We start from the raw sequence: 54,507 nt of genomic DNA, 5'->3' as shown, positions 1-54,507 counted from the left end.
CTCGGGAGATCGGGGCGACCGACCTCCCATGCGGAAAGGTCAGTGCGGGATGCGCCGCATACCGTGGCGTTCGCCGAACGCGCACACGCGGCTGTCCAGGCCTAGGCGATCGCGCCCGGGCTGGATCTTTTTCGCGTTGTGGATGAGTGCGTTCATGGCGGAAGAGTGTGTGTGTTCGATGCGGGCCGTGGGCCGAGGTCGCGCACATTACGCCCGTTAAAAAATAGTTGCAATACCGTTCGTCGCCGAATCGGCGGTCGATGCGGCGACGCGTGCGATCAGGTTGCGCGCAACCGCGCGACGACCTCGTCGGTGTCCATCACTTCGGCGAACTCCGCACGCAAGGTAGCCAGGTGCGCGCGTTGGATCTGCTCGGCAGCGATGACGCTGCCGTCCGCGTCGCGCAGATCGAAACAGGCGCAGGCATCGCCGATCACCGTGGTGCGATAGCCCAGGTTGCTGGCCACGCGCGCGGTGGTGGACACGCACATGTCGGTGCTGATCCCGAACAGCAATACCTGCTCGATGCCCAGGCGGCGCAGGCGCAGGTCCAGGTCGGTGCCGATGAAGGCGGCGTTGACCGACTTGCTCACCAGCGCTTCGCCCGCCTGCGGTTCGAAGCCTTCGCGCATCGCGTTGCCCGGATGCGAGGGCGCCAGACTGGAGCCTTGCTGCACCGAATCGTGGCGCACATGGATCAGCGGCAGCCCGCGTTCGCGCCATGCGGCCAGCAGGCGGCGGCCGTTGTCTTCCATCGCCGGATTGTTGCGCCGGCCCCAGGGCGGATAATCGAAGCCGCATTGCACGTCGATGGGGATCAGGATGCTGCGCTGGTCGTAGCTCATGCCGAACTCGCGGAGTGGGTAGAGGGTTTGTGCGGACCGCCGTAGGCGCGTTCGACCCGTGCCACGCGCAGTTCGAAGCGCCGGTACCACAGGCGGTGGCCCAGATCGCGCGCGGCGGCGTGTTCGGCCTGCGCGCGCCAGGCCGCGATCGAGGCTTCGCTGTCGAAGTAGGCCGCGGTGATGCCGAAGCCGCTGCCGTCGCGGGTTGACTCGAAGCCCAGGAAGCCGGGTTGCGCGCGCACCAGCTCGACCATGCGCGCGGCGGTGGTCTCGTAGCCGGCTTGGTCCTGTTCGCTGCGTTGCGAGGAGAAGATCACCGCGTAATAGGGCGGCGCGGGCAGGGCGGCGAAGCGGTCGTCGGACATGGCGGCGATGGCGGCGGCGGAGGCGGCCATGGTGCGCACTCGCGCCTGCCGGTCTCAACCCGGCAAAATGCCGGTTACCCCGCCGTTATGCCGGTACCGTCATGAAGACTCTGGACGCCATCGACCGCCAGCTGATCGCGTTGTTGCAGGACAACGCGCGCCTATCGACGGTGGCCCTGGCCAAGGCGGTGGGCCTGTCGCGCAGCAGCGTGCAGGAGCGCCTGCAGCGGCTGGAGTCGGCCGGGGTGATCGCGCAGTACACGGTGCGCCTGGGCAGCGGCGGCGATCCGCTGCAGGCCTGGCTGTTCCTGCGCTACGCCGACGGCTTTAGCTGCGACGACGTGATGCCCTTGCTGGCGCAGCTGCCGCAATTGCGCTGGTGTCACAGCGTGGCGGGCGAAATCGATCTGATGGCGCTGGTGCAGGCCGAATCGCCAGGCGCGCTGGCCGACCTGCGCGAAACGGTGATGCGGATGAAGGGCGTGGACGACGTGACCACGGTGCCGGTGCTGCGGACCATGCTGGACCGCATCAGCGGCTGAGGCGCCGCGCCGGTTCCGGCTTCGGCGCCTCGAAAGCCGCGGCGGACCGCGGCCGGCAGCGCTTACCGGCGCGCGTTCAAGACAGGCGGCGGGAAAGCGCGTAATAGCCCAGGTTGCCCAGACCGGTGGCGGCCAGCAGCACCGCGACCACGCCGGGCGTCACGCTGTCCCAGCCGAAGGCTTCGATCAGGGCGAAGGCCACCGCCAGGGTCAGCGACAACAGGCCCCAGCGCAGCGAGGAGTGGCGGCGGCGCTGGTCCTCGCCCTGCACCAGCGAGCGCAGCAGTTCCTCCGAGCCGTTGCCTTGCTGGATCAGCTTGCTGCGGAAGCGCGCTTCGACGATGAACTTGATGGCGTAGGTGATGCACAGGAACAGGGTGATCGGGATGAGGATTTCGAACTCCATGGCACGTCTCGGATTGGGGTCTCGGGGCTATGGATACGGTCGGCGCGGCCACGGTTGCAGGCCGCAGCATGGCCGGCCGGCGGGGCCGGGTCCAGCCGGCCCCGCCGGTGGTTCGGGGCTGGCGGAAGAAATCGTGCGTCGGCATTGCAACCATTCGCCCCCGGGGCGTATCCACTGACCCAGATGAGCGGCCCGTCCACCTCCCTAGACGACGATCGCGCCCTGGTCACGGCCGTGCTGGCCGGTGCGCCGGGCGCGTTCGAGCGGCTGGTGCGCGAGTACCAGGGGCTGTGCTGGCACATCATCCAGCGCATGGTGCGCCAGCCCGAGGACACCCGCGAGCTCTGCCAGGAGGCCTTCCTGCGCGTGCACCAATGCCTGCACCAGTACCGGCACGAGAGCCCGCTGAAATCCTGGATCGGCCAGGTCGCCTATTCGGTGGCCAAGCGCCATCTGGAGCGCAAGCGCCTCCCCATCGTCGAGACCACGCCGGACGAGGACGCGCTGTCGCCGCTGGACCAGGTCAGCGACGGCTTCGACCTGGAAGCGGCCTGCGGCGACGCCGAGGTCGCCGCGGCCCTGCACGCGCAGATCGAGGCGCTGCCGCCGCTGCAACGCACCCTGCTGACCCTGTACCACCTGGACGAGGTGCCGATCGTCGAGATCGCGCGCATCACCGGCCTGGCCGAGGGTACGATCAAGAGCCATCTGTTCCGGACCCGGGCGCTGCTGCGCGAGCGCCTGCAGGCCTCCATGGGAGCCATCGCATGAACATGTCCCACACCCCGCCGCCGCCCGACGACCGCCAGGAGCGCGAGGCGCGCGAATGGCTGGCGCAGGAACAGGCCTTGCGCGAGGAGCGCGCCGGCCTGCCCGTGGACGCGCGCGATCCGCGCGTGGCCCAGTACCGCCTGCTGGTGCGCGCGCTGCGCACGCCGGCGATGGAGCCGCTGCCGGCCGACTTCGCCGCGCAGATCGCGCGCCGGATCGAATCCGGTGCCGCGCTGGGCGACCGCCTGGAGCGCTGGCTGTTGAACGGCCTGATCGCGGTGCTGGCCGTGGCCAGCTTGTTCGCCCTGCTGTTGTACGGCGGCGCCTGGTGGCATTCGATCGTCGTGACCGCGGCCTGGGCGCCGGCCGGTGCCGGCGACTGGCTGCCGGTGCTGGCGCTGTGCGCCGGCGGCAGCTGGCTGTGGGACCGCGTGGTCCGCTTCGATACCGGCGACCGTTCGCCGCCCGCGCAAGCGGCCTGAATCGTTCAGGGCTTTAGCGTTCTCCCCGCGGGCCGCCGAGTGCGGCCCGCGCCGCTTCTGGCCGCCGCGCGGCCCATGGCGCCCGGCGCAAGTCACTCGCTACGCGGCGCCTTGGCGACGACCGCGCGGGCCGCCGCCGGCCGCGAACCTCCCCTGTCACCCAGGTAACAGCCTTCCGCTGCACGCCTCACCAGACTCGCCCCTGTGCATACAACACAGGAGGTGTTGGCAATGGGCAAGGCGGGCGAAGGATCGCGGGAGTTCGGCATCGCCGACGAGATGTTCGTGAAAGCTTGGCATGCGACCAAGCCCGAACTGGAACGGCGCGCGCGCCGTCTAGCCGACGGCCACAGAGATCGCGCCGACGACCTGCTCGCCAATACCGCGATCAAGGCCTTGTTGTTCATGCGCCGCTCGCCGGACGCGATGAACGACCCGGACGGCTTTCTGTTCGTGGTGCTGCGCCACGTGTTCCTGGACAGCGTGCGCCGCAACGGCCGCGACGGCGAAGTGTTCGACCGCGGCGTCGACATCGCCGCCGAGGGCGTGGCCCAGGACCTGGAGCTGAGCGCGCTGCAGCGCATGGAGCTGGACGAGCAGCTGAGCCGGGTGATCGCCGCGGTGACCGCGCTCAACCGCGACCAGAAGCGTTTGTTCGCCTATCGCTTCATCGACGACCTGCCTTACCCGGCCATCGCCGAACGCCTCTCGATCAACCAGCCGCTGGCGCGCAAACGCGTGCAGTTGCTGCGCGAGCGTCTGCGCGTGGCGGTGGAGCGCGATTGAACGCGTTCGCCGGCGACGCGGCTGTAACCGTGTTCACAAGCGCGCGTCCTCGGCGTTTAACCCAAAGCCATCGCAACAAACGCCGCGCGCGGTCGACGCCTCCGCGATCCGCACGGCCGCAGGACGCCGCGCGTGCCGATGCAGGGGCACGCGCGGCGGCAGGTACCGGGGCGGCGACGCGCCGGGAATTCCCAATCATCGAACGCGACTCCCAAGGACAGGTCCATGGCCGACACCACGCCCGTGAATTCGCAGATCACCGATGCCGTCACCCAGACCAACGTCAAGGTGGTCGCCGAAGCCCCGGCGCAGGCGATCGCTGCGCTCTACCAGGTCGCCAGCCACTCCGCCGGCCTGTCGCTGCAGAACGCCGTGCACAGCCAGCAGGCGCTCAACCAGGTCTCGACCGCCGTGGTCTCCAAGGCCGTGCAGCAGATCATGGCCATCGGCGACAAGTCGTGACCCGGCCGTTCCTGGATCTGAGAACCGGGGAGTAACGCGACATGCCCTTCTGGACTAGCAACAAGCCCACGACGCCGGCTACCGGCGCCGCCGCGGCCACGCCGTCTGCAACGGCGACCACGCCCGCGGCGGGAGCTGCGCCTGCTGCTGCCGCTGCGACACCACCGGCCTCCGCTGACGCGACGCAGCCGGTTTCCCCTGCAGCGACGCCTGCGACGCCTGCCGGCGATACGCCAGCGGCCGAGGCGCCGGCCGCTCCGGCCGCGCCCGCCACCACGACCGCCGCAGCGACGACGGATGCGGGGGGCGGCACGCCGGCGGCGGGCAGCGGCGATTCCGGTGCTGCGCCGCCGGCCTCCGCCGCTGCCGGCGGCACCGGCTCGGGTTCTGGTTCGGGAGGCGATTCGGGCACTGGCTCGGGCTCCGGCACCAGCGGCGACGCCGGTTCGGGCGCGAGCTCCGGTACCGGCTCGTCCACCGGCACGTCCTCGACGCCGGCGGCCACGCCGCCGCCGAGCACGCTGGCGACCATGACCACGCAGATGCTGGCCCAGGCCGGCGCGGCCACGCCGGCCACCGGCGCGCTGAACCAGAAGATCGTGCAGGCGGTGCAGCTGAGCAACGCCGAGACCGCGCAGTACGCGCCGTCGCAGATCGCCATCCCGCCCAACATGATGATCGCCCAGGCCTCGGGCCTGGTCGCGCAATCGGCCGCAGCCTACTTCGACGGCGTCACCAAGCTGGCCCTGGCCAGCCAGGGCGTGCTGCTGAAGGAGATGACCCAGAACCTGGTCGACCAGCAGCTGGAAGCGGCGGCCGAAGACGCGTTGGGCGTGCTGGCCACCGACATCCTGATGGCCGCCGCCGCCGCGGTCGCCGCCGCCGCCGGCGCGATGGAAGCCGAGGCCGCCGGCTTCGCCATCGACCGCATCGATCAGAGCATCTCCAAGTACGCGAGCGTGCTGCAGAACCACAAGAGCGCCTCGTCCTGATTCCCGATTAGCGCAGCGGCGCGCGCCGGTCGCGCGCCGCGCAACCGAATGCCGCGTCGCGGCGCCGAAACCAAGGAATGTAAGCCATGGCCTACTTCAGCCTGAACGCGCCTGTCATCATCCAGCGCTACCCCTTCGACTATCACAGCCATTTCGGCGGCATCCTGCCGGTCGAAAAGCGCAGCGCCAAGTCCGTCGGCTACAAGCTGTCGTATACGCTGGCCGGTCAGAGTGCGGTCACCGTCGAGGTGGCCAAGGACCGCCAGCTGTCCCTGGTGGGTTTGGTCGGTGGCGACGGCAAATACGCCTCCGAAGCCGGCGTGGTGGCCCTGTTCGATCGCGCCTTGCAGATGATGATCGAGGGCAATCCCCTCAACGCCTTGGCGGCCAAGGCCAATAAGGCCCAATACGAGCGCGGCGAATGCGCGGCTGAGAACATTTACATCGCCTGCGTGGTGCTGGCGCAGCGCTGGGCCCTGTCGGACTGGATCGTGGAGGCATCCGCCACCAGTCCGGAGCTTTACGAGGAGATCCGTACGCAGCTGCCCACGCGTATCCGGCCGGACCCTTCCGGTCCCTACAACCCGGCGCTCATCGCGATCCTGCGTTACTTCAACAACAAGATCTACAGCGCCAGCAAGTACACCCCGTTCGACGATTGCTATAAGACCCGCTCCAGCCTGATGAAGGCGCTGCTGCGCGATCCGCTCACCCGCGATCTCTATCCGCAGTGGATGGTGTCCACCTACGCCTACCTGCGTCAGGAGGGCATACGCGGCATCCAGGCGGCGATCGGGGCGGATGAGATCGAATTGGCCGATGCGATCGCCCAGTCCTTCAATGCGCTCGACGGGAGCGATCCCAGCTTCTACCGCCTGCTGGTGCACACCTCGGCCGGCTACATGCCCGACAAGGCGCTGATGAAGGAACTGATGGAAAAAGTGCTGCCGGTGCTGGTCGCACCCGGGCCCAGCACCATCGTCGGTGTTGACTTGCTCGGCACCGAGACCAAAGTCTACGACTATCCGGCCTTCTTCAGTTTCCTCTACGACAACCGCACGGCGCTGGCGACCCGCTTCGGCAGCGGCCCGGATGCGCGCGCCGCGCAAATGGTCTGCCATATCCACTGCGGCGAGGGCGCCTCGTCCAACACCGACAACCGCTCGATGATCGGCTACTACTACGCCAACGCGGTTGAGCCGCCGGATGCGGGCTTCTACCGGGCGTACTCGGCCTACATCGCGCGTTGCCTGGCCACCTGCCAGGGGCGCCGCGAGGAAGACCCGCGCGGTCCCTGGGGCGCCGGACGGCGCAAGGGCAGCGGCGTCGCGGGGCTGTTCGACGAGTTGTTCCGCAACGACAGCCTGACTTACGGCGGCTGCAGGATGCGCCGCTTCGACATCAACAGCCAGCAGAGCATCGCCACCGTCGCCTACAACGGCAAGCGCAGCATGATGGCGATGAACGAATCGCTGAGCCAGTTCACCGACCTCAAAGAGCCGCAAACCTGGTACCAGCAACTCACCGCGCTGAATCAGTACAGCTTCCGTCTTGGGCACGCTTTTTATTACCGCAACTACATGGCGGCGCGCTTCCCGTTGTTGGCCTTCGACACCAACCTGGGCAGCAACGCGATCACCGGCGCTTCGGGTCTGTTCGATTCGGTCGAGGGCTACCGCATCAACCGCGGCTTCCGCCATCTGGACGGCTATATCGACACCGACGTGCTGCAGCAGGCCGGCGATGCGGTGGCCTATCTGGGCACCGATGCGCTGGCCGAGGCGCAGGTCGAGCAGTTCATCGCCATCGCCAACAGCCAGCCGACCCTGCCCCAGGTGTTGGCCAACGACGACAATACGGGCTGGATCCAGGGCCAGCTGCTGACGGCGATGGCGCCGGTGTGCACGCCCAGCAACATCGGCAACTACTACAAGCAGTACTGCGCGCTGGTGGAACTGATCGCCGGCCAGAGCACGGTCAAGGCGCTGTGGTTCGATGCGCTGGCGCGTACCTTTGCCGTGTTCCAGAACTGGCGCAATTACCTGCTCGGCGCAGACGGCCAGGGCGTGGAGCACACCGACGTGCAGGACGAATTTCTGCGCATGGTGATCCTGGTCGCCTACCAGCTGCTGCCCAGCGGTCAGAGCGTGGTCGTCAACACCTACCTGACCACCGTGCAGCAGCTGATCGTCGCGGTCGCCACCGACTACTGGTGCGCGACGATCAGCTCGGCTAAGCCGGCGCCGCCGAACGCCACGCCGCTGTACTTCTTCGATGGCTACAAGGCTCCGGCGTCGGTGGTCACCCTGAGCCGGCCCAAGCCCGCGAAAACCTGATACCGGCCACCGGGGAACGCCACGATGAAGATCCTGGACTATCTGTTGCGCGAGGAAATCGACGCTGGCGGCAGCGCGGCCACCGCCGCGCCGCCCACGCCCGCGGCGCAGGCCGCCGCGCCGCCGGCTACGGCACCCGCCGATCCCAAGGACGCCGAGCTGGCCCGCCTGTTCGACCGCCTGATGCAACCCGAAGTGCTGCGCGCGATCGCGCAGCTGCTGCGTTGACCCGGACCACGCGAGGACTGCGATGAACGCCGCCACCCATCCCGAACTCGCCGACCAGGTCCACCAGTTCGCGCGCAACTGGCTGGGTCATGACCTCAGCGAGAACGAACGCAAGCAGCTGGCCGAGTTCATGAGCAGCCTCAGCGCCACCGAGGCCGTGCTCGGCGGTTACACCGACCAGGCGCGCAAGCAGGCCGCCGACGTGGTCGCTCAGGGCCGGCAGCGCGTGGAGGAGGCGATGCAGAGCGTGCTCGGCGCCACCCGCGCCGCCGCCGCGACCGAGCCCAATACCGCCACGGGCGCGGCCGCACCCGCCAAGCCGGCAGCGCCCGCCGCTGCGCCCGCCACCGGGTCTGCGCCGCCGCCCACGCCGCCCGCCGGCCTGACCCGCGAGGAACAGGCCATCCTGCAGATGCTGCAGGCCGCGCGCACGCTCAGCGACCTGCGGCCGTCGCAGCTGCAGTCCTCGCGCGAGGGCGAAACCCCGGCCGCGCAGCTGGCGATCGTGCAGATCGCCGACCGCCTGGCCAACCTGGTCAAGTCCGAAGTCAAAGCCTGCTTCGATCGCGAATACGGCCCGCTCGCGCGCCGGATCGAAGAGGTGCTGGAAGCCTCTCGCGCGAGCGGCAGCGCACCCGCCGCCGCGCACCCCCCGTCCCACCCCGACGCGTCGTCCTGATTCACAGTCAGGGTTCCGCGTCGTTCTTTGAAACGTACGGCATGGGCCGTACCCACCCCGAGGAGTTCAACCATGGCTTTCCCGACCGCCGTCAACGATCAGATCACCGATGCCGTCACCCAGTCCAACGTCAAAGTCATCGGCGAAGCGCCGGCGATGGCGATGGGTTCGATCTACCAGAGCCTGGCGCATTCGACCGGCATCCTGTTCCAGAACGCCGTCGCCGCGCAGCAGCAGCAGAACACGCTGGCTCAGGCCGCCGCCAACCAGGGCGTGATGCAGATCTACAGCCTCGACACCACCGCCGCCGCCGGCGCCACCGAGAAGGTCGCGCAGACCGGCGTGTCGGACAACCTGACCAGCCTGCTGACCGTGCTCAACGCGTTCAAGTGAGCCTAACCCCGGCCGATGGCGGTCACGCCATCCGCCGGAAGGTACCGACTTCATCCGGACGCTAAAGACGACCGCACAACGAGGATTCCCTCATGGCATTTCCTACCGCCGTCAACGACCAGATCACCGATGCCGTCACCCAATCCAACGTCAAGGTCGTCGGCGAAGCGCCGGCCATGGCGATGGGTTCGATCTATCAGAACCTGGCCCACTCGACCAGTATCCTGTTCGAGAACGCGATTTCGCAGCAGCAGCAGCAGAACACGCTGTCGCAGGCCGCTTCCAACCAGGGCGTGATGCAGATCTACGCGTTGGACACCACCGCCGCCGCCGGCGCCACCGAGAAGGTCGCGCAGACCGGCGTGTCCGACAACCTGAGCAGCCTGCTCACCGTGCTGAAGGCCTTCACCGGCAGCAAGCCGGTCGCCGGCCTCAACAGCGGTTCGCCGTAAGGCCGAGGGCGTCGGGCGCGACACCCGACGCCGGAGGCTGGCAGGATGCGGCGGCCCCCGATGCCGCGTCCGCGGCGCTGCGGTCGGCGTCAGCGCCGACCGCAGCGCCGCCCGATCCCGGGTGCAGCCGCAGCGACGGCCGCGTCCGGCCACAGGGAAGCGCCGCAAGCGGCCGCAGGCAGGAATGCGGCGTTGCCCGATCAGCGCAGGGGAAGACTGAATTATGGAGCGTTGCACACGCAGCATCGGCCCGTGGCACCGGTGCCGCGTCGGCCCCCTCGGGGCCCGGGTCCTGGCGGTATCGGCGTCGTGGGGAAGGTCGTGCGCATGTGCTTAGGCCAGGACCGTTCCGCCCACGTCCGCGCGCGGCAGTTGTTGCTTGAGCAGTCGCCCTTGTTCCACGGCTTGCCCGACACGGTGCTCGACTACGTCGCCCGTCATGCCACCGAACGCAGCCTGCGCGACGGCCAGGCGCTGTTCCTCAAGAACGATCCCAGCGATTTCCTGGCCCTGGTGCTGCGCGGCCGGGTCTACAAGATCCTTTACGGCCCCGACGGCCAGGAACTGATCGTCGACACCATCGAGGCCGGCGAGACCGTCGACGAGACCGCGCTGCTGGACAGCCAGAACCGCAACTTCACCGCTATCGCCTACGGGCCGGCGCGGGTGCTGCTGCTGGCGCGGCGCCACTTTCCGGCGCTGACCTCGGAACCGGCGGTGCTGGAACGCGCACACGCGACCTTGTGCCTGCGCCTGCGCAAGGCCGTCGACAGCCTGGAAACCATGTGCCTGCACCGGCTGGAATCGCGTCTGGCGCGCTACCTGCTGTCGGTGATGCCCGACGACGGGCGCGGCGGCGGCTTCGAGGTGGCGCTGCCGCCCACGCAGAGCATCCTGGCGGCGATGGTCAACGCCAGCCGGCCGAAGTTGAATGCGCAACTGCAGACCTGGCACCGCAGCGGCCTGGTCAGCCGGCGCCGCAACATCCTGCGCATCAACGACATCGACCAGTTCCGCTGCAAGGCCTACCTGGGGCGCGATTTCGTGCGCACCGAGGTGCGGCCCAGGCAGAAGGCGAACTGAGCGGTGGGCGCCGCTGTCATGAGGCGATCGCCTTTGCCCGTCATCCCCGCGGAAGCGGGGGCGAAGCGCCGCTGCTTGCGAGCCACTGGCTCGCGCGGCGCTGAGCGCCATCGGGCTATGCCCGATGGCCGGGAGCAGAGACTTCAGCGCCCTGCACCGACGGGGCGCATGACGATGCGGTAACTAGTGGACCTCGCCTTCGCGCTGCGCCGGCGTGGTCCAGGGCCCGTACAACTTGGCCACCATGGCCTTGAGCAGGCCGCTGCGACGCTGCGGCAGCGGTTGTTCCAGCACCGTCAATTCGGCGATGCGGTCCAGGCGGAAATGGCGGAAATCCTCGCGCAGCTCGCACCAGGCGCAGACCACGCGGGCGTGGTCGTAGAAGGCCAGCGCCAGCGGCCAGACGATGCGCTCGCTGCCGCCGCCGGCGCCGTCGGTATAGCGGATGCGCAGCTTGCGTTCGCTGCGCATGGCCTCGCGCACCTTGCGCGGCACGTTCGGGTCGGTGGGCTCGGCGCGGCTGGGCGACACCCACAGGCCGAGCTCGGCGATGGCGTCGCGCAGATCGCGCGGCGCGGCCGCGGCGATCTTGGCCAGAGCATTGCCGGCGGCCTGCGCCAGCGCCGCATCGTCCTGGCGCTGCACCCAACGCGCGCCCAGCACCAGCGCTTCGATCTCGTCGTGGGCGAAGTTCATCGGCGGCAGGAAACTGCCCGGCCGCAGCAGATAGCCCACGCCGGCTTCGCCGTCCACCGGCGCGCCCAATTGGTTCAAGGTCTGCACGTCGCGGTAGATGGTGCGCAACGACACGCCCAGCTCTTCGGCCAGTGCCGATGCGGGCACGGGCAGGCGGTGGCGGCGCAGGGCTTCGATCAGGTCGAACAGGCGTTCGGTGCGGCTCATGCGGTGGCGGCGGCGAGGGCGTGCGACACGATACCAGCCGCACGCCGCGGCGCCGCGCGCCACCGGTGGATCAGCGCAGCAGCGGCTCCAGCTGCGTCCACACATGGTCGCGCAGCTTGGGCTGGGCGCTGGCCACCGGGTGCAGGTTGTCGTCCTGAAAGGCCTGGCGGTCCAGCGCGATCGGCTGCAGCAGGAACGGCAGCAGCGCGGTCTTGTGGCGCTGGGCCAGTTCGGAGAAGTTGCGTTCGAAGCCCTGGGTGTATTCGCGGCCCAGGTTGGGCGGCATGCGCATGCCGATCAGCAGCACCCGTGCCTTGGCCGCCTGCGCGGCCAGGATCATGCGCTCCAGGTTGGCGCGGCTTTGCGCCAGCGGCAGGCCGCGCAGACCGTCGTTGGCGCCCAGTTCGATCACCACCACCGACGGCTTGTGCCGCGCCAGTTCCGCGGCGATGCGCGCAGCGCCGCCGGCCGTGGTTTCGCCGCTGATGCTGGCATTGACCACGCGCCAGCCCGGCTTGGTCTTGGCGACGCGGTCGGCGGTCAGCGAGACCCAGCCCTGCGCGGCGGCCAGGCCGTAGCCGGCGGCCAGCGAATCGCCCATCACCAGCACCGTGCGCGCGGCCTTGGCCACCGGCGCGGGCTTAACCGCGGCCGGCTGGGCCCGCGCGGGCTGCGCCGCCAGCGGTGCGGCGGCCAGCAGCAGGGCCAGGGCACCGATACCGATGGCCCATTGAAGCCCGCGCCGCGATGCCGCATATCTCCATTTATTAAATGCCATTAATAACGCCTCCGGATCATGCCTCTGGAGCAAGCATAAGGACGATCATGGCCGGTTCAATGCAGACCGATTCAATGCAGGCCGATTCTCAGGCGCCCGAGGCGGCTGCCGCCGTTCACGATACCCGCAAGCAAGGTTCAGCCAAGCAGGTGCCCGCCCAGCGCGCCGCCGACTCGGCGCGCGCCGCGCGCGAGCCTACGCTGCGCGTGCAGGGCTTGGGCAAGCGCGTGTCGCTGCCCGACGGCGAGCTGTCGATCCTGGAGGACGTGAGCTTCCAGATCGGCCGCGGCGACACCATCGCCATCGTCGGCGCCTCCGGTTCGGGCAAGAGCACCCTGCTGTCGCTGATGGCGGGCCTGGACACGCCCAGCGGCGGCAGCGTCGCCCTGGACGGCGAGGTGCTGTCGACCCTGGACGAGGACGGCCGTGCGCGCGTGCGCGGCGAGAAGGTCGGATTCGTGTTCCAAAGTTTCCAGTTGCTGCCGTCGTTGACCGCATTGGAAAACGTGATGCTGCCGCTGGAACTGCGCGGCGACCGCGAGGTCGAGGCGCCGGCGCGCGCGATCCTGGAGCAGGTCGGCCTGGGCCAGCGTTTGGGCCACTATCCGCGCCAGCTGTCCGGCGGCGAGCAACAGCGCGTGGCGCTGGCGCGCGCGTTCGTGACCCAGCCCGCGCTGCTGTTCGCCGACGAACCCACCGGCAACCTCGACACCCACACCGGTCAGGCCATCGTCGAGCTGCTGTTCGAACTCAACGCCGGCGCCGGCACCACCCTGGTGCTGGTGACCCACGACGAACACCTGGCCGCGCGCTGCGGCCGCCAGCTGCGCCTGGACAGCGGCAGGCTGGTGGCATGAGAACCCTGGCGCTGGCCTGGCGCCAGCTGCGCCGCGACGTGAAGTCCGGCGACGTGCGCATCCTGTTCGCCGCGCTGGTGCTGGCGGTGCTGGCGGTGACTTCGGTCGGCTTCGTCACCGACCGCGCCGAGCGCGCGCTGGCGATCGAGGCCAACCGCCTGCTCGGCGGCGACGCGGTGGTGCGCGCCGACGCGCCCATCGCCGGCGCGGTGCGCAGCGCGGCCCAGGCCGGGGGCCTGCGCCGCACCGAAACCGTAGAACTGCAAAGCATGATCCGGGTCGGCGAACGCCTGCAGCTGGGCGAGCTGCGCGCGCTGGGCGCGGGCTTCCCGCTGCGCGGCGCGTTCCGCATTGCCGACGCGCGCGGCGAACGCGACGCCGACGGCGTGCCCGCACCGGGCACGGTGTGGATGAGCCGCGCCGGCGCCGACACCCTGGGCGCATCGCTGGGCCAGCGCATCGCGATCGGCGACGGCAGCTACACCCTGGCCGCGCTGGTGGTGCAGGAGCCCGACGCGGCGCTGGACTACTTCAACATCGCGCCCAAGGTCTTCCTCAACCTGTCCGATCTGCCGGGCACCGGCCTGGTTCAGGAAGGCAGCCGCATCCGCTACCGCCTGGTGGTGGCCGGCGAGGCCGCCGCGGTGGAGCGTTTCGCCGCTGCCGTGAAGCCCACCCTGGGCCGCGGCCAGCGCCTGGAAACCATCCAGGACGCGCGCCCGGAAGTCCGTTCCGCGCTGGACCGCGCCGGCCGCTTCCTCGGCCTGGCCGCGTTGGTGTCGGTGGTTCTGGCCGCGGTGGCCGTGGCCATGGCCGCGCGCCGCCACAGCGAACGCCATCTGTCCGGCACCGCGGTGATGCGCTGCCTGGGCGCGAGCCAGCGCACCCTGGTCGGCGTGCACGTGGGCGAGTTGCTGATGCTGGGTCTGGTGGCCAGCACCGTCGGCGTACTGCTCGCGTTCGCCCTGCAATGGGGCGTGGGCGCGTGGCTGTCGCAGGCGCTGAAGCTGTCGATTCCGCCGGCCGGCCTGCTGCCCGCGTTGCAGGGTTATGGCGTGGGCCTGGTGGTGCTGCTGGCCTTCGGCGCGCCGCCGGTGCTGGCGCTGCGCCGCGTGCCGGCGCTGCGCGTGTTGCGCCGCGACCTGGACCCCACCGAACCCAGCGCCTGGCTCACCATGGGAGCCGGCTTCGTTGGCCTGGCCGCGTTGCTGTGGTGGAAGGCGGGCTCGGCCGCGCTGGGCATCGCCATGCTGACCGGCATCATCGTCACCCTGGGCGTGCTGGCGATGCTGGCCGGTCTGTTGATCATCACCGTGCGGCGCTTGCGTTCGCGCCTGCGCGGCAGCCTGCGCTACGGCCTGGCCAACGTCAGTCGCCGCGCGAGCACCAGCGTCGCCCAGATCTCGGCCCTGGGCCTGGGCCTGATGGCGCTGCTGCTGCTGACCTTCGTGCGCACCGATCTGCTGGACCGCTGGCAGCTGGCGCTGGCCGCCGACGCGCCCAACCGTTTCATCATCAACGTCCAGCAGGACCAGCTGCAGCCGGTGCGCGAGTTCATGTCCGCGCAGGGGCTGGCCGCGCCCACGCTGTACCCGATGATCCGCGGCCGCCTGGTCTCGCACAACGGCAAGCCGGTGACCGGCGCCGATTACGCCGAGCAGGGCGAGCGCGCGCAGCGCCTGGCCGAACGCGAGTTCAACCTGTCGGTGGCCGATGCGCTGCGGGAGGACAACCAGGTGACCGCCGGCCGCTTCTGGGGCCAGGTGCGTCCGGCCCGGCCCGAAGCCTCGGTGGAAGAGGAATTCGCCGCGCGCCTGGGCTGGAAGGTCGGCGACCGCATCGCCTTCGACATCGCCGGCCAGCCGTTCCAGGCCACCATCACCAGCCTGCGCAGCGTGGATTGGGAAAGCTTCCGCCCCAACTTCTTCGTGATCCTGTCGCCGGGTTCGATGGACGATTACCCGGCCAGCTACATCACCGCGGTCAGCGTGCCGCCGCAGCGCACCCGCTTCACCTCCGAACTGGTTTCGCGCTTCCCCAACCTGTCGGTGATCGACGTCGACGCCGTGCTCAAGCAAGTGCGCGGCACCGCCGACCAGGTCTCCACCGTGGTCGAGGTGGTGTTCTACTTCTCCCTGGTCGCCGGCGTGCTGGTGCTGATGGCGGCGGTCAGCGCCAGTCAGGACGAGCGCCTGCTCGAAGGCGGAGTCATGCGCGTGCTCGGCGGCAGCCGCCGCCAGTTGCGCTGGGCGCAGGCTTCGGAGTTCGCGGCGATCGGCTTGCTTTCGGGCTTGGTCGCGGCCGTGGCCGCGTCGGTGTTGGCCGGCGTGATCGCGACCCAGGTGTTCGACCTGCCCTGGCGCGTGGACTGGGCGATGGCGGCGGTGGGCGCGGGCCTGGGCCTGCTCGCGGCGCTGGGCGCCGGTCTGTACGCGACCCGGCGCGTGCTCGATGCGCCGCCGTCGGTGACCTTGCGCGAACTGCAGAACTGAGCCGCGTGGTTTCGAGCGCCGAGCGCGGCGAGCGGTCGGCGCTCCAATCCCCTCATTCCGGCTGTCGCCGGAATGACGGGATCGGGGGTAGGAAACGCTAGGCCGCTGCCTCGCTGGCGTCGGCGTGAAACCGGCGCGCGTAGCCTCGCTCTTTCGCGATGCGCTCGACCTCCGCATCGGGCAATTCCGACGGCGCATACACCGCATAGACCACGGCACCGTCGCGGCGCCCGATGTGGTGCAGGCGATAACGCGGCTGGCCGCCGCCGGTGTTCTCCGGGTAGTGCACCGGCGGCTGCGCGCCGTCCAGGTCCAGTTCGCTGTTGTCGACGGTGCCGCCGATGAATAGCGCTCGCATGAGCTCGCTCCGTAGGGGTCTGGTCTGGCACGAGCATCGCGCGCGGAACGTTCGCGGCGGATGAAGCCGCGCCACGGTGGTTCAGGCAGGCGCGGTCGCGCGAGCGCGCAACCACACGCTCTGTGCGATCAGCAGCGCGGCAAGCGCCAAGGCGACCCAGGCGGCCGTGTCGGCGCCCGGCAGCGACGACTGCGATTGCTTGACGTAGACCCCGGCCAGGCCCCACAGCGCGGCCAGCACGTAGCCCAGGTTGCCGCGCATGCGCGCGTTGAGTGCGAGCAGCAAGAAGGCTGCGCCCGCATACAGCGCCAGGCTCCAGCCCAGCATCCGATCCGTCGGTAGCAGGCGGTACGCCACCGCGACCTGGGCGGCATTGAGCCAGACCGCCAGCGACAGCCAGCCGGCGTGCATCGACAACGGGAACCAGGCCCACAGCCGTTGTCCGGGCAGCGGCACCGGATCGCGCGAGAGCACGACCGCGGCGGCGGCGATGCTGGCCAGCGCGGCCACGATCACCAGCAGCGACAGCGCGAACCATTGCTGCGAGAACACCGGCATCCAGGCCGCGGTCAGGGCGAAGCCGGTCGCGGCCAGCACGCGCGTGCGCGTCAGCGCGGCGCTCGCGCCGGCCCGGCTGCGCGCCTGCCACAGCGCGAAGGCCAGATCCCAGGCGAAGATCAGCCCCCAGATCGCGAAGGCGTAGCCGGCCGCCACCAGCAGGGTGGGGTAGCGGTCGGACAGGGTGCCGTTATCGGGGCCGAAGGCACCGCGCTGCGAGAACCACGCCACGAGCGGCATGGCCAGCGCGCACAACAGGACCAGCAGGCGCATGACGGGGGACTCCATCGGGCGGCGGGCCACCCTAACCCGCGGCCGGGTGAAGGCAGCGCAGTCGCGGCGCAGCAGGCGCGTGCGGCGAAGGGTAAAATGGCTGCTGATGATGCAGACGATCCGCTTCCGCCGTGCGCGCTGACGCCGCCGATACCGCGCTGGAAACCCTGATGCTGCCGTTCGACGACGGCCCGCTGGCCTGGCCGGCGCAGGGCGGCGCCTTGTTCCTGCGCGCGCGCGACGGCTGGCCGCTGCACGCGCGCCCGCGCCCGGGCCTAGTCTGCGAACAGAGCTTCAAGCCCGAGGCCGATGCCCTGCTGCGCTCGGGCCTGGCACTGGGCGACGAACGCGACGATCGCCGCTACCCGCTGGTGCTGGTGCTGCCGCCGCGCCAGCGCGACGAGGCGCGCGCCCTGTTCGCACGCGCGCTGGCGCAGTGCGCGCCGGGCGGCCGGGTGGTGGCCTGCATGCGCAACGACGAAGGCGCGCGCTCGGGCGAAACCGATCTGGCGCAACTGGCCGGCCCGGTGGCGCAGCTGTCCAAGAACAAATGCCGCGTGTTCTGGACCGCGCCGCTGCACGGCCCCGCCGATGTCGAACTGTCCGCGCGCTGGCGCGCGCTCGATGCGTCGCGCGAGATCCTCGGCGGCCGCTACCGCAGCCGTCCGGGCGTGTTCGCCTGGGACCGCATCGATGCCGCCTCGGCCCTGCTGGCCGCGCACCTGCCCGCCGATCTCGCCGGCCGCGCCGCCGATCTCGGTGCCGGCTACGGCTATCTGTCCTTGCAATTGCTCGAACGCTGCCCCGGTATCGCCGCGCTGGATCTGTACGAGGCCGAGGCGCGCGCCTTGGACCTGGCGCGCGAGAATTTGTCGCAGATCGCAGGCGTGCCCATCGGCTACCACTGGCACGACGTCGGCACCGGCCTGGGCGCGCAGCGTTACGACACCATCGTCAGCAACCCGCCGTTCCACGGCCAAGGCCGCGCCGAACGCCCCGACATCGGCCGCCGCTTCATCGAAGTGGCCGCGCAGGCGCTGGCGCCGGGCGGGCGCTTGTGGCTGGTCGCGAACCGCCACCTGCCCTACGAAGCGGCGTTGGCGTCGGGGTTCGCCCAGGTGCGCATCGTCGCCCAACAAGATGGATTCAAGGTGGTGGAAGCGGTGAGGCAGCGCGCATGAAACTGGTCAAGCTCATCGCCAACCTGGGTTACGGCAGCCGCAAGGACGTGGCCGCCATGTTCCGCGAAGGCCGCATCACCGATGCCGACGGCGAAGTGCTGTACGCCGACGACCAGGTCGAACACGCGCGCATCCGCATCGACGATGCGCCGCTGGATCCGCCCGCCGGTCTGACCCTCATGCTGCACAAGCCCACCGGCTACACCTGCTCGACCAAGGACCCGGGTCGCATCGTCTACGACCTGCTGCCGCCGCGTTTCCGCCTGCGCTCGCCGCTGCTGTCCACGGTCGGTCGCCTGGACCGAGACACCAGCGGCCTGTTGCTGCTGACCGACGACGGCGGCCTGCTGCACCGGATCGTCTCGCCCAAGGCCAACTTGGCCAAGGTTTATGAAGCCGAGCTCGCCGCCGACCTGCGCGGCGACGAAGCCGCGGTATTCGCCAGCGGCACGCTGATGCTGGAGTCGGAGAAGACGCCGCTGGCGCCAGCGGCGATGGTCACGCTGTCGCCGCGTCAGGCGCGGCTGACCCTGACCGAAGGCCGCTACCACCAGGCGCGGCGCATGTTCGCCGCGGTCGGCAACCACGTGCAGGCGCTGCATCGAAGCCGCATCGGCGGCCTGGGCTTGGACGATCTGCCGCCGGGTCAATGGCGCGTGCTCGATGCCGCCGACCTGGATCGCTTGTTCGCCGGTTGACCCCCACCCTCTGAAGGAACCCCGATGCCCAGCCACGCCGCGCTCCCCTTCGCACCCGCCGCGGTGCTGTTCGACATGGACGGCACCATGATCGAAAGCGAGGCCGCGCTGCTGGAGTGCTGGCGCCAGGCCGCGCAGGATCTGGGTTTCGCGCTGCAGGACGAGCTGTGGCTGTCGATGGTCGGCCTGCACGACCGCGCCTGCCACGACCTGCTGAGCCGGCACCTGTCGGACACGCAGATCCAGGCGCTGCTGGATGCGATGCAGGCGCTGTACGACCGCCGCGTCGACGCGGGCCTGCCGTTGAAGGGCGGGCTGACCGCCTTGCTCGACCGCCTGGCCGCGCAGGCTCTGCCGACCGCGGTGGTCACCTCCACCCGGCGTGCGCGCGCGCTGTACAAGCTCGAGCGCGCCGGCCTGGGCGAACGTTTCGCGCTGGTGGTCGGCGGCGACGAGGTCGTGCACCCCAAGCCTGCGCCGGACATCTATCTGTTGGCGGCGCAACGCCTGGGCGTGGACCCCGCGCGCTGCGTGGTGCTGGAGGATTCGCCCGCGGGCGTGCGCGCAGCCCTGGGCGCGGGCATGACCCCGATCCACATCCCCGACCTGGTCGCGCCCAGCGACGAGGTGCGCGCGCTGGGGCACCGCATCGTGCGTTCGATGGACGACGCGCATGCACTGCTGGCGCCGTGGCTGCGGGATGAGGCGGTGGCGCGGTAAGGCAACCGAACGCTGCCCTCGCTCCTTTGCTCTTGCTGTTCCCCCTTTCTCAAAGGGGGAACTAAAAGCAAAAAGGGGGAGCGCAAGCGAATCGCGTGCGTTCAGGGCTGCAACAACTTCCGCCATCCCTCGATCCCCAGCTTCTCCAGCGTCGCCAGATTGCGCTCCACGATCGCATCGGGATCCGGGAAGGCCGCCACCGCGCGCTCCACGCTGGACTCGCGCAGCAGGTGCAGCATGGGGTAGGGCGAGCGGTTGCTGCAGTTGCCGACATCGTCGTAGTCGGTGTCGGCGAACTGGTAGTCCGGGTGGAAGCTGGCGACCTGCAGCTCGCCCTCCAGTTCCAGCGCCTCGATCGCCGCGTCGGCGTCGTCGAGGAAGTCGTTGTAGTCGAGGAAGTCGGTCAGCACCTTGGGGTGGATGAGCAAGGTGGTGTCGACCTCGTCCGGTTCGGTCTGCTGCAGCCGCACCAGCTCGTAAGCCAGTTCTTCCAGCAGCGCTTCGGGCGTGGTCGCCTCGCTGAGCACGTAGCGGACCTGGCCTTTGGCGGCCACCGCCTTGGCGAAGGGGCACAGATTCAGGCCGATCACCGCGCGATCCAGCCAGCGGCGGGTGGCGACGATGGGCTCGGCTTCCTCGTTCATCCCGGCGCGCTCAGTCGCGGAAGTTGTCGTACTGCAGCGGGCGCTCGAAGTCGCCCGCGCGCAGCAGGGCGATGGCGGCCTGCAGGTCGTCGCGCTTCTTGCCGGTCACGCGCAGCTTGTCGCCGTTGATCTGGGTGTCGACCTTGAGCTTGGCATCCTTGATCGCGGCGGCGATCTTCTTGGCCAGCTTCTGCTCGATGCCCTGCTGCACGGTGATCTTCTGGCGCGCGCCGGCCAGGTTGGTCTCCACGCCGCCGAACTCCAGGCAGCGGGTGTCGATCTGGCGCGCGGCCAGGCGCTGGCGCAGGATCTGGGTCATCTGCTCCAGCTGGAACTCGCTGGGCGCGGACTGGGTGATGAGCTTGTCGTCCAGCGCGAACTTGGCGTCCACGCCCTTGAAGTCGAAGCGGGTGCTCAGCTCGCGGTTGGCCTGGTCTACGGCGTTGGTGAGCTCGTGGGTGTCGACTTCGGAAACGACGTCGAAGGAGGGCATGGCGGTGTCCGGACGGTGCTGCGGTAGGGGGCGTAAAGGGTAGCGCAGGCGCGTGCGGTACGCAGCGTTGCGGCGTGTTGACGCTGGCGGGGCGCGCGGCTGGCTACACTGGCCGCTTCGTCCCCCTGCCCGGAATCCGCGCATGCTCAAGACCGCCGCCTATGCCGCCGCCAGCGCCCAGTCGCCGCTGGCCCCGCACACCATCGAGCGCCGCGAGCCGGGCCCCGGCGAGGTGCTGATCGACATCCTGTATTGCGGCGTCTGCCATTCCGACATCCACCAGGCCCGCGACGAGTGGGGCGGCTCGATCTTCCCGATGGTGCCCGGCCACGAGATCGTCGGCCGCGTCGCCCGGGTCGGCCGGGGCGTGAGCAAGTTCCAGGTCGGCGACGCGGTCGGCGTGGGCTGTTTCGTCGATTCCTGTCGCCACTGCCCGCAGTGCGAGTCGGGCTTGGAGCAGTACTGCGACGAGGGCATGACCGGCACCTACAACTCGCGCGAGCGCAGCGGCGGCGCGCCTACCTACGGCGGCTACTCCACCCGCATCACCGTGGACCAGGACTACGTGCTGCGCATCCCCGCCTCGATCCCGCTGGACCGCGCCGCGCCGCTGCTGTGCGCGGGCATCACCACCTACTCGCCGCTGAAGTACCACGGGGTCAAGCCCGGCGACCGCGTCGGCGTGGTCGGCCTGGGCGGGCTGGGCCACATGGCGGTGAAGCTGGCCGTGGCCATGGGCGCCCAGGTCACCGTGCTCAGCACCTCCGAATCCAAACGCGAGGCCGCGCTGGCGCTGGGCGCGCAGGACTTCGCCGCCACCCGCGACGGCTCGGTGTTCAAGCGCCTGACGCGCTCGTTCGATTACCTGATCGACTCCGTGTCCGGCGAGCACGACTACAACGCCTACCTGTCGCTGCTCAAGGTCGGCGGCACCATGGTGCTGCTGGGTATCCCGGAAACGCCGGCGCCGGTGGCCGCGGGCGTGCTGATCTCCAAGCGCCGCAACCTGTCGGGCTCGATGATCGGCGGCATCCGCGAAACCCAGGAGATGCTGGACTTCTGCGCCGAGCACGGCGTGGCCTCGGACATCGAGCTGATCGGCATCGAACGGATCAACGAGGCCTACGAGCGCATGATCAAGGGCGATGTGCGTTATCGCTTCGTCATCGACATAGCGAGCCTGGAGAAGCAAGACGCTTGACCATGTAGTTCGAGCTTCCACCACCGTCATTCCGGCGAAAGCCGGAACCCATGTTGCTCTTCGGCTGATGTGAGTGATGGGAGCTAAAGTCAAAATGGGTTCCGGCTTTCGCCGGAATGACGTTTGGGGGGTAAACGCTTAAGGTGGGACTTCAACAGGGGCTACCCGTTCGCCGATCATCTCCATGCCATTTCTACTGCTGATCGCACTGCTGGTCCTGGGCCTGATCCTGCTGTGGGCGCTGTTGCTGCCGCTGGTCCTGGTGCGCCGTTACCGCTACGGCCGCTCGCGCCGGCGCGGTATCCGCTGGACCGCGACGCTGCAGGCGCTGGCCAGCTTCGTCTCGCTGCTGGTGTTCTTCGCCAGCGCCTGGATCGCCGGCCATTGGGTCGCCGGCGCGCCGCGCTACGCGGCGGTCGGCGTCGCCGCGGGATTGCTGCTGGGCGTGCTGGGACTCATCGCCACCCGTTTCGAATACGAGCCCGGCGGGACCTACTACACGCCCAACCGCTGGCTGGTGCTGGCGCTGACCCTGATCGTCGCCGTGCGCCTGAGCGTGGGCCTGTGGCAGGGCCTACACCTGTGGGGCAGCGCCGATGCCGGCAACGCCTGGCTGTCGCGCCAGGGCGGCCTGCTCGCGGTGGGCGGCCTGGTGCTGGGCTATTACCTGAGCTACGCGCTGGGCCTGCGCCGCAAGCTCGCGCGAACGCGCATGCCGGGCCCATGACGCCGGCGGCGATTGCCGGCAAGATGGGCATCGCCTCCCCCAGGCCCTAGCGATGCAAACCCAAGACTCCGACACCGCCGGCGCGCCCGCGCCGCAGCGCGGCGGCCACAGCGACGCGTCCGCGCACCGTACCCGCGCGGTGCTGTCCATGCTCGCCGCGGTCGGCCTGTTCGCGGCCATGGACGCCGGGCTCAAGCTGCTCAGCGCGCACTACCCGCCGTTCCAGGTGGCGGCGCTGCGCGGCGCGGCCTCGCTGCCGTTCGTGCTGGTGTGGGCGCTGGCCACCGCCGGCCCGGCCACGCTGCTGCGCGTGCGCTGGCCGCTGCACCTGCTGCGCGGCGTGCTCGGCGTGGGCATGATGGCCGCGTTCGTGTACGCGCTGCGCACGCTGCCGCTGTCCACCGCCTATTCGATCTTTTTCGTGGCGCCCTTGCTGATCACCGCGCTGTCGGTGCCGCTGCTGGGCGAACGCGTGGGCCCGCGCCGCTGGGCCGCGATCGCGGTCGGCCTGATCGGCGTGCTGGTGCTGTTGCGTCCCACCGGGCAAGGCATGCTCAGCCTGGCCTCGCTGGCGGTGCTGGGCGCGGCCTTCGCCTACGCGGCCAGCGCGATCACCGTGCGCCTGCTCGCGCGCACCGACAGCACCCAGTCGATGATGGTCTGGCTGATGGCGATGATCGCGCTCGGCGCCGGCGCGCTGGCCTGGCCGGACTGGGTCGCGATCCGGCGCGAGGACCTGTGGATCATCCTGGGCGTGGGCATCGCCGGCGGCCTGGGCCAGTACGCGATCACCGAAGCCTTCCGCCTCGGCGAGGCCTCGCTGATCGCGCCGCTGGAATACACCGCCCTGGTCTGGGGCGTGCTGCTGGACCTGAGCCTGTGGGGCGTGCTGCCCGACGCGGTGACCTGGGTGGGCGCGGCCATCATCGTCGCCAGCGGCCTGTACCTGTTGCGCCGCGAGCGCGTGCATGCCGAGGCCGAGCACCCTTGAACCGGCGCCGGCCTGGCCGGAACCGAGCCACGATCGCGTTTGCCTGACTGTCTCCACCACAGGCACGACCCGATGAATTTGTTCAGGACGAACTCCGCCGCCGGCAAGCGCGCCGCCGGTGCCCTGCTGATCGCCGTCACCGCCGCCGCCGCGGCCACCGTCTGGGCCTACACCCGCCCCGCCGAACAGATCCAACTCGAACCCGTACGCCAGGGCGCCGACATCCCCAGCGACGGCCGTCAACGCAAGCTGCAAAGGGCCACGGCGAAGTCCGCGCCGCTGGCCCTGGCCGCCGCCGCGGTCAGCGACGACGACGTGGGCGACGCCGATTCCTTCGGCCGCAACCTGCGCTGGCTGGGCCTGACCGACATGCTGGTGGAACTGGGCGACAGCTGCCCCGGCAGCGACCCCGAGGCGGGCTGTCAGGTGCTCAACCCGGCGCCGGCCTTCACCGGTTTCGCCTTCGAGGACCTGGGCCGCATCACCCTGCCGGGCAAGTCGACCCACTCGCTGCTGTGCTACTGGTTCTCGCCGGTGCTGACCGTGCGCTACGCCAACCCCACCGCCAGCCAGGCGATCGCGCGCCTGCGCCTGTCGCCGACGCTGACCGTGGAGAACCCGGTGCTGGCCACGCCGGGCCTGATCGATCCGACCACCGGCGTGCCGTTCGGCGGCAAGCTGATCACCGGCATGACCTCTTCGGAACTGTTCGAGGTGCCGCTGGCGCCGGGCGTGGCCTTCACCGAGCGCACCCGCGATTCGGCGGTGTGCATCGCCGGCTTCGTCAACCGCAAGGCGCTGGCCGAGACCTACGGCCTGAGCGAGGCGCAGATCAAGGAGTTCTTCAAGAAGCCGACCACCGTGCGCCTGAACATCAGCGGCAGCGCGCAGTACGTGGAATCGGCGCAGCTCTACTTCGGTCTGCGCATCATCGGCGACTGACGCGGCTCCGGAACGGCGGCGGGCGCGGGAATGGGGGCGCGCCCGCCGCCGATTCCGTTGCCGCTGCGGCGTGCCATGACGGCAACGCGGCGATCGCGTAGGGTTCCGACCACCGCCTACACGCAGGACGCCCGATGGCCAGCAGCCGCGCCACCACCGTCGCCGCCTACCTGGCCGAACTGCCGCCCGAGCGCCGCGCCGTGGTCGCCGCGGTACGCGACCTGGTCAACGCCCATCTGCCGCCCGGCTACGTCGAAGAGATGGCCTACGGCATGATCGGCTGGGTCATCCCGCTGTCGCGCTACCCGGTCACCTACAACAAGCAGCCGCTGAGCTACGCGGCTCTGGCTGCGCAGAAGAACGCGTATTCGCTTTATCTCAATTGCGTCTATGCCGACTCCACTAGCGAACAGCAGCTACGCGCGGCCTATGCGCGCGCCGGCATGAAACTGGACATGGGCAAGAGCTGCCTGCGCTTCAAGTCGCTGGACGGGCTGCTGCAGGACGAGGTCGGCAAGATCATCGCGTCCACGCCGGTAGAGGACTACATCGCCTTGTACGAGGCCAGCCGGCGCTGAGGCGTGGCGGCCCTCACCCCAACCCCTCTCCCGCAAGCGGGAGAGGGGCTAAAGCACAAGCGGTTTCGAATGTGTCCCCTCTCCCGCTAACGGGAGAGGGCTAGGGTGAGGGGGTGAGCGCAGCGAATGCTCTTGACCATCGCTCGGCCACCGAACTCGCAGCACGAAATGAAGACCCGGAGGGCGGCGCACAGGACGTGCGCCGTTTTCCGCTCGGGCAGGAGGCCCGATCGGAAAATCCCCGCGCACGCTCCGATCTCGCAAGGGAGCTCTGGCGCAGCGTTTTTTTTGGTTACTTTCTTTTGACGCTTATCAAAAGAAAGTGACCCGGCCGCTTGCGGACGGAAGCTGTTGCCGTTGGCCCTAAGAAAACTCAGGAGCAATCAAAGCTTCAGCGCCCATCCCCCACCACCACCTCACCCCCCTTCATCACGAACACCGGCGCCGCATCCAAGGCATGGATGTCCGCCAGCGGATCCCCCGACACCGCCACCAGATCCGCGTAGCGCCCCGCCGCCACCGATCCCACCTTGTCCTCCCAGCCCAGCAGCTGCGCCGCGTCCGAGGTCGCCGCGCGCAACGCCTGCATCGGCGTCATGCCCCACTCGACCATCTTCGGGAACTGCTTGCGGTTGTCGCCGTGCGGATACACACCCGCGTCCGTGCCGTAGCCCAGGCGCACGCCCGCGCGCACCGCGCGGCGGAAGCTCTCGCGCTGGGTACGGCCGACCAGCTTTTCCTTGTCGATCATCTGCTGCGGAAAGCCCAGGCGGGTATACTCGGCCAGGATGTAATCGTCGTTGTAGACGTCCATCACCAGCCAGGTGCCTTTCTGCTTGGCCAGGCGCAGGCCCTCGTCGTCGATGAAACTGGCGTGCTCCACCGAATCCACCCCGGCCAGGATCGCCATGCGGATCGCCTCGGCGCCGTGCGCGTGCGCCGCCACGCGCTTGCCCCAGCGGTGCGACTCGTCGACGATCGCGTTCATCTCCTCCTGGGTGTACTGCGGCGCGCCCACCGAAGCTTCGGCGCTGAGCACGCCGGCGCCGGCCATGAACTTGATCACCTCGGCGCCGTGCTTGACGTTGTCGCGCACCTTGGCCCGTACCGCTTCCACGCCGTCGGCCACTCCGGTGGCGTTGTGGAATTCCAGGTAGGGCGAAAAACCGGTGTTGCCGTCGATATGGCCGCCGGTGGCGCCGATGGCCAGGCCCGAGGGCAGGATGCGCGGGCCCTGCAGCTTGCCGTGCTCGATCGCGCGCGCCAGCGCCACGTCGATGTATTCGCCCGAGCCCACGTTGCGCACCGTGGTGAAGCCCGCGCGCAGAGTGCGCTGGGCGTAGACGTGCGCGGTCACCGCCTCGTCGATCGGGCTGCGCTTGAGGATGTCCTCGTAGTAGTTGCCGCTGCCGCTGGTGGGGTCGCCGGTGATGTGTACGTGCAGGTCGATGAAGCCCGGCATCAGCGTGGCCGTGCCCAGGTCGATGACGTCCACGCCGGCCGGCGCTTCGCCGCCGGCGGCCACCGAGACGATGCGCTCGCCTTCCACCAGCACCAGCGGTCGTTCGATCACCCGTTGCTGGGCGGTGTCGATGAGCTTGGCCGCGCGCACGGCTATGCGCTTGGGCGCGGCGGGCGCGTCCGCGGCATGCGTGGGCAGGGCCAACAACAGCAGGGCTAGCAGGACGGGCAGGCGCATCGGCGGCACTCGCAGCGGGGATCGAGCGCCGAGTGTAGCCAGCCGCGCGCGCGCATGAAAAAGGCGGGCCCCGTCGCCGGGGCCCGCCTGTATCGCGGCGTCGAGCGGTCGGGTGCTTAGAAGCGCGCGCCCAGGCCCACGCCCAGCACCACCGGGTTCAACTCGGCCTCGCCGACCTTGACGCCGTTGAGGCGGGCGTCGGACTTGCCCTGCATGTAGCGCACGTCGGCGCGGGCGAACCAGGTCGGGGTGATGTTGAGGTCGACGCCGGCGGTGGCCATGGCGCCCTTGGCGGTTTCCACGCCGATGCGTTGGCCGGCCAGCGCGCCGGCCGGTTCGGCCTGCTCGCCGCTGTAGTTGGCCTCGTAGTAGCCCAGGCCCACGAACGGGCGTACGGTCTGGTCCGGCGTGCCGAAGTGGTACTGGCCGCTCACCGCGTAGGGCTGCGCCTGCACGCTGCCGGCCTTGGCGCCGTTGAGGTTGACGCGATGACCGAACTTGTCGGCCGCGCCCCAGGCTTCGACCGCGATGTTGTCGGTGATGTAGTAGCTGGCGCTCAGGGTGGCGGCGCCGTCGCCGTCGGCCTGGGCGCGACCGCCCGCGATCGACGGGTTCTTGGTCGGCTCCGACAGCGCGTAGCCGCCAACGACGGCGAAACGCTTGCCGGCGGCGCTGCCCGTATCGGTAGTCGCATCCTGAGCGAAGGCGGCCGGGGCAACGGCCAGGGTGGCCAGTACGGCCAGGGTCAAATGACGGAAGCGCATCATGGTGTGGACTCCTATATGTCTTCTTGTAGGTGCCTTGGGGGAGGCGTGCGCAGGCTAGGACGGCGTGCATGAACCCTGCTTGGTTCGCGATCCGCGGCTTGCGGAACTTCCGTCGCGCTGCGCATGCCTGCGCAGCGCAGGCGGCATTGGGCATGCATGAACCGACTTTGAAGCGCGCGATTTCGGCGCCGCGCGCCGCGTGTGCATGCGCGACGGACGCTGCATGGTGAGCCGACGAGGCAGCGGCGTAAGCGCGTCGGCACGGGCTTAGCGGCTCATGCGCCGCGCGCAAAGCCCGCCTGAACCGTCGTTCAAGCATGGCGGTCGCGGAAGCGCACGAGACGCCCGCTCACTGTGGAAATCTTCGCCAAATCGGCTCCGTTCGCGACGCAACCGGCGATGAACGGCGCTGGCCTGCCGGCCTGGCCGCATGACGAAGGTCACGCTCCCCATCGGCAGGGGACGGCGGCGCGCGGGCGCGGCATCATGGCGCCGTCCCGTCATGGAGCCAGACGATGCCGCACCCCGTCCGCACCGGCCGTTCCGTTTCTGCGCGCCTGCTGGCGCTGAGCGCCTTGGCGCTGTGCTGCGGCGCGGCCGCGGCGGCCGAGATCGAGTGCAACATCGAAAGCGATTACGAGCTCAGCCTCAACGAGCGCAGCGTGATCTTCACCCGCGACAGCGGCACGCCCAAGGCCATCGTCATGCGCCAGGGCCGGCTGTTCGTCGACGACAAATGGCTGAGCCTGAGCTCGGCCGACAGCCAGCGCCTGTCCGAATTCGAACGCCAGACCCGCGCGGCCATGCCCGAGGCCCAGCTGATCGGCCGCGAGGCCGCCGAGATCGCCTTCACCGCCCTGGGCGAGGTCGCCGCCGGCATCAGCAGCGACCCCAAGGCCGTGCAGGCCAAGCTGGCAAAGGCCCGCGCGCAGATCGACGCGCGCCTGGCGCGCTCGGTCACCCCCAACCGCTTCAACACCGAAGAACTGGGCGATGGCATCGGCGAGGCGGTGGGTGAAGTCATTCCCAGCCTGATCGGCGACATCGTCGGCGGCGCCATCGGCGCGGCCTTCAGCGGCGACGAGACCCGCCTGCGCCGGCTGGAGAACTTGGACGCCCAGATCGAGGCCAGGGTCAAACCGCGCGCCGACGCCCTGGAGCGCCGCGCCGAAAGCCTGTGCCAGCGCATGGTCGAGCTGGACCGCCTGGACGATGCGCTGGAGCTGCGTATCAACGGCAAGCCCCTGAATCTGCTCTACGCCAAGGCCAGGACCGGCAAAGCCGGCAAGGACTGAGCGCGGCCGCCGCAGGGCCGCGCCAGCGTGCGGGCACTGTACCCGGGCGTGGGTCGCCATTAGCTGGAAGGTGCGGTTGGCGTGGCTGGCTCCAGCCCGCACAATAGGGTTTTCGCGCATTTGCGGAGCCCCACGATCATGGCTGAGCTGAAGGAAGCACGCGTCCCCGACATCGGCGACTACGACGGCGTCCCCGTCATCGAACTGCTGGTCGCCGTCGGCGACACGGTGCAGCAGGACCAGGGCCTGGTCACGCTGGAGTCCGATAAGGCGACGATGGAAGTGCCGGCGCCGTTCGCCGGCGTAGTGCGCGAGCTCAAGGTCAAGATCGGCGATCAGCTGGCCGAGGGCAGCCTGGTGGCCCTGATCGAGCCCGCCGACGGCGCCGCGGCCGCCGCGCCCGCTCCGGCGGCTGCCGCTCCGGCCGCGCCCGCGCCCAAGGCCGAGGCGCCCGCTCCGGCACCTGCCGCCGCGCCTGCACCGGCCGCACCCGCTGCTCCGGCCGCCGCCCCGACCGCGCTGGCCGGCGCCAACGCCGGCACCGACCCCGAGGCGATGCCGCCGCGTACCCCGCCGGTGGCGTTTACCGCCGACGAGCTCATGCCCGACAAGGTGCCCTACGCCAGCCCGGCGGTGCGCCTGTTCGCGCGCGAGCTCGGCGTGGACCTGTCGCGCGTCAGCGGCAGCGCGCGCGGCGGCCGTATTTCCAAGGAAGACGTGCAGTCCTTCGTCAAGGGCGTGATGCAGGGCGGTGGCGGCGCGCCCGCCGCGGCAGGCGCGCCCGCGCTGGGCGGCGGACTGAACCTGCTGCCCTGGCCCAAGGTCGACTTCGCCAAGTTCGGCGAGATCGAAACCAAGCCGCTGACCCGCATCCAGAAGCTCTCCGGCGCCAACCTGGCGCGCAACTGGGCGATGATCCCGCACGTCACCCAGCACGACGATGCCGACATCACCGACCTGGAAGCGCTGCGTGTGGCGCTGAACAAGGAAAACGAAAAGGCCGGGATCAAGCTGACCATGCTCGCCTTCCTGATGAAGGCCTCGGTCGCGGCCCTGCAGAAGTTCCCGACCTTCAACGCCTCGCTCGACGCCAGCGGCGAGAACCTGACCCTCAAGAAGTACTTCCACATCGGCTTCGCCGCCGACACCCCGAACGGCCTGGTCGTGCCGGTGGTGCGCGACTGCGACAAGAAGGGCGTGCTGCAGATCGCCAGGGAAACCGGCGAGCTCGCCGCCAAGGCGCGCGACGGCAAGCTCGGCCCGGCCGACATGAGCGGCGGCTGCTTCTCGATCAGCTCGCTGGGCGGCATCGGCGGCACCGCGTTCACGCCCATCGTCAACGCGCCGGAAGTCGCGATCCTGGGCGTGTCCAAGTCGGCGACCAAGCCGGTGTGGGTCGGCAAGCAGTTCGCCCCGCGCCTGGTCCTGCCGTTGTCGCTGTCCTACGACCACCGCGTCATCGACGGCGCCGCCGCCGCCCGCTTCACCGCATACCTCGGCCAGTTGCTGGGCGACATGCGGCGCGTGCTGCTGTAAACGGGCCGGCCCTTGAACGTCGCAGCGCCCGCATACCAAAGGCCTCGCCGACCCTGGCTGGCGTTGCTGTTCGGCGTGCTCACTCCGGTTGTCGCGTTCGCCTATGTGGGCAGGCTGCGGTTGGGCATCGCCTTTTTGCTGGGAACGTTTTTGGTGTTGGTTGCGGGAGGGTGGTCCGGCGCCATCCAGATCGTGCCGGGTTATTACGCGATCATGCTCGTCATACTCGCGCTGGGCTTCGTCGCCACCTTCTATCCCTTTTGGCTGGCATGGAAACGGCCGCAGTCGTACAGCGCGCGCTGGTACAACCGCTGGTACCACTATCTATGGATCGGGCTGGTCTGCGCCGCTCCGGGCATGCTGTGGGCGCCCAATCGCGGCGAGTTGCTAGGGTACGAAATCTTCCGGATCCCGTCGCGAAGCATGTCTTCCAGCTTGAGTCCCGGCGATTTCGTCGTGGTGGACACGCGCCCGCAGAGCTTGCGCCAGCTATCGCGTGGCGATGTGGTTACGTACAGACCGCATTCAACGCCGCAGCAAACCTGGGTGGGCCGCTTGATCGGCCTTCCCGGGGAAACTATCGAGGTCCGTGGCGGCCAGGTCCGGATCGATGGCATGGCGCTGAACGAGCGCTACGCGATCCAGTCACCGGAGCAAGATCCTGCCGCGCCGCTGAGCCTGACCTTGGATGCGGATAGCTATTTCATCCTCGGCGACAACCGGCCCAATAGCGACGACAGCCGTTACCAAGGGCCCTACTCGCGTGACCAGCTCACGGGAAAGATCAACGCGATCTGGCTATCGTTTCTGCCCTCTCGCGAACGCCCGCTGCAGATGGAGCGCATTGGCGGGCTGGCGCCGCCGGTTTATGCGTCGAAAGCTTCCGGTCAGCCTGGCGGCTCTCCATGATCCGCATGCAACCCGACAACGAACTTTGGAGGCGTCAGCGCCGATGAGCGACATGCTTGTGCCTAGAACTTTTGCCTGTGCGATCGCATTGGTCGCATTGCTACTGGCAGCCCCGCTCGCACACGCCGCCGAGGACGAGTGCAAGCCCGAACTCGGCCGCGGTTGGCCGCCGGCCACCGAGAACCACGGCCAGGCGGTGGAGCGCTTGTTCGCCGGCGGCGCCACGGCGGCGCTGAGCCTGACCACGCTGCCGCGCTATAGCGCCGAGAGCGGCCTGGTGCTGATTCCCGGCGAAGGCGAGGGCGATTGGCGCCTGCGTTATGCCGAGGCCGAGGACCGCGTGGCCTCCTGGAGCGGTGGCGCGCTGCGCATGCGCGTGGACCAGGAGCCGGACGTGAACGAGGTGCCGATGCCGGCGGCGCTGGCCAGGCGCCTGGTCGCCGACTGGCAGCGCGCGCTGGCCGCGTCGGTGCCGGCCGACCGCGCCGCGGGCTTCCACGACGCCGACACCCTGCTGTTCGTCGCCGGCGACCTGCGTGTGAGCGGGCTGCGCCCGGACTGCGGCGCCGGCGAACTGCTGATGCGGCAGAACGATTTGCTGATCGAAGCCACCGACGATGGCGATGAGCGGCGTGCGCGACGCTGGAATCAATTGGCCGCTTCGCTGGCGGAACTGGAACTATGGCTGGCCGGCAACGCTGCCGGCGGCGCGGGAGAGGTCAATGGCAACGATTGAAGTCAAGGTGCCGGACATCGGCGACTACGACGGCGTACCCGTCATCGAGTTGCTGGTCGCGGTAGGCGACACGGTCAAGAAGGACCAGGGTCTGGTCACGCTGGAATCGGACAAGGCGACGATGGAAGTGCCGTCCTCGGCCGACGGCGTGGTCAAGTCGATCAGCGTCAAGATCGGCGACAAGGTCGCCGAAGGCGCGGTGATCGCGATTCTTGAATCGGAAGGCGCGTCGGAAGCCGCTGCGCCCGCCGAAGCGCCCAAGCCCGCCGCCGCAGCCGCCAAGCCCGCTGCGGCCGAAGCGCCCAAGCCGCCTGCCACCGCAACGCCCGCGCCGACGGCAGCGTCCGCCAGCGGCCGCAAGGCCGATGTGGAGTGCCGCATGCTGGTGCTCGGCTCCGGCCCCGGCGGCTACACCGCCGCGTTCCGCGCCGCCGACCTGGGCCTGGATACGGTGCTGGTGGAGCGCTACGCCAGCCTTGGCGGCGTCTGCCTCAACGTCGGCTGCATTCCGTCCAAGGCATTGCTGCACGCCGCCGCGGTGATCGACGAAGCCGAGCACGCCAGCGACTACGGCGTGAGCTTCGGCAAGCCCACGATCGATCTGGACGCGCTGCGCAAGTACAAGGAAAAGGTCGTCGGCCAGCTGACCAAGGGCCTGGCGGGCATGGCCAAGCAGCGCAAGGTGCGCACCGTCACCGGCACCGGCCGCTTCGTGTCGGCCAACGAATTGGAAGTGCAGGGCGAGTCCGGCACCCAGCTGATCCGCTTCGAGCAGTGCATCATCGCCGCCGGTTCGCAGGCGGTGAAGCTCGGCAATTTCCCCTGGGACGACAAGCGCGTCATGGATTCCACCGACGCGCTCGAACTGGCCGACGTGCCCAAGCAGTTGCTGGTCGTCGGCGGCGGCATCATCGGCTTGGAAATGGCCACCGTATACCGCGCGCTGGGCAGCGACGTCACTGTGGTCGAGTTCATGGACCAGCTGATGCCGGGCGCGGACCCGGATCTGGTCAAGCCGCTGGCCGACCGCCTGAAGAAGCAGGGCGTGGCCGTGCATCTGAAGACCAAGGCCGCGGCGACCGAAGCGCTGAAGGAAGGCATCCAGGTCTCGTTCGAAAGCGCCGAGGCCGGCAAGACGCCGGCATTGGCATCGGGCGTGTACGACCGCGTGCTGGTGGCCGTGGGCCGCGCGCCCAACGGCGGCAAGATCGGCGCCGACCAGGCCGGCGTGCAGGTAACCGATCGCGGTTTCATTCCGGTCGACCGGCAGATGCGCACCAACGTGCCGCACATCTTCGCCATCGGCGATTTGGTCGGTAACCCGATGCTCGCGCACAAGGCCACCCATGAAGGCAAGCTGGCCGCGGAAGTGGCGGCGGGCGAGAAGAAGGAGTGGGTGGCGCGGGTGATTCCGTCGGTGGCCTACACCGATCCGGAAATCGCCTGGGTCGGCGTGACCGAGACCGAAGCCAAGGCCAAGGGTCTGAAGGTGGGCGTAGGCAAGTTCCCGTGGGCCGCCAGCGGCCGCGCGATCGGCCTGGGCCGCACCGAGGGCTTCACCAAGCTGATCTTCGACGAGGCCACCCATCGCATCGTCGGCGGCGGCATCGTCGGCGTGCACGCGGGCGACCTGATCACCGAAGTGGCGCTGGCGATCGAGATGGGCTGCGAGGTCGCCGACATCGGCCACACCATCCATCCGCATCCGACCCTGAGCGAGTCGGTGGGCATGGCCGCCGAAGTCTTCGACGGCACGATCACGGATCTGTACATCCCGAAGAAGAAGGCCTGATCGCTTCGCGGTGGCACCCACGGAAGCCGGCGCCAAGCGCCGGCTTCTGCGTTCCTGCGCTTTGCTTTGCTCTGGGGTAGGAGCGGCCTAAGCCGCGACCGCGAATCCAAACTAGGACGAAATCCGAGTCCGCTCACCGTGGGAACTGCGCAAGCTGCGACCGCGAACTCTCAGCCGCAGATCAACGGCATTCGCGCTGCGCGCTCACTCCCTCACCCTAGCCCTCTCCCGCAAGCGGGAGAGGGAATCAAGAACGTCGCTGCTGCTCTTGGCCCTCTCCCGTTCACGGGAGAGGGGTTGGGGTGAGGGCCGCCCTCAAAACGCCAGCGTCACACCCGCCATCGGCCCCTTGAAGCGCTGATCCACGCCCAGCACGCCATCGCTGCCGCTGCGCTCCACGTCGAGCTTGAACCAGTCGTAGCCCAAGAACACGCCCACATTCTCGGTGAAGCGGTACTCCACCAGCGCGTTGGCGCGGCTCAGGTCGCCCTCGTAGTCGTCGAAGTTGCCCCAACCGGCATCCAGATACTGGCCCTGGGCGACGAAACGCCAATGCTCGTTCGGCGCGACGGTCAATCGTGCGCCCACCACCGGCGCGTAGCCGTCGTCGCTGGAGCGCGACTCGTAGGTGTTGGCGCCGGCTTCGGCGTAGAGCTTGCCCTCCAGCTTGGCGTACTCGATGCCCAACTGCAGGCCCAGGCTCACGGTGTCGGTTTCCACCACCGCGTAGTCGTACACCGCGCTGGCCAGTTCGAACTTGGCCTTGGCCTTGGCGAAGCTGCCGGCGGGAATGGTGATGTTGTCGTAGGACAGGTCCTGGCCCAGCGTCGCGCGGCGGTCCTTGTCGTAGCCGAAGTAGTTGAACAGGAAGCGGTGGCGGTCGCCGAAGCGGAACTGGCCTTCCAGGCGCGGCACCACTTCGTCGCCGCCGAAGTCGAAGTCTTCGCTGAACTCGAACGGCTGGCCGCCGAACAGGGTGCTGCCGCGCAGTTCGCTCTGCGCGTCCACTTGCATCGCGCCCAGGCGCAGGGTGAAACGATCGTCTTCGATGGCTTGCGCGGGTAAAGCGTAGGCGACGCCGATCGCGGCCAGCGCGAGCGTCAGGGGCAGGGTTTTGGGATTCACGAATCGCACTCCAATGCGGGGGATGAGCGGCACGGCACAACGGATGTGCACGGCGTACTCAACTAATGCCCAAGCAAGGGTGGAACCATCGTGAAAGCGCGCGTTTGAATCGTCCGATTAAACGGCTGCGATCGCCAAACGGTGACGCGGCTCACAAAAGGCGAAGCCCCGGCGCACGGGGCCGGGGCTTCGGGGAGCCCACCGCTGCTTTGCCATTGACGAGGAGAGAGTGGCGGCGGGCGTTCCTAAGGACAGACCGGGTCCGGCGGAAAAGGTTCCGCGCGGATTTCAGGTCGCCGCGGCTACGGTCGTGGCCTGCGCGCGGCGGCTCTCGATCCGCTTCCAGATCTTCTCGTGGAAATGGAAAGCCACGGTATTGCAGGCCGGCTCGACCATGGCCAGGGCGCCGCCGACCCAGACGCTGCCGGTCATCAAGTACCCCACCAGGAAAGCGACGGAAAAATGCACGCAGGCAAAGCTGACGGTTTTGGCCACGGCGCACCTCGGTAAATGAGAATTGTTCTCAACTGTACGCCTGTCTCGACGTAAGTCAAATCGATAGGCGCTGTGCTTGTCATAGCCGCGATCTATCGTTGCTAGGCGTCGCTCCGATCTCATGCCGGCGACTTAACCTCCCAGGTAATTCAATGACCTACGGCGAGCCGGCATAGTGCGGGCCATGGACGCAAGACGCTCCCGCTGCCCCCGCCGCCGGCTCCCGCGGCCGGGCGCCGACGTGACGGGCGGCGGTTGCCCGGATCGCGAGCGCGTTCTATACTTTTGCGGCTCTACCGGGCGCTTTGCGCCTACCCCAGACCGACGAGCTCCGCGTGCACGATCCTTTGTCCACGGGCCGCCGGCTGGCGTCGCGCGCGATTGCTTGGCAAGGCGGCGCGACGGCGCTGACCGCGCTGGCCTTCCTCCCCCTCGGTGCGCGCTACGCGCTTGCGGCGGCGGTGGGCGGCGGCGCGGTCTTCGCGGGCAGCTTCCTGGCGGCCCTGTTGGCGCTGGGGGGCGGCGTGCAGCCGGCCGGCATGGCCATGGGGCGGTTGCTGCTCGGGGTCGTAGTGAAATGGGTGGTGGTGTTCGCGGTGCTCGGGCTGGGACTGGCCGGGATGCGTTTGCCCCCGCTGCCAATGCTGGTCGGGGTGCTCGCGGCGACGCTGGCGTTCGTACTGGCCCATCTTTTGAAGAATCGATAGGTGTCTTTCGTGAGTGAACAGACCGGTTCGGGCGGCCTGAACGAATACATCCAGCACCACCTCCAGCAGAACACCATCGAGCTGGGCGGCGGCGCGTTCCACATCGACACCTGGGCGGTGTCGCTGGTCCTGGGCCTGTTCTTCATCGGCTGGTTCGCGTTCTTCGCGCGCAAGGCCACCGCGGGCGTGCCGTCCAAGGGCCAGGCCTTCGTCGAAATCATCCTGGAGTTCATCGACGGCCAGGTGAAGGACAGTTTCCACGGCGATCGCCGTTCGATCACGCCGCTGGCGCTGACCATCTTCATGTGGGTCGTGCTGATGAACGGCATGGACCTGCTGCCGCTGGACCTGCCGGGCTGGGTGGTCAAGGCCACCGCCGGCGCCGAGGTCGCGCAGCACACCTACTTCCGCTGGGTTCCCACGGCCGACCTCAACACCACGCTGGCGCTGTCGACCGTCGTGTTCTTCCTGATCCTGTGGCACTCGATCAAGGCCAAGGGCGGCTTCGGCTTCGGCAAGGAGCTGCTGACCGCGCCGTTCCACGCGCACAGCACCGGCGCCAAGCTGGCGCTGGCTCCGGCCAACCTGGGTCTGAACGTGATCGAGTACCTGGTCAAGCCGGTCAGCCTGGCCATGCGACTGTTCGGCAACATGTACGGCGGCGAGCTGGTGTTCATGCTCATCGCCGGCCTGCTGGGCGGCGGCCTGCTGATGTTCGTGCCGGGCGTGATCTTCAACGCCGCCTGGGCGCTGTTCCACATCCTGATCGTGCTGCTGCAGGCCTTCATCTTCATGATTCTCACCGTCGTCTACATCGCCGGCGCGTACGAGAGTCACTGACCCGCGTTCCAGTTTTAGCTTCACCCTTTCCGCATCACCTCACCTGTTAGTCAAACCCAAACGTTTCAGTAGGAGAAAACCATGGAATTCATCGCCAATGTGCAGGGCCTGACCGCGATCGCGATCGGCATGATGGTCGGCCTCGGCGCGATCGGTGCGTGCCTCGGCATCGCGCTGATGGGCTCGAAGTTCCTTGAGTCGGCTGCCCGTCAGCCGGAGCTGGTGCCGATGCTGCAGGGCCGTATGTTCCTGCTGGCCGGCCTGATCGACGCGGCGTTCATCATCGCGCTGGCCGTCGGCCTGCTGTTCGCGTTCGGCAACCCGCTGCTGGGCGCGGTGCAGTCCGCCGCCGCCGCCGCTCCGGCCGCCGCTGCCGCTCACTAAGTAGCGCAGTCGATCCACGGAGCCGTCCGTTGACGCGGACGGCTCTCCCGGGCTTTACCGCCCGCAGCGTCCTATCGGAGCTGTCATGAATCTCAACATGACCTTCTTCGGCCAGATGATCACGTTCGTGATCCTGATCTGGTTCACGATGAAGTTCATTTGGCCGCCCCTGAACAAGGCGATCGAAGAACGTCAACACAAGATTGCCGAAGGTCTGGCCGCTGCCGAGCGCAGCCAGAAGGACCTGGTGCAGGTGCAGGAACGCGTGGACGCGGAACTCCGCGAAGCGCGCGCCAAGGCCAACGAGATCATCGAGCAGGCGCATCAGCGCGCCAATCAGATCGTCGATCAGGCCAAGACCGACGCCGTCGTCGAAGCCACCCGCCAAAAGGCGCTGGCCGACGCCGAAATCGCCGCTGCCGCCACCCGTGCCCGCGAAGACCTGCGCAAGCAGGTGTCCACGCTGGCCGTCAGCGGCGCCGAGAAGCTGCTCAAGCGCGAGATCGACGCCAACGCCCACAAGGCGCTGCTCGACGATCTGGCCGCGCAGCTGTAACGGCCAGCGACGCGAACGACTGATCGGATAGCCATAAGCTGATGAGCCAGAACCTCACACTCGCCCGCCCGTACGCCCGCGCCGCGTTCTCGCTGTCGCGCGACGGCGGCCGTTCCGCCGCATGGTCGCAGGCGCTCGCCTTCGCCGCGCGCGTCGCCGCCGATCCGCAGGCGCAGGCCGTGCTGTCGCATCCGCGCCTGAGCGCCGACCAGGCGGTCGGCCTGATCGCGATCGACGGCGCCGACGAAGCCTTCCTGCGCTTCCTCGGCGTGCTCGCGGACAACCGCCGCCTGGGCCTGCTGCCCGAGATCGCGGGCCTGTTCGAGGAACTGCGCGCGGAAGTCGAACGCATCGTCAAGGCGCGCGTCACCGCCGCCAGCGAGCTGCCGGCCGCCGAACTCGAGTCGATCAAGGCCGCGCTGAAGAAGCGCTTCGGCCGCGAAGTCGAACTCGAGACCGCGGTCGACGCTTCGCTGATCGGCGGCGCGGTGATCGACGCCGGCGACGTGGTGATCGACGGCTCGCTCAAGGGCAAGCTCGCGCGCCTGCAGACCGCCTTGGCGGGCTGATCGGCATCCAGACACGAAATCAAATGCAAATCCGGCGTCCGCGTCGGGCACAAGGGAACCACCCATGGCAAGCACCCAGCTCAACCCGTCCGAAATCAGCGAACTGATCAAGACCCGCATCGAGAAGGTCAAGCTGGCCGCCGAGGCGCGCAACGAAGGCACGGTCACCTCGGTGTCCGACGGCATCGTGCGCATCCACGGCCTGGCCGACGTGATGCAGGGCGAAATGATCGAGCTGCCGAACAACACGTTCGCGCTGGCCCTGAACCTGGAGCGCGACTCGGTCGGCGCCGTGGTCCTGGGCGACTACGAGCACCTGCGCGAAGGCGACGTGGCCAAGACCACCGCCCGCATTCTGGAAGTGCCGGTCGGCCGCGAGCTGCTCGGCCGCGTGGTCAACGCGCTGGGCGAGCCGATCGACGGCAAGGGCCCGATCGCCGCGACCCTGACCGCTCCGGTGGAGCGCGTGGCTCCGGGCGTGCTGTGGCGCAAGTCGGTCGACCAGCCGGTGCAGACCGGTTACAAGTCGGTCGACGCCATGATTCCGATCGGCCGCGGCCAGCGCGAGCTGATCATCGGCGACCGCCAGACCGGCAAGACCGCGATGGCCATCGACGCCATCATCAATCAGAAGGGCACCGGCATTAAGTGCATCTACGTCGCGATCGGCCAGAAGGCCAGCTCGATCGCCAACGTGGTGCGCAAGCTGGAAGAGAACGGCGCCCTGGCCCACACCATCGTGGTCGCCGCGACCGCGTCGGAATCGGCTGCCATGCAGTACATCAGCGCCTACTCGGGCTGCACCATGGGCGAGTTCTTCCTCGACCGCGGCGAAGACGCGCTGATCGTGTACGACGATCTGTCCAAGCAGGCCGTGGCCTACCGCCAGATCTCGCTGCTGCTGCGCCGTCCGCCGGGCCGCGAAGCCTACCCGGGCGACGTGTTCTACCTGCACAGCCGCCTGCTCGAGCGCGCCGCGCGCGTGAACGAGGACTACGTCGAAAAGTTCACCAACGGCGAAGTGAAGGGCAAGACCGGCTCGCTGACCGCGCTGCCGATCATCGAGACCCAGGCCGGCGACGTCTCGGCGTTCGTACCGACCAACGTGATCTCGATCACCGATGGCCAGATCTTCCTGGAAACCGACCTGTTCAACGCCGGCATCCGCCCGGCCGTGAACGCCGGTATCTCGGTGTCGCGCGTCGGTGGCGCCGCGCAGACCAAGATCGTGAAGAAGCTGTCCGGCGGCATCCGTATCGCCCTGGCGCAGTACCGCGAGCTGGCGGCGTTCGCCCAGTTCGCCTCCGACCTGGACGAAGCCACCCGCAAGCAGCTCGAGCGCGGCCAGCGCGTGACCGAACTGATGAAGCAGAAGCAGTACGCGCCGATGCCGATCGCGCTGCAGTCGCTGTCGATCTACGCGGTCGACAAGGGCTACATGGACGACGTGCCGGTGTCGAAGATCGGCGTGTTCGAAGACGCGCTGCACGCGCATTTCGTCAACACCGCCGGCGAGCTGGTCAACAAGATCAACTCGACGGGCGACTGGAACGACGAGATCGAAGGCGCCTTCAAGAAGGGCATCGAAGAGTTCAAGCAGACCGGGACCTGGTAAGCCGGCGACCGGACACGGACGCGGGGCCGCTTTCGGCGGTTCCGGCGCCCCGTCACCGGACCACCCTTTCCTAACCCACGAAGCGAACAAGCGAGCGAAGAGATGGCAGGCGGACGCGAAATCAAAACCAAGATCAAGAGCGTGCAGAACACCCGCAAGGTGACGCGCGCGCTCGAAATGGTCTCGGCTTCCAAGATCCGCAAGGCGCAGGACCGGATGAAGGTCTCGCGCCCCTACGCGCGCGTGATCAAGCAGGTGATCGGCCACCTGGCCCAGGCCAACGCCGACTACCGCCATCCGTACATGGTCGAGCGCAAGGACGTGAAGCGCGTCGGCTACGTGATCGTGTCTTCCGACCGCGGTCTGGCCGGCGGCCTCAACAACAACCTGTTCCGCAAGCTGCTGGGCGAGTTCCGCAAGTGGCAGGAGCAGGGCGTCGAGGTCGACGTGGTCACCATCGGCCAGAAGGCGTCGGTGTTCTTCCGCCGGATCAAGGTCAACATGCTGGCCTCGGTCACCCACCTGGGCGACCAGCCGCACCTGGAACAGCTGATCGGCGTGATCAAGGTCGTGCTGGACGCCTACAGCGCCGGCAGCGTGGACCGCGTGTTCGTCTGCTACAACGACTTCGTCAACACCATGACCCAGCGCGCGGCGTTCGATCAGCTGCTGCCGCTGCCGGAACCGGAGACGCAGGTCGCCAAGCACGACTGGGACTACATCTACGAGCCCGACGCGCAGACCGTGCTGGACCACGTGCTGACCCGCTACATCGAGTCGCTGGTGTACCAGGCGGTGCTGGAAAACGTGGCCTCCGAGCATGCCGCGCGCATGGTGGCGATGAAGGCCGCCAGCGACAACGCGACCAAGCTGATCGGCACGCTGAACCTGGTCTACAACAAGGCCCGCCAGGCTGCGATCACCCAGGAAATCTCCGAAATCGTCGGCGGCGCCGCGGCGGTCTAACCCATCCGGTGGGCGCGGCCGCAGGGCCCGCGACCACGAGCAGCATTAAAAGTTACTGAGGAATCAAAGATGAGCAGCCAGGGCAAGATCGTTCAGATCATCGGTGCGGTCGTCGACGTCGAGTTTCCGCGCGAGTCGGTGCCGAAGGTGTACGACGCGCTGAAGGTGGAAAACACCGCCATCACGCTCGAAGTGCAGCAGCAGCTCGGCGACGGCGTGGTCCGCGCGATCGCGCTGGGCTCCACCGACGGCCTGAAGCGCAACCTGATCGCCACCAACACCGGTCGCGCCGTGGCCGTGCCGGTCGGCACCGCCACCCTGGGCCGCATCATGAACGTGCTCGGCGAGCCGATCGACGAGCGCGGCCCGGTCGAGGCCAAGGAGCATTGGGAAATCCACCGCTCCGCTCCCGACTACGCCGACCAGTCCTCGGGCAACGAGCTGCTGGAAACCGGCATCAAGGTCATCGACCTGATGTGCCCCTTCGCCAAGGGCGGTAAGGTCGGCCTGTTCGGCGGCGCCGGCGTGGGCAAGACCGTGAACATGCTCGAGCTGATCAACAACATCGCGACCGAGCATTCGGGTCTGTCGGTGTTCGCCGGCGTGGGCGAGCGTACCCGCGAAGGCAACGACTTCTATCACGAAATGTCCGACGCCAACGTCATCGTGCAGGAAGACCTGTCGAAGTCGAAGGTGGCGATGGTGTACGGCCAGATGAACGAGCCGCCGGGCAACCGTCTGCGCGTGGCGCTGACCGGCCTGACCATGGCCGAGTACTTCCGCGACGAGAAGGACGCCAACGGCAAGGGCCGCGACGTGCTGTTCTTCGTCGACAACATCTACCGCTACACCCTGGCCGGTACCGAAGTGTCGGCGCTGCTGGGCCGCATGCCGTCGGCGGTGGGCTACCAGCCGACCCTGGCCGAGGAAATGGGCGTGCTGCAGGAGCGCATCACCTCGACCAAGACCGGTTCGATCACCTCGATCCAGGCCGTGTACGTGCCCGCGGACGACCTGACCGACCCGTCGCCGGCGACCACCTTCGCCCACCTCGACGCCACCGTCGTGCTGAGCCGTAACATCGCCTCGCTGGGCATCTACCCGGCCGTGGACCCGCTGGACTCGACCTCGCGGCAGCTCGACCCGAACGTGGTCGGCGCCGAGCACTACGACACCGCCCGTCGCGTGCAGTCGACCCTGCAGAAGTACAAGGAGCTCAAGGACATCATCGCGATCCTGGGCATGGACGAGCTGTCGGAAGAAGACAAGACCGCCGTGGCCCGCGCGCGCAAGATCGAGCGCTTCTTCTCGCAGCCGTTCCACGTGGCCGAAGTGTTCACCGGCGCCCCCGGCAAGTACGTGTCGCTGAAGGACACCATCCGCGGCTTCAAGGGCATCGTCGAAGGCGAGTACGACCACCTGCCGGAGCAGGCGTTCTACATGGTCGGCGGCATCGAAGAAGCGGTCGAGAAGGCCAAGAAGATGGGCGTGGGCTGATACCGCGGTTTCCTCTCCCGCGCTGCGGGAGAGGGGGACAATGAATAGAGGCGTTTTCTTATGGCAACCACTTTCCGTTGCGACATCGTCAGCGCCGAGGAAGAGATCTTCCACGGCGAGGCGACGATGCTGGTCGCCACCGGTGAAATCGGCGAGCTCGGCATCGCGCCGCGCCACGCGCCGCTGATCACCCGGCTCAAGCCCGGTAAGGTCGTGGTGACCCTGCCCAGCGGCGAACACCTGGATTTCGCCGTGTCCGGCGGCATCCTGGAAGTGCAGCCGCAGGTGGTCACCGTGCTGGCCGACACCGCGATCCGCGCCCAGGACATCGACGAGGCCGCCGTGCGCGCCGCCAAGGAAGAAGCCGAGCGCATGCTGGCCAACCGCGGCCCGCAGATGGACGTGGCCGAGGCCCAGGCCCAGCTGGCCCAGGCCATGGCCCAGCTGCAGGCGCTGGAGCGCCTGCGCAAGAACATGAAGCACTGAGCGAGCGCGCAAGCGTCGCCCACGAAACGCCGGCCCAGTGCCGGCGTTTTTCGTTTCGGTTGTCTGCGCAGCGGAATCGCAACGGCCGTCGTGGTGTCGCTGTCGCAGCTCGCGCAGCTCCTACAGTGCGGATCGGCTGCTTTGGGGTAGGAGCGGCGCGAGCCGCGACCGCCATATCCCATGGCCGGCGCAATCCTGTACGCCGAGGCCCCCTCAGCGCCGATAAATCCAATGCCGCGACAGCAAGAACCCGATACCCCCCAGCATCAGTTCCACCGCCGGCTTGGCCAGCCAGGTCCACTGCAGGCCCACCGCGTCGTCGATCGCGCCCATGGCCCAGGTGCTGGCCAGCGTGGTCGCGATCCACATGCCCAGGAAGCGGCCGAACTGGCGCCGGCCGATCTTGGTGTCGTCGCCGGCGAAGGTGATGCGGCCGTTGAGCCAGAACCCCAGCAGCGCGCCGCTGACGCGGCCGGCGATGTTGGCCGGCTCCACCGGCATGCCGGAGTGGCTGAGCGCGACCATCACGCCCCAGTCCAGCAGCCACTGGATCAGGCCGATGATCAGGTAGTGGCGGCCCTGCCGGCTCAGGCTCATCGGGCGCCGCTCCGCGCGGGCAGGGGGCGATGGCGGCGGGGGAGCGCGGGGGGATGGGGCACCGCCGCATCCTAGCAGGGCCGCCGCGGCTAGAATCACTGCTTACTGAACGCGCAACCGTCTCCTGGAGTCCGCATGGCCGCCCCTTTGCATGTCGTCATCCTCGCCGCCGGCGAGGGCAAGCGCATGAAGTCCGACACCGCCAAGGTGCTGCAGAAAGTCGGCGGACGGCCGATGCTCGCGCACGTCATCGACACCGCGCGCGCGCTGGACTCGGCCGGCATCCACGTGGTCTACGGTCATGGCGGCGAGCAGGTACGCGCGGCCTTCGCCGAGCAGACCGATCTGCACTGGGCCGAACAGACGCAGCGCCTGGGCACCGGCCACGCCGTGCAGCAGGCCATGCCCGGCGTGCCGCAGGACGCGCGCGTGCTGGTGCTCTACGGCGACGTGCCGCTGATCACCGCCGACACCTTGCGCCGCCTGCTCGCCGCGCCGGGCCGCTTGGCAGTGCTGGTGGCCGACCTGGCCGATCCCACTGGCTACGGCCGCATCCTGCGCGATGCCGAAGGCCGCGTCGGTCAGATCGTCGAGCACAAGGACGCCGACGAGGAGCAGCGCCAGATCCGCACCGTCAACACCGGCATCCTGGTCGTCGACGGCGAACCGCTGCGGCGCTGGCTGCAGCACCTGGGCAACGACAATGCCCAGGGCGAGTACTACCTCACCGACGTGTTCGCCGCGGCCGCGGCCGAATTCAGCGCGGCCGAGATGGTGCACGTGAGCGATCCGATCGAGGTCGAAGGCGTCAACGACCCCTGGCAGCTGGCGCAGATGGAGCGCGCGTTCCAGCGCCGCGCCGCGCGCGCGGTCTGCGTGCAGGGCGCGCGCCTGGCCGACCCGAACCGCTACGACCAGCGCGGCGAAGTCACGGTGGGCCGCGACGTGGAGATCGACGTGGACGTGGTGTTCGAAGGCCGGGTGGAGCTGGCCGACGGCGTGCGCATCGGCCCGTTCTGCCGACTCAAGGACGTCAAGCTGGGCCCGGGCACCGAGGTGCGCGCGCACTGCGATCTGGACGGCGTGGTGGTGGAGGGCGCGGCCCACATCGGCCCCTACGCGCGCCTGCGCCCCGGCACGGTGCTGGCCGACGGCGTGCATATCGGCAACTTCGTCGAAACCAAGAACGCGCGCCTGGGCGTGACCAGCAAGGCCAACCATCTGGCCTATCTGGGCGATGCGGTGATCGGCAGCGGCGTCAACATCGGCGCCGGCACCATCACCTGCAACTACGACGGCGTGAACAAGTCCACCACCACCATCGGCGACAGCGCCTTCATCGGTTCAAACTCTTCGCTGGTGGCGCCGGTGACCATAGGCGAAGGCGCGACCATCGGCGCCGGCTCGGTGATCGGCAAGGACGCGCCGGCCGGCAAGCTCACCGTTGCGCGCGCGCGGCAGAGCACGGTGGATGGGTGGAAGCGGCCGGTGAAGAAGCCCAAGAGCTGAGTTAACTCTCATTCTCCCCTTTCCCAGTTCCCCCCTTTGAAAAAGGGGGTTAGGGGGGATTTGCTTTGGCTTTGGCTTTTGCCGTTGATCTAAGCAACAGCAACAGCAAATCCCTCCTAGCCCCCATTTTCAAAGGGGGGAACTTAAGAAGAGGGGGGCTGGGTCAGTCCGGAATCAGCATCGACACGCACAGCCCTCCGCCTTCGCGGTTGAGCAGCGCGATGCGCCCGCCGTGCGCCTCCGCGATCTCGCGCGCCAGCGCCAGACCCAGGCCGGTGCCGTTGCGCTTGGTCGAATAGAACGGCAGCAGCGCGTTGGCCAGCACCGCGTCGTTCATGCCGGTGCCGCGGTCGAGCACGTCGATGCGCCAGGCCGTGGGCGTGCGCCGCAGCACCAGGTGCACGTCTTCGGGCTTGGAGCCGGACTCGTGCGCGTTCTTGAGCAGGTTGAGCAGGCTCTGCTCCATCTGCGCCGCGTCGAAGCGCGCCACGCCTTCCTGGCCGCGCGCGGCGCGGCCGTCGTAGACGAAGTCGACCTGGCTGCGCAGCTGGGCCAGGAAGCGCGACCACTCCACCGCTTCCAGCCGCGGCGCCGGCAGCTTGGCGAAACGCGCGTAGTCGCGGATGAAGCCTTCCAGATGGCGCGCGCGTTCCTCGATGGTGTTCAGCGCGGTGGGCAGCTTGTCGTACTGGCCGCGCCGCACCAGCTCGGCGCCGGAATGGGCGAGCGAGGCGATCGGCGCCAGCGAATTGTTGAGCTCGTGGCTGATGACCCGGATCACCTTCTTCCAGGTCTGCACTTCCTGCCGCCGCAGCTCGGCGGTGAGCTGGCGCAGCAGCACCAGTTCGTGATGGCGGCCGTTGAGGCGGAACAGGCGCCGCGCCAAGTGGTAGATGTCCTCGTTGTCCTCGTCGCCGACGGTGAACATGCCATCGCCGCCGCGTTCGAAGGCCTCGCGCACCGGCTCGGGCGCACGCATGAGCAGTTCCTCGAACGACTGGCCTTCCAGGCGCCGGCCTTCGCCCAGCATCTTCCGCGCAGCCAGATTCGCATGCACGATGCGGCGGCTGGGGTCGACCAGCAGCATCGCCACCGGCGTGTTCTGGACCATGGTGTCCAGCAGCAGTTCGCGCTGCACCAGGGTCAGGCGCTGTTCGCGCAAGGCTTCGCCCAGCAGATTATGGCTGGCGACCAGTTCGCCCAGGTCGCCCTTGCCGTTCCAGGACAGGCCGAAGCTGTAGTCGCCGTCGCGGTAGCTGGCCACGCTGCCGGCCAGGGCACGGAACAGCGAGTTCATCGGCGCGAACGCACGGCGCACGTGGTAGACCAGCAGCGGCAGCAGCAGCGCCGCGGCCAGCGCCGCGCCCATCCACGGTTGCGGCAGCAGGGTGGCCAGCCACACCGCCAGCGCCGCGCCCACCACCAGATAGGCGGCGGCGATCGCACCGTAGATCAGACTCAGGGGCAGGCGTTGCAGCCAGCGCATGATGGTCTCCTGTCGGCGAGCGCGAGCGCGCCGTTAATCCCGTTTGATGCCGAGCCGGTCGAGCCGGCGGTACAAGGCCTGCCGCGACAGGCCCAGTTCGCTGGCGGCCTGCGCGAGCACGCCGCCGGCGCGTTCCAGCGCGGCCTCGATCGCGGCGCGGTCGGGCTCGTCGCCACCGCTCGACGCGTGCGCGGCCGATGCGGACGCCGCCGGCAAACCCAGGTCGGCGACGGCGATGCTGTCGCCACGCGCCAGCAGCACCGCGCGCTGCAAGGTGTTGCGCAGCTCGCGCACGTTGCCGGGCCAGGGATGCGCGACCAGCGCACGTTCGGCGTCTTCGCCCAGGCGCTTGCCGCCGTCGGGCGCCATTTCGCGCAGGAACTTGCGCGCCAGCGGCAGCACGTCGTCCGGCCGCTCGCCCAGCGGCGGCAGGTGGATCTGGATGGTGTTGAGGCGGTAGTACAGGTCTTCGCGGAAGCGGCCGTCGCGGATCATCGCCGGCAGGTCGGCATTGGTCGCGCTGATCACCCGCACTTTGACCTGGCGTTCGCGGTTGGAGCCCAGGCGCTCGAAGCGGCCGGTCTCGAGCACGCGCAACAATTTCATTTGCCCGGCCAGCGGCAGGTTGCCGATCTCGTCCAGGAACAGGGTGCCGCCGTCGGCGGCTTCGAACTTGCCTTCGCGCGCCTTGCTCGCGCCGGTGTAGGCGCCGGCGTCGGCGCCGAACAGCTCGGCTTCGATCAGCTCCGAGGGCAGGGCGCCGCAGTTGAGGGTCACGAAGGGCCCGTTCTTGACCGCGGAGTTGGCCTGCACCAGTTCGGCGATCTTCTCCTTGCCGGCGCCGTTGGGCCCGGTGATCAGCACCGGCACGTCGGCGCGGGCCACTTGGCCGGCCAGTTCGATCACCCGCGCCATCGCATCGGAGGCGAACACCAGGCCGCGCAGGTCGTAGCGCGATTCCAGTTCGCGCTGTGCGCGGCGGCGCTGGTCGTGCAGGCGCGCGACCTCGCGGGTACTGGCCGACAGCTCCAGCAGGTTTTCCACGCTGGCCAGCAGTTTCTGATCGTCCCAGGGTTTGGCCAGGTAGTCGGCGGCGCCGGCCTTGGCCAGGTCCACCGCGATGTCCAGGTGGGTCCAGGCGGTGAGCAGGATGATGGGCAGGTCGGGGTGGCGCGCGCGGATGTCGCGGAACAGGGCCACGCCTTCCTCGCCGGAGGTGGTGTCGGCGGTGAAGTTCATGTCCTGGATGACCAGGCCCACGTCCTCGCGCTCCAGCGCACTCAGGCCTTCTTCGGGCGATTGCGCGGTGAGCACGCGGATCTCGCGCAGGCCGAACAGCAGGTCCAGCGCGGTCGCGACCGCGGGGTTGTCGTCGATCACCAGGACGGTGCGCATCAAAGCTCCGGATCGGGGTGTGGGCGACGCGCGTGGCGCGTGCGCTGCGGCGGCAGTATAGCCAGCGCCGCAGCGCGCGCGCTGACCGTCAGGCGCCCTTCGCCGCGCCCGCTTGCTGGGCGATCCAGGCGTCGACGCGGCTTTCCAGCACGTCCAGCGGCAGCGCGCCGCCGCCCAGCACCTGGTCGTGGAAGGCACGGATGTCGAAGCGCTCGCCGAGCTTGCGCTGCGCGCGCTCGCGCAGCTCCACGATCTTCAACTCGCCGATCTTGTACGCCAGCGCCTGGCCCGGGTTGGCGATGTAACGGTCGACTTCGGCCTGGATGTTGGGCTCGTCCGAATCGGAATGCTCGCGGTACCAGCTCACCATCTGCTCGCGCGTCCAGCGCTTGTGGTGCACGCCGGTGTCCAGCACCAGGCGGTTGGCGCGCACCAGTTCCTGCGCCAGCCGGCCGAATTCGCTGTACGGGTCCTGGTAGAAGCCCAGTTCCTTGCCCAGGCGCTCGGAGTACAGGCCCCAACCCTCGATGTAGGCGATCTCGCCGATCAGGCGGCGGAACGGCGGCAGCTCGGGCAGGGCGCGGGTGATGGAGTTCTGCAGGTGATGGCCGGGGATGCCCTCGTGGTAGGCGATGGCTTCGATCGGCATCAGCAGGCGCTGGGTGGGCTGGCTGGTGTTGACGGTGATCATGCCCGGGCGCGAGCCGTCGGGCGTGCCGGGCATGTAGCCGGCGGCGGAGGCCGACTTCTCGCGATAGGGCTCGATCGCGTGCACTTCCACCGAGGTCTTGGGCAGCAGCCCGAACAGCTCCGGCAGGCGCGGCTCCATCTGGGTCACGTACTTGCGGTACAGCTCCAGGATCTGCTCGCGCGACTGCGCGTGCTGCTTGGGATCGGTGCGCACGGCTGCGCGCATCGCCTTCAGGTCGGCGTAGCCGAGCTTGCGTGCGATCTCGGCCTGGGTGCGCTCGATCCGCGCCACCTCGGCCAGGCCCAACTGGTGGATCTGCTCGGCGCTCATCGAGGTCGAGGCCTGCTGGCGGATCAGGTAGGCGTAGAGCTTTTCGCCCTGCGGCAGCGACCAGATGCCCAGTTGCTCGCGGCCCTGCGGCGCGTATTCCTCGGCGACGAACTGCGAAAGCTTGCGGAACGCCGGCCGCACCTGCTCGTCGATGGCGGCCAGCATGGCCTTGCGGATGCGCTCGCGCTCGGCGGCGGGCACGGCATCGGGGAACTTCCGCAGCGAAGCGGCGAAGACGTTGTCGGCGCCGGCCGGATCGGCGATGCCGTCGCACTGCGCGACCACCTTCTCCAGCAGGTAGCGCGGCGGGATCAGACCGTCCTTGGCGCCTTGGCGCGCGCGTTCGGTGATCTGGTCCAGCAGCTTGGGCATGGCGCGCAGGCGCGTGATGTACTCGTCGTACTGCTGCACGTTATTGAACGGGAACGCGCCGGCGACGATCGGCAGCAGCAGGTGCAGGCCGTTCATCTGGTCCAGCGGCATCTCGTGCAGCTTCAGCGCGTAGAACTCGCGGTCGCTGCGCAGGCGGCGCTGGATCAGTTCCAGGTTGAGGCGGTCGGACTCGGCCAGGCCGGCGGGGTCGATCTTGGAAAAGCGTGTCAGCCATACGTCCAACTCGCGTGCCTGGCGGTCGGCCTCGGCCAGCGAGTAGTCGCCCCAGGCGTCGTTGTAGCGGTAGTCGCCGAAGAAGCTGGCCTGCTCCGGCGCTTCGCGCAGGAAGGTCTGCCAGTGTTCGTCGAGCAGGGCATCGAGTTGGCGCTTGCTGGCGCTGGCATCCTCAGCGGCAGCAGCGCTGCCGGCGGTGCGAGCAGGTGTGGCCGCATGCGCCGCGCCGATCGCCAGGGTGAGGGCCAGCGCGAGTGCGGGCAGGGTAGGACGTAGCGTCATGGGGGCTCCGTGGCGAAATCCGGGGACGACCCGGCCCGGGCCCGTCCAGCGCGGAGGCTGGACGGGCGTCGGACCGACTCGGAGAGAGCGTTAGCATGCGCGGTGCGCCCGCGCGGCGTCAGTGACGGCGGTCAGATCGAACGCGTCGCCACCGCCGGCGGCACCGCCGCGGCGCGGCGCGCCGGGCCCAGCACCGACAGCTGGCCCAGGGCCCACAGTGCGATCGCGCCCAGCGGCAGATACAGCGCGGGCAGGCGCGGCAGTTCGTAATGGCTCATCAGCACCTGGTTGATGCCGTAGGCCAGCACCATGCCGATGACGATGCCGAGCGTGGCCAGCAGGAAGTTCTCGGTCTGGAAGTAACGCAGCACCTGGCCGCGGGTGGCGCCCAGGGCGCGGCGCACGCCGATCTGCTTGGTCCGCTGCGCGACCCAGAAGCTGGCCAGGCCGACGATGCCCAGCGCGGTCACCACCAGCAGGGCGACGCACACCGCCACCAGCAACCACGCCATGGAGCGGTCCTGCTGGTAGAACTCGTTGCGCATCTGCTCCAGGGTCTTGGTCTGGTCGCTGAGCATGATGCGGGTGGGGCCACTCTTTTCCAGCGTGGCCACCGCCGCCTTCAAGATCTCTTCGCGCCGGTCCGGATCCACGCGCAGCAGGTAGTTGCCGCCGGTCTCGTAGCTGACCCGCAGCGGGAAGATCACCGAATACTCGTACTCGGCCGCGCCGCCGCGGTTGTTCGGGCGCGCCAGGTGTTCGACCACGCCGACGATGCGCATGGGCTCGTCGCCCCAGCTGTAGATGCTCTTGCCCACCGCGTTCTCGCCGGGGAACAGCTTGTCGGCCACGACCTTGCTCACGATCACCGCCGGAATGGCGGCCTTGGAATCGGGCTTCTGGAAGTCGTCGAAATTGACGAATTCGTCGGCCCTGAAGCCGCGGCCGGCGATCACGTTCACACCCATGGTTTCCAGCAACTGCTCGCCGCCGAAATACGTGGTGGCGCTGAGATTGGGAAAGGACTGGCCGCTCTTGAGGCTGATCCCGCTGTTCCAGGACGAGCTGCCGAAGGTGACCTGGTTGGTGGTGGCCGCCGCCTTGACCCCCGGCAGCGCACGCAGCGCGGCCAGGTCGGTCTGGGTGATGGCCATGGCATCGTCGTTGTTGTTGATGCCGGTCAGCTGCACGCGCACCAGTTCGTTCTCGGCCAGGCCGCTGGGGCGGTTCATCATCTCGATGCGGTTGCCGATCAGGAATACGGCGTTGCAGATGATGGCGCAGCTGAGCGCGATCTCGAACACAATCAGCGCGGCGGCGGTCTTGTGGCGACGCAGGGTGGTCAGGATGGGACGGAATTCCATGGCGCGCCTCACTGGCTCTTGAGCTGGATGGCCGGGGTCACCTGGCAGGCATGCCAGGCCGGCAACAGACCGGCCAGCACGCTGGCGACGACCGCGATGACGAAGGTGGCGATCAACATGGCCGGGTCAAGATGGGCGAGCTCGGCGTAGCTGGCCGGCTGTTGCCGCACCGCCCACAAGCCGAGCATGGCCAGGCCCAGACCCAGGGCGCCGCCGACCAGGCCGATGGTGCCGGCCTCGACCAGGCACTGGGCGAAGATCGCCCGCCGCGACGCGCCCAGCGCGCGGCGCACGCCGATCTCGCTGGAGCGGCGCAGGAACTTGGCCAGCAGCAGACCCACCGTGTTGAGCAGGCACACCAGCAGGAAGCCGAACGCCAGCCAAGTCTGCAGGCGCACGTCCGACGGCACCACCTTGTTGTGGTCCAGCCAGGTCATCACGTTGGACAGGCGCACGTTGGTCGGGCGCTGGAAGCGGCCGGCGCGGCGCTGCTCGTCGGAGTAGTTGCCCAGGTAGGCCAGGTAGTCCTTGGCCTGGTCGGCCGAGTCCAGCTCCACCCAGTACTGCAGCCAGGCGCATTGCGCGTTGAGCGCATGCGAGCCCTCGGGATCGGTGTTGTCGTCGTCGCCCCAGCAGTTCATGTCGCCGTTGTTGCCCATGCGCAGCGCGATCGAGGTCGAGATCGGCAGGAAGATCTGCTCGCCGGTGCCGTAGCGGTCGCTGCTGACGTCGTAGAAGCGCGGCACCGGGCGCCAGTTGTCGACCACACCGATCACCCGGAACTCGGACTCGTTGATGCGCACCGACTTGCCCACGCTCTGGCCGCCGCCGAACAGCTTGTCGTTGAGGTCCTTGGAAATCACCGCCACGCGCGAGCGCGCTTCGTCGTCGCTGGCCTTCCAGCCGCTGCCCTGCAGGAAGGGCACTTCGAACATGGCGAAGAAGTCGCCGGAGGTGAAGCGCGCGTCGGTGATGAACGGGGTCAGGCCCTGGCGTTCGGGTTCGATGTTGGCCGAGCCGGCGGTCATCACCGCCTGGCGCGCGCCGCGCTTGGCACGCAGCAGCGCTTCGGAATCGAAGCGGGTCATCTGGAACGAAGGATCTTCGCCCGGGGTGTAGCCGTCCTTGGTGCGCGCGTCCATCTGCAAGTAGAACAGGCGGTCGCTCTTGCTCGGGATCGGATCGCCCGAGAGCACGTAGAACACGGTCAGCGTGGTCATGCTGGCGCCGATGCCCAGGGCGATGGCCAGCACCATCAGCGCGGTCAGCATCTTGTTGCGGCGGAAGCTGCGCAGCGCCAGGTCGAAGTAGTAGGCGAACATGGAGTTACCGGTCATGGCGGCGTCCTCAGGCGGTCGCGGCAGCGTCGTCGTTGGCCAGCGAGCGCACCAGGCTGGGCACCGCGGCGAAGTCGGTGGCCATGCCGTCGACGATGTGCACGTTGCGCTGCGCGCGCGCGGCCAGCTCGGGGTCGTGGGTGACCATGACGATGGTGGTGCCCTGGCCGTTGATCTCCTCCAGCAGCTCCATCACTCCGCGCGCCATCTGCGAGTCCAGGTTGCCGGTGGGTTCGTCGGCCAGCAGCAGGCGCGGGGTGCCGGCCAGCGCGCGCGCGATCGCCGCGCGCTGCTGCTGACCGCCGGACAGTTCGGCCGGATAGTGCTTCATGCGCGAGCCCAGGCCCACCCGGCTCAGCGCGTCCTCGATGCGCTGGCGGCGTTCGGCCGCGGGCATGCCGCGGTAGCGCAGCGGCACGTCGACGTTGTCGAACAGGTTCAGGTCGGGGATCAGGTTGAAGCCCTGGAAGATGAAACCGATCTTGCGGTTGCGCAGGCGCGAACGTGCGTCGTCGGACATGCCGCCCACGTCTTCGCCGTCCAGGCGGAACTCGCCGCCGGTGAAGGTCTCCAGCAGGCCGGCGATGTTGAGGAAGGTGGTCTTGCCCGAGCCCGACGGCCCGGTGACCGCGACGAACTCGCCCTCGCGCACGTGCAGGTCCAGCGAGCGCAGCGCGTGGGTTTCGACGAGTTCGGTGCGGTAGACCTTGGTGACCTGACGCATGTCGAGCATGGCTTGATTCCTGGTGGTGGTTTGAGTGGGAAGCGGGTGGATCAGCGCACGCGGAACGACAACGGGGCGGCGTCGCGCACGTAACCGTTGCGGCGCCAGGCGGCGGTCGGGGCCGGTTCGCTGTTGGCGCTGGGCGGCAGCGGCGCGGCTTCGAAGTCGAACAGCTCGCTCAGGCGCAGCGGCATCGCGCCGGCCAGGTCTTCGCAGGTCCAATGCAGGTCGAACGGGAAGGTGTTGGAAGCTTTCATGGTCATTCTCCAGAGATGCGGACGGTTTCTGCGTTATCGAATTGATCGCTGCCGGACACCACGACGCGATCGCCGGGTTGTACGCCTTGGATGATCTCCACGGCGCTGAGGCTGCTCACGCCGGCCTGGATCGGTCGGCGCACCGCGCGGCTGCCGTCCATGACGTAGGCGTAGCGGCCGCCGGCTTGTTCCAGGAAGGGGCCGCGCTCGACCATCAGCACGTTGCGGCGCGTACCCAATACGATGCGGGCGGAGAGGCGCTGGTTCTGGCGCAGGCCCGGCGGCTGCTTGGCGGTGAAGCGCAGGCGGCTGACCACTTCGCCGTTGACGACTTCCGGCGACACCGCCGAGACCTGTGCGGCATAGGGTTCGCCCGAGCCGCTGGTGATCTGCGCCGGCATGCCGATGCCCAGGTCGCGAGCGAAGCTCTCCGGCACCTTGATCTCGACCTCGAACACGGCCAGATCGACCACGGTCAGCACCGGCGCGTTGATCGCCACGTTGGCGCGCTGCGCGACCTGCACCTGGCCGACCTGGCCGTCGAAGGGTGCGCGCAGGGTGAGCGCGTCGACCTGGCGCTGGGTCTCGACCACGATCGCGCGCTGGCGGTCGGCCAGCAGGCGCTTGTTGCGCGTGTCCAGGCCGGCGCCTTCGCCCTGCAGGCCGGCGTCCTGGCGGGCATGGGCCAGGCCGATGTCGGCCTTCTTCAGTTCGTCCTGCGCGCGCGCCACGTCGACCT

General features: G+C 68.8%; 61 protein-coding genes (1 of these 61 running past the window's edge). 38 read left to right on the top strand and 23 right to left on the bottom strand.

Features of this window, described 5'->3' with window-relative positions:
* Positions 1-278: 278 nt before the first annotated feature.
* Together DX914_RS18760 and DX914_RS18755 are read right to left on the bottom strand one after the other, a co-directional pair.
* Complete coding sequence (locus DX914_RS18760; protein ID WP_115861669.1) at positions 279-845, bottom strand: cysteine hydrolase family protein; 567 nt, start codon at positions 843-845, stop codon at positions 279-281.
* The gene (locus tag DX914_RS18755; RefSeq protein ID WP_231118330.1) at positions 842-1,240 is read right to left on the bottom strand and encodes an antibiotic biosynthesis monooxygenase family protein; all 399 of its coding nucleotides are present in this window, start codon (positions 1,238-1,240) and stop codon (positions 842-844) included. The genes DX914_RS18760 and DX914_RS18755 overlap by 4 nt, the downstream gene beginning before the upstream one ends.
* 71 nt (positions 1,241-1,311) lie before the next feature.
* On the opposite strand from DX914_RS18755, the gene DX914_RS18750 reads away from it, so the two are divergent.
* Positions 1,312-1,752 carry an Lrp/AsnC family transcriptional regulator gene (locus tag DX914_RS18750; RefSeq protein WP_115861667.1) on the top strand — a complete coding sequence of 147 codons (441 nt, stop codon included), beginning with the start codon at positions 1,312-1,314 and terminating at the stop codon, positions 1,750-1,752.
* 76 nt (positions 1,753-1,828) lie between these two features.
* Here the strand turns inward: DX914_RS18750 and DX914_RS18745 are convergent, their stop codons facing one another.
* On the bottom strand, positions 1,829-2,158 hold the full coding sequence (locus tag DX914_RS18745; protein WP_115861665.1) for a hypothetical protein: 330 nt from the start codon (positions 2,156-2,158) through the stop codon (positions 1,829-1,831).
* 183 nt (positions 2,159-2,341) lie between these two features.
* Between DX914_RS18745 and DX914_RS18740 the strand changes: the two genes are divergently transcribed.
* From DX914_RS18740 to DX914_RS18725, 4 genes are all read left to right on the top strand, one after another.
* Entirely contained in the window at positions 2,342-2,929 is a 588-nt protein-coding gene (locus tag DX914_RS18740; protein WP_115861663.1) for an RNA polymerase sigma factor, read from the top strand.
* Complete coding sequence (locus DX914_RS18735) at positions 2,926-3,411, top strand: hypothetical protein (protein ID WP_115861661.1); 486 nt, start codon at positions 2,926-2,928, stop codon at positions 3,409-3,411. The genes DX914_RS18740 and DX914_RS18735 overlap by 4 nt, the downstream gene beginning before the upstream one ends.
* A gap of 231 nt (positions 3,412-3,642) precedes the next feature.
* On the top strand, positions 3,643-4,197 hold the full coding sequence (locus tag DX914_RS18730) for an RNA polymerase sigma factor (RefSeq protein ID WP_115861659.1): 555 nt from the start codon (positions 3,643-3,645) through the stop codon (positions 4,195-4,197).
* A gap of 225 nt (positions 4,198-4,422) precedes the next feature.
* On the top strand, positions 4,423-4,659 hold the full coding sequence (locus DX914_RS18725; RefSeq protein ID WP_115861657.1) for a RebB family R body protein: 237 nt from the start codon (positions 4,423-4,425) through the stop codon (positions 4,657-4,659).
* On the opposite strand, the gene DX914_RS20130 is transcribed toward DX914_RS18725, so the two are convergent.
* Entirely contained in the window at positions 4,634-5,191 is a 558-nt protein-coding gene (locus DX914_RS20130; protein ID WP_147300729.1) for a hypothetical protein, read from the bottom strand. The genes DX914_RS18725 and DX914_RS20130 overlap by 26 nt on opposite strands.
* Between DX914_RS20130 and DX914_RS18720 the strand changes: the two genes are divergently transcribed.
* From DX914_RS18720 to DX914_RS18690, 7 genes are all read left to right on the top strand, one after another.
* Positions 5,190-5,651, top strand: coding sequence for a hypothetical protein (locus DX914_RS18720; protein ID WP_115861655.1), 462 nt, complete (start codon positions 5,190-5,192; stop codon positions 5,649-5,651). The genes DX914_RS20130 and DX914_RS18720 overlap by 2 nt on opposite strands.
* A gap of 86 nt (positions 5,652-5,737) precedes the next feature.
* Complete coding sequence (locus tag DX914_RS18715) at positions 5,738-7,987, top strand: hypothetical protein (protein WP_115861653.1); 2,250 nt, start codon at positions 5,738-5,740, stop codon at positions 7,985-7,987.
* Positions 7,988-8,011: 24 nt separating this feature from the next.
* Positions 8,012-8,215, top strand: a complete 204-nt coding sequence (locus DX914_RS18710; RefSeq protein WP_115861651.1) for a hypothetical protein — start codon at positions 8,012-8,014, stop codon at positions 8,213-8,215.
* 22 nt (positions 8,216-8,237) lie between these two features.
* Complete coding sequence (locus DX914_RS18705) at positions 8,238-8,894, top strand: hypothetical protein (protein ID WP_115861649.1); 657 nt, start codon at positions 8,238-8,240, stop codon at positions 8,892-8,894.
* Between the two features lie 72 nt (positions 8,895-8,966).
* Entirely contained in the window at positions 8,967-9,287 is a 321-nt protein-coding gene (locus DX914_RS18700; protein ID WP_115861647.1) for a RebB family R body protein, read from the top strand.
* 92 nt (positions 9,288-9,379) lie between these two features.
* Positions 9,380-9,739 (top strand): RebB family R body protein, encoded by a 360-nt coding sequence (locus DX914_RS18695; RefSeq protein ID WP_115861645.1) that lies wholly within the window; start codon positions 9,380-9,382, stop codon positions 9,737-9,739.
* Positions 9,740-10,066: 327 nt separating this feature from the next.
* On the top strand, positions 10,067-10,822 hold the full coding sequence (locus DX914_RS18690; RefSeq protein ID WP_115861644.1) for a Crp/Fnr family transcriptional regulator: 756 nt from the start codon (positions 10,067-10,069) through the stop codon (positions 10,820-10,822).
* Positions 10,823-11,005: 183 nt separating this feature from the next.
* On the opposite strand, the gene DX914_RS18685 is transcribed toward DX914_RS18690, so the two are convergent.
* Together DX914_RS18685 and DX914_RS18680 are read right to left on the bottom strand one after the other, a co-directional pair.
* Positions 11,006-11,725 (bottom strand): helix-turn-helix transcriptional regulator, encoded by a 720-nt coding sequence (locus DX914_RS18685; RefSeq protein WP_115861642.1) that lies wholly within the window; start codon positions 11,723-11,725, stop codon positions 11,006-11,008.
* A gap of 70 nt (positions 11,726-11,795) precedes the next feature.
* On the bottom strand, positions 11,796-12,503 hold the full coding sequence (locus DX914_RS18680) for an arylesterase (protein WP_115861640.1): 708 nt from the start codon (positions 12,501-12,503) through the stop codon (positions 11,796-11,798).
* Between the two features lie 74 nt (positions 12,504-12,577).
* On the opposite strand from DX914_RS18680, the gene DX914_RS18675 reads away from it, so the two are divergent.
* Both DX914_RS18675 and DX914_RS18670 read left to right on the top strand, forming a co-directional pair.
* The gene (locus DX914_RS18675) at positions 12,578-13,360 is read left to right on the top strand and encodes an ABC transporter ATP-binding protein (protein WP_115861638.1); all 783 of its coding nucleotides are present in this window, start codon (positions 12,578-12,580) and stop codon (positions 13,358-13,360) included.
* The gene (locus DX914_RS18670; RefSeq protein ID WP_115861636.1) at positions 13,357-15,852 is read left to right on the top strand and encodes an ABC transporter permease; all 2,496 of its coding nucleotides are present in this window, start codon (positions 13,357-13,359) and stop codon (positions 15,850-15,852) included. Before DX914_RS18675 ends, DX914_RS18670 begins: the two co-directional genes overlap by 4 nt.
* A 97-nt stretch (positions 15,853-15,949) precedes the next feature.
* Here DX914_RS18670 and DX914_RS18665 read toward each other — a convergent pair whose 3' ends face one another.
* On the bottom strand, positions 15,950-16,210 hold the full coding sequence (locus DX914_RS18665) for a hypothetical protein (protein WP_115861634.1): 261 nt from the start codon (positions 16,208-16,210) through the stop codon (positions 15,950-15,952).
* Positions 16,211-16,291: 81 nt separating this feature from the next.
* A complete protein-coding gene (locus DX914_RS18660) occupies positions 16,292-17,041 on the bottom strand; it encodes a hypothetical protein (RefSeq protein ID WP_115861632.1) in 750 nt (249 codons plus the stop codon).
* Between the two features lie 170 nt (positions 17,042-17,211).
* Here DX914_RS18660 and DX914_RS18655 point away from each other — a divergent pair, with 170 nt between their 5' ends.
* The 3 genes from DX914_RS18655 to DX914_RS18645 are packed head-to-tail and all read left to right on the top strand — an operon-like array spanning position 17,212 to position 19,640.
* Entirely contained in the window at positions 17,212-18,222 is a 1,011-nt protein-coding gene (locus tag DX914_RS18655; protein WP_115861717.1) for a class I SAM-dependent methyltransferase, read from the top strand.
* The gene (locus DX914_RS18650) at positions 18,219-18,920 is read left to right on the top strand and encodes a pseudouridine synthase (RefSeq protein WP_115861630.1); all 702 of its coding nucleotides are present in this window, start codon (positions 18,219-18,221) and stop codon (positions 18,918-18,920) included. The genes DX914_RS18655 and DX914_RS18650 overlap by 4 nt, the downstream gene beginning before the upstream one ends.
* Before the next feature lie 24 nt (positions 18,921-18,944).
* Positions 18,945-19,640: an HAD family hydrolase gene (locus DX914_RS18645; protein WP_115861628.1), complete on the top strand. Its 696-nt coding sequence runs from the start codon at positions 18,945-18,947 to the stop codon at positions 19,638-19,640.
* 101 nt (positions 19,641-19,741) lie between these two features.
* Here DX914_RS18645 and DX914_RS18640 read toward each other — a convergent pair whose 3' ends face one another.
* On the bottom strand, positions 19,742-20,284 hold the full coding sequence (locus tag DX914_RS18640; protein WP_115861626.1) for a DUF1415 domain-containing protein: 543 nt from the start codon (positions 20,282-20,284) through the stop codon (positions 19,742-19,744).
* Between the two features lie 10 nt (positions 20,285-20,294).
* Entirely contained in the window at positions 20,295-20,777 is a 483-nt protein-coding gene (locus DX914_RS18635; RefSeq protein ID WP_115861624.1) for a YajQ family cyclic di-GMP-binding protein, read from the bottom strand.
* Between the two features lie 142 nt (positions 20,778-20,919).
* Between DX914_RS18635 and DX914_RS18630 the strand changes: the two genes are divergently transcribed.
* The 6 genes from DX914_RS18630 (at position 20,920) to DX914_RS20125 (ending at position 25,542) form a co-directional block, all read left to right on the top strand.
* Positions 20,920-21,978 (top strand): NAD(P)-dependent alcohol dehydrogenase, encoded by a 1,059-nt coding sequence (locus tag DX914_RS18630; RefSeq protein WP_115861622.1) that lies wholly within the window; start codon positions 20,920-20,922, stop codon positions 21,976-21,978.
* Positions 21,979-22,162: 184 nt separating this feature from the next.
* Complete coding sequence (locus tag DX914_RS18625) at positions 22,163-22,705, top strand: CcdC protein domain-containing protein (protein ID WP_115861620.1); 543 nt, start codon at positions 22,163-22,165, stop codon at positions 22,703-22,705.
* A 148-nt stretch (positions 22,706-22,853) separates the two neighbouring features.
* Positions 22,854-23,696, top strand: coding sequence for a DMT family transporter (locus DX914_RS18620; RefSeq protein ID WP_115861715.1), 843 nt, complete (start codon positions 22,854-22,856; stop codon positions 23,694-23,696).
* 72 nt (positions 23,697-23,768) lie between these two features.
* Positions 23,769-24,638 carry a hypothetical protein gene (locus tag DX914_RS18615; RefSeq protein WP_115861618.1) on the top strand — a complete coding sequence of 290 codons (870 nt, stop codon included), beginning with the start codon at positions 23,769-23,771 and terminating at the stop codon, positions 24,636-24,638.
* Positions 24,639-24,772: 134 nt separating this feature from the next.
* Positions 24,773-25,216 carry a DUF1801 domain-containing protein gene (locus tag DX914_RS18610; protein WP_115861616.1) on the top strand — a complete coding sequence of 148 codons (444 nt, stop codon included), beginning with the start codon at positions 24,773-24,775 and terminating at the stop codon, positions 25,214-25,216.
* A 113-nt stretch (positions 25,217-25,329) separates the two neighbouring features.
* Positions 25,330-25,542 carry a hypothetical protein gene (locus DX914_RS20125; RefSeq protein WP_147300728.1) on the top strand — a complete coding sequence of 71 codons (213 nt, stop codon included), beginning with the start codon at positions 25,330-25,332 and terminating at the stop codon, positions 25,540-25,542.
* A 65-nt stretch (positions 25,543-25,607) separates the two neighbouring features.
* Here the strand turns inward: DX914_RS20125 and DX914_RS18605 are convergent, their stop codons facing one another.
* Positions 25,608-26,915: a Xaa-Pro dipeptidase gene (locus DX914_RS18605; RefSeq protein ID WP_115861614.1), complete on the bottom strand. Its 1,308-nt coding sequence runs from the start codon at positions 26,913-26,915 to the stop codon at positions 25,608-25,610.
* A 116-nt stretch (positions 26,916-27,031) separates the two neighbouring features.
* Complete coding sequence (locus DX914_RS18600; protein WP_115861612.1) at positions 27,032-27,682, bottom strand: OmpW/AlkL family protein; 651 nt, start codon at positions 27,680-27,682, stop codon at positions 27,032-27,034.
* Positions 27,683-28,197: 515 nt separating this feature from the next.
* Between DX914_RS18600 and DX914_RS18595 the strand changes: the two genes are divergently transcribed.
* The 5 genes from DX914_RS18595 to lpdA all read left to right on the top strand — a co-directional run bounded on the left by DX914_RS18595 (position 28,198) and on the right by lpdA (position 33,950).
* Positions 28,198-28,977: a DUF2884 family protein gene (locus DX914_RS18595; RefSeq protein WP_115861610.1), complete on the top strand. Its 780-nt coding sequence runs from the start codon at positions 28,198-28,200 to the stop codon at positions 28,975-28,977.
* Positions 28,978-29,115: 138 nt separating this feature from the next.
* Positions 29,116-30,513, top strand: a complete 1,398-nt coding sequence (gene aceF / locus DX914_RS18590) for a dihydrolipoyllysine-residue acetyltransferase (protein ID WP_115861608.1) — start codon at positions 29,116-29,118, stop codon at positions 30,511-30,513.
* Positions 30,514-30,576: 63 nt separating this feature from the next.
* Complete coding sequence (gene lepB, locus DX914_RS18585; protein ID WP_115861606.1) at positions 30,577-31,422, top strand: signal peptidase I; 846 nt, start codon at positions 30,577-30,579, stop codon at positions 31,420-31,422.
* A 97-nt stretch (positions 31,423-31,519) separates the two neighbouring features.
* On the top strand, positions 31,520-32,158 hold the full coding sequence (locus DX914_RS18580) for a hypothetical protein (protein ID WP_115861603.1): 639 nt from the start codon (positions 31,520-31,522) through the stop codon (positions 32,156-32,158).
* The gene (gene lpdA / locus DX914_RS18575) at positions 32,145-33,950 is read left to right on the top strand and encodes a dihydrolipoyl dehydrogenase (protein WP_115861601.1); all 1,806 of its coding nucleotides are present in this window, start codon (positions 32,145-32,147) and stop codon (positions 33,948-33,950) included. Before DX914_RS18580 ends, lpdA begins: the two co-directional genes overlap by 14 nt.
* 315 nt (positions 33,951-34,265) lie before the next feature.
* Here the strand turns inward: lpdA and DX914_RS18570 are convergent, their stop codons facing one another.
* Both DX914_RS18570 and DX914_RS18565 read right to left on the bottom strand, forming a co-directional pair.
* Positions 34,266-35,075, bottom strand: coding sequence for a hypothetical protein (locus DX914_RS18570; protein ID WP_115861599.1), 810 nt, complete (start codon positions 35,073-35,075; stop codon positions 34,266-34,268).
* Between the two features lie 288 nt (positions 35,076-35,363).
* A complete protein-coding gene (locus tag DX914_RS18565; RefSeq protein ID WP_115861597.1) occupies positions 35,364-35,570 on the bottom strand; it encodes a DUF2061 domain-containing protein in 207 nt (68 codons plus the stop codon).
* A gap of 335 nt (positions 35,571-35,905) precedes the next feature.
* Between DX914_RS18565 and DX914_RS18560 the strand changes: the two genes are divergently transcribed.
* The 9 genes from DX914_RS18560 (at position 35,906) to DX914_RS18520 (ending at position 43,190) form a co-directional block, all read left to right on the top strand.
* On the top strand, positions 35,906-36,277 hold the full coding sequence (locus tag DX914_RS18560; protein ID WP_425480705.1) for a hypothetical protein: 372 nt from the start codon (positions 35,906-35,908) through the stop codon (positions 36,275-36,277).
* 9 nt (positions 36,278-36,286) lie between these two features.
* The gene (atpB, locus tag DX914_RS18555; protein ID WP_115861711.1) at positions 36,287-37,117 is read left to right on the top strand and encodes a F0F1 ATP synthase subunit A; all 831 of its coding nucleotides are present in this window, start codon (positions 36,287-36,289) and stop codon (positions 37,115-37,117) included.
* Between the two features lie 81 nt (positions 37,118-37,198).
* Positions 37,199-37,501: a F0F1 ATP synthase subunit C gene (atpE, locus tag DX914_RS18550; RefSeq protein ID WP_115861595.1), complete on the top strand. Its 303-nt coding sequence runs from the start codon at positions 37,199-37,201 to the stop codon at positions 37,499-37,501.
* An 85-nt stretch (positions 37,502-37,586) separates the two neighbouring features.
* The gene (locus tag DX914_RS18545) at positions 37,587-38,057 is read left to right on the top strand and encodes a F0F1 ATP synthase subunit B (RefSeq protein WP_115861593.1); all 471 of its coding nucleotides are present in this window, start codon (positions 37,587-37,589) and stop codon (positions 38,055-38,057) included.
* A gap of 41 nt (positions 38,058-38,098) precedes the next feature.
* Positions 38,099-38,626 (top strand): F0F1 ATP synthase subunit delta, encoded by a 528-nt coding sequence (locus DX914_RS18540; protein WP_115861591.1) that lies wholly within the window; start codon positions 38,099-38,101, stop codon positions 38,624-38,626.
* A gap of 64 nt (positions 38,627-38,690) precedes the next feature.
* A complete protein-coding gene (gene atpA / locus DX914_RS18535) occupies positions 38,691-40,241 on the top strand; it encodes a F0F1 ATP synthase subunit alpha (protein WP_115861589.1) in 1,551 nt (516 codons plus the stop codon).
* Positions 40,242-40,343: 102 nt separating this feature from the next.
* Positions 40,344-41,207, top strand: coding sequence for a F0F1 ATP synthase subunit gamma (gene atpG, locus DX914_RS18530; RefSeq protein WP_115861587.1), 864 nt, complete (start codon positions 40,344-40,346; stop codon positions 41,205-41,207).
* 69 nt (positions 41,208-41,276) lie between these two features.
* Positions 41,277-42,704, top strand: a complete 1,428-nt coding sequence (gene atpD / locus DX914_RS18525; protein ID WP_115861585.1) for a F0F1 ATP synthase subunit beta — start codon at positions 41,277-41,279, stop codon at positions 42,702-42,704.
* Positions 42,705-42,764: 60 nt separating this feature from the next.
* Entirely contained in the window at positions 42,765-43,190 is a 426-nt protein-coding gene (locus DX914_RS18520; protein ID WP_115861583.1) for a F0F1 ATP synthase subunit epsilon, read from the top strand.
* A 213-nt stretch (positions 43,191-43,403) separates the two neighbouring features.
* On the opposite strand, the gene DX914_RS18515 is transcribed toward DX914_RS18520, so the two are convergent.
* Positions 43,404-43,787, bottom strand: a complete 384-nt coding sequence (locus DX914_RS18515; RefSeq protein WP_115861581.1) for a GtrA family protein — start codon at positions 43,785-43,787, stop codon at positions 43,404-43,406.
* Between the two features lie 135 nt (positions 43,788-43,922).
* Here DX914_RS18515 and glmU point away from each other — a divergent pair, with 135 nt between their 5' ends.
* Positions 43,923-45,296 (top strand): bifunctional UDP-N-acetylglucosamine diphosphorylase/glucosamine-1-phosphate N-acetyltransferase GlmU, encoded by a 1,374-nt coding sequence (gene glmU, locus DX914_RS18510; RefSeq protein WP_115861579.1) that lies wholly within the window; start codon positions 43,923-43,925, stop codon positions 45,294-45,296.
* Between the two features lie 163 nt (positions 45,297-45,459).
* On the opposite strand, the gene DX914_RS18505 is transcribed toward glmU, so the two are convergent.
* From DX914_RS18505 to DX914_RS18470, 8 genes are all read right to left on the bottom strand, one after another.
* Entirely contained in the window at positions 45,460-46,782 is a 1,323-nt protein-coding gene (locus DX914_RS18505; RefSeq protein WP_115861577.1) for a sensor histidine kinase, read from the bottom strand.
* A gap of 33 nt (positions 46,783-46,815) precedes the next feature.
* Positions 46,816-48,177 (bottom strand): sigma-54-dependent transcriptional regulator, encoded by a 1,362-nt coding sequence (locus DX914_RS18500; RefSeq protein ID WP_115861575.1) that lies wholly within the window; start codon positions 48,175-48,177, stop codon positions 46,816-46,818.
* A gap of 88 nt (positions 48,178-48,265) precedes the next feature.
* Positions 48,266-50,086: a DUF885 domain-containing protein gene (locus tag DX914_RS18495; RefSeq protein ID WP_196778961.1), complete on the bottom strand. Its 1,821-nt coding sequence runs from the start codon at positions 50,084-50,086 to the stop codon at positions 48,266-48,268.
* A gap of 131 nt (positions 50,087-50,217) precedes the next feature.
* Positions 50,218-51,450 carry an ABC transporter permease gene (locus tag DX914_RS18490; protein ID WP_115861573.1) on the bottom strand — a complete coding sequence of 411 codons (1,233 nt, stop codon included), beginning with the start codon at positions 51,448-51,450 and terminating at the stop codon, positions 50,218-50,220.
* Positions 51,451-51,458: 8 nt separating this feature from the next.
* Positions 51,459-52,772, bottom strand: coding sequence for an ABC transporter permease (locus DX914_RS18485; RefSeq protein ID WP_115861707.1), 1,314 nt, complete (start codon positions 52,770-52,772; stop codon positions 51,459-51,461).
* Positions 52,773-52,797: 25 nt separating this feature from the next.
* Complete coding sequence (locus DX914_RS18480) at positions 52,798-53,520, bottom strand: ABC transporter ATP-binding protein (protein WP_115861571.1); 723 nt, start codon at positions 53,518-53,520, stop codon at positions 52,798-52,800.
* Positions 53,521-53,561: 41 nt separating this feature from the next.
* Complete coding sequence (locus DX914_RS18475) at positions 53,562-53,768, bottom strand: hypothetical protein (protein ID WP_147300727.1); 207 nt, start codon at positions 53,766-53,768, stop codon at positions 53,562-53,564.
* A 2-nt stretch (positions 53,769-53,770) separates the two neighbouring features.
* On the bottom strand, positions 53,771-54,507 hold the 3' portion of the coding sequence (locus tag DX914_RS18470) for an efflux RND transporter periplasmic adaptor subunit (RefSeq protein WP_115861567.1). 553 nt of this gene lie beyond the right edge of the window; the window shows 737 of its 1,290 coding nt (coding positions 554-1,290); its start codon lies off the right edge, out of view; the stop codon is at positions 53,771-53,773.

Origin of the sequence: Lysobacter silvisoli, assembly GCF_003382365.1 — a bacterium.
GTDB classification, from domain to species: Bacteria; Pseudomonadota; Gammaproteobacteria; order Xanthomonadales; family Xanthomonadaceae; genus Lysobacter; species Lysobacter silvisoli.
Note: the sequence above shows the minus strand (reverse complement) of the source record. Positions and strands in the feature narration are given on the sequence as shown.

Coding starts and splice junctions, on each gene's coding strand:
- atpG (WP_115861587.1), top strand. CDS start 40,344: ATGGCAGGCGGACGCGAAATCAAAACCAAGATCAAGAGCGTGCAGAAC.
- DX914_RS18545 (WP_115861593.1), top strand. CDS start 37,587: ATGAATCTCAACATGACCTTCTTCGGCCAGATGATCACGTTCGTGATC.
- DX914_RS18670 (WP_115861636.1), top strand. CDS start 13,357: ATGAGAACCCTGGCGCTGGCCTGGCGCCAGCTGCGCCGCGACGTGAAG.
- DX914_RS18625 (WP_115861620.1), top strand. CDS start 22,163: ATGCCATTTCTACTGCTGATCGCACTGCTGGTCCTGGGCCTGATCCTG.
- DX914_RS18485 (WP_115861707.1), bottom strand. CDS start 52,772: ATGTTCGCCTACTACTTCGACCTGGCGCTGCGCAGCTTCCGCCGCAAC.
- DX914_RS18610 (WP_115861616.1), top strand. CDS start 24,773: ATGGCCAGCAGCCGCGCCACCACCGTCGCCGCCTACCTGGCCGAACTG.
- DX914_RS18755 (WP_231118330.1), bottom strand. CDS start 1,240: ATGGCCGCCTCCGCCGCCGCCATCGCCGCCATGTCCGACGACCGCTTC.
- atpA (WP_115861589.1), top strand. CDS start 38,691: ATGGCAAGCACCCAGCTCAACCCGTCCGAAATCAGCGAACTGATCAAG.
- DX914_RS18685 (WP_115861642.1), bottom strand. CDS start 11,725: ATGAGCCGCACCGAACGCCTGTTCGACCTGATCGAAGCCCTGCGCCGC.
- DX914_RS18745 (WP_115861665.1), bottom strand. CDS start 2,158: ATGGAGTTCGAAATCCTCATCCCGATCACCCTGTTCCTGTGCATCACC.
- DX914_RS18725 (WP_115861657.1), top strand. CDS start 4,423: ATGGCCGACACCACGCCCGTGAATTCGCAGATCACCGATGCCGTCACC.
- lpdA (WP_115861601.1), top strand. CDS start 32,145: ATGGCAACGATTGAAGTCAAGGTGCCGGACATCGGCGACTACGACGGC.
- DX914_RS18640 (WP_115861626.1), bottom strand. CDS start 20,284: ATGAACGAGGAAGCCGAGCCCATCGTCGCCACCCGCCGCTGGCTGGAT.
- DX914_RS18740 (WP_115861663.1), top strand. CDS start 2,342: ATGAGCGGCCCGTCCACCTCCCTAGACGACGATCGCGCCCTGGTCACG.
- DX914_RS18540 (WP_115861591.1), top strand. CDS start 38,099: ATGAGCCAGAACCTCACACTCGCCCGCCCGTACGCCCGCGCCGCGTTC.
- DX914_RS18665 (WP_115861634.1), bottom strand. CDS start 16,210: ATGCGAGCGCTATTCATCGGCGGCACCGTCGACAACAGCGAACTGGAC.
- DX914_RS18500 (WP_115861575.1), bottom strand. CDS start 48,177: ATGCGCACCGTCCTGGTGATCGACGACAACCCCGCGGTCGCGACCGCG.
- DX914_RS18680 (WP_115861640.1), bottom strand. CDS start 12,503: ATGGCATTTAATAAATGGAGATATGCGGCATCGCGGCGCGGGCTTCAA.
- DX914_RS18750 (WP_115861667.1), top strand. CDS start 1,312: ATGAAGACTCTGGACGCCATCGACCGCCAGCTGATCGCGTTGTTGCAG.
- DX914_RS18645 (WP_115861628.1), top strand. CDS start 18,945: ATGCCCAGCCACGCCGCGCTCCCCTTCGCACCCGCCGCGGTGCTGTTC.
- DX914_RS18695 (WP_115861645.1), top strand. CDS start 9,380: ATGGCATTTCCTACCGCCGTCAACGACCAGATCACCGATGCCGTCACC.
- atpE (WP_115861595.1), top strand. CDS start 37,199: ATGGAATTCATCGCCAATGTGCAGGGCCTGACCGCGATCGCGATCGGC.
- DX914_RS18660 (WP_115861632.1), bottom strand. CDS start 17,041: ATGCGCCTGCTGGTCCTGTTGTGCGCGCTGGCCATGCCGCTCGTGGCG.
- DX914_RS18505 (WP_115861577.1), bottom strand. CDS start 46,782: ATGCGCTGGCTGCAACGCCTGCCCCTGAGTCTGATCTACGGTGCGATC.
- DX914_RS18715 (WP_115861653.1), top strand. CDS start 5,738: ATGGCCTACTTCAGCCTGAACGCGCCTGTCATCATCCAGCGCTACCCC.
- DX914_RS18720 (WP_115861655.1), top strand. CDS start 5,190: ATGACCACGCAGATGCTGGCCCAGGCCGGCGCGGCCACGCCGGCCACC.
- DX914_RS18735 (WP_115861661.1), top strand. CDS start 2,926: ATGAACATGTCCCACACCCCGCCGCCGCCCGACGACCGCCAGGAGCGC.
- DX914_RS18675 (WP_115861638.1), top strand. CDS start 12,578: ATGCAGGCCGATTCTCAGGCGCCCGAGGCGGCTGCCGCCGTTCACGAT.
- DX914_RS18480 (WP_115861571.1), bottom strand. CDS start 53,520: ATGCTCGACATGCGTCAGGTCACCAAGGTCTACCGCACCGAACTCGTC.
- DX914_RS18515 (WP_115861581.1), bottom strand. CDS start 43,787: ATGAGCCTGAGCCGGCAGGGCCGCCACTACCTGATCATCGGCCTGATC.
- aceF (WP_115861608.1), top strand. CDS start 29,116: ATGGCTGAGCTGAAGGAAGCACGCGTCCCCGACATCGGCGACTACGAC.
- DX914_RS18705 (WP_115861649.1), top strand. CDS start 8,238: ATGAACGCCGCCACCCATCCCGAACTCGCCGACCAGGTCCACCAGTTC.
- DX914_RS18520 (WP_115861583.1), top strand. CDS start 42,765: ATGGCAACCACTTTCCGTTGCGACATCGTCAGCGCCGAGGAAGAGATC.
- DX914_RS18490 (WP_115861573.1), bottom strand. CDS start 51,450: ATGGAATTCCGTCCCATCCTGACCACCCTGCGTCGCCACAAGACCGCC.
- glmU (WP_115861579.1), top strand. CDS start 43,923: ATGGCCGCCCCTTTGCATGTCGTCATCCTCGCCGCCGGCGAGGGCAAG.
- DX914_RS18655 (WP_115861717.1), top strand. CDS start 17,212: ATGCTGCCGTTCGACGACGGCCCGCTGGCCTGGCCGGCGCAGGGCGGC.
- DX914_RS18710 (WP_115861651.1), top strand. CDS start 8,012: ATGAAGATCCTGGACTATCTGTTGCGCGAGGAAATCGACGCTGGCGGC.
- DX914_RS18690 (WP_115861644.1), top strand. CDS start 10,067: ATGTGCTTAGGCCAGGACCGTTCCGCCCACGTCCGCGCGCGGCAGTTG.
- DX914_RS20130 (WP_147300729.1), bottom strand. CDS start 5,191: ATGGTCGCCAGCGTGCTCGGCGGCGGCGTGGCCGCCGGCGTCGAGGAC.
- DX914_RS18730 (WP_115861659.1), top strand. CDS start 3,643: ATGGGCAAGGCGGGCGAAGGATCGCGGGAGTTCGGCATCGCCGACGAG.
- DX914_RS18630 (WP_115861622.1), top strand. CDS start 20,920: ATGCTCAAGACCGCCGCCTATGCCGCCGCCAGCGCCCAGTCGCCGCTG.
- DX914_RS18650 (WP_115861630.1), top strand. CDS start 18,219: ATGAAACTGGTCAAGCTCATCGCCAACCTGGGTTACGGCAGCCGCAAG.
- DX914_RS18615 (WP_115861618.1), top strand. CDS start 23,769: ATGAATTTGTTCAGGACGAACTCCGCCGCCGGCAAGCGCGCCGCCGGT.
- DX914_RS18600 (WP_115861612.1), bottom strand. CDS start 27,682: ATGATGCGCTTCCGTCATTTGACCCTGGCCGTACTGGCCACCCTGGCC.
- DX914_RS18620 (WP_115861715.1), top strand. CDS start 22,854: ATGCTCGCCGCGGTCGGCCTGTTCGCGGCCATGGACGCCGGGCTCAAG.
- DX914_RS18700 (WP_115861647.1), top strand. CDS start 8,967: ATGGCTTTCCCGACCGCCGTCAACGATCAGATCACCGATGCCGTCACC.
- atpD (WP_115861585.1), top strand. CDS start 41,277: ATGAGCAGCCAGGGCAAGATCGTTCAGATCATCGGTGCGGTCGTCGAC.
- DX914_RS18475 (WP_147300727.1), bottom strand. CDS start 53,768: ATGAAAGCTTCCAACACCTTCCCGTTCGACCTGCATTGGACCTGCGAA.
- DX914_RS18760 (WP_115861669.1), bottom strand. CDS start 845: ATGAGCTACGACCAGCGCAGCATCCTGATCCCCATCGACGTGCAATGC.
- DX914_RS18495 (WP_196778961.1), bottom strand. CDS start 50,086: ATGACGCTACGTCCTACCCTGCCCGCACTCGCGCTGGCCCTCACCCTG.
- DX914_RS18605 (WP_115861614.1), bottom strand. CDS start 26,915: ATGCGCCTGCCCGTCCTGCTAGCCCTGCTGTTGTTGGCCCTGCCCACG.
- DX914_RS18635 (WP_115861624.1), bottom strand. CDS start 20,777: ATGCCCTCCTTCGACGTCGTTTCCGAAGTCGACACCCACGAGCTCACC.
- DX914_RS18595 (WP_115861610.1), top strand. CDS start 28,198: ATGCCGCACCCCGTCCGCACCGGCCGTTCCGTTTCTGCGCGCCTGCTG.